This window comes from Amycolatopsis sp. NPDC058340, from assembly GCF_042723975.1.
Taxonomy (GTDB): domain Bacteria; phylum Actinomycetota; class Actinomycetes; order Mycobacteriales; family Pseudonocardiaceae; genus Amycolatopsis.
In genome coordinates this window covers 56,072-112,364 of record NZ_JBHXIB010000017.1, presented here as the reverse complement: position 1 = coordinate 112,364, position 56,293 = coordinate 56,072, and the positions used below count along the sequence as shown (strand labels likewise).

At 70.4% G+C, this 56,293-nt stretch carries 51 protein-coding genes and 1 pseudogene (2 of these 52 cut by a window edge); 19 read left to right on the top strand and 33 right to left on the bottom strand.

The window, feature by feature from the left end; all coding sequences use genetic code 11:
* The 16 genes from ACFWIW_RS21005 to ACFWIW_RS20930 all read right to left on the bottom strand — a co-directional run.
* Positions 1-722: the 5' portion of an FtsQ-type POTRA domain-containing protein gene (locus ACFWIW_RS21005; protein ID WP_378369965.1), read on the bottom strand. The gene continues 97 nt to the left of window position 1, outside the view; only the first 722 of its 819 coding nucleotides appear in the window; the start codon lies at positions 720-722; the stop codon falls past the left edge of the window.
* A 179-nt stretch (positions 723-901) separates the two neighbouring features.
* Complete coding sequence (gene murC, locus ACFWIW_RS21000) at positions 902-2,311, bottom strand: UDP-N-acetylmuramate--L-alanine ligase (protein ID WP_378369964.1); 1,410 nt, start codon at positions 2,309-2,311, stop codon at positions 902-904.
* A complete protein-coding gene (gene murG, locus ACFWIW_RS20995) occupies positions 2,304-3,431 on the bottom strand; it encodes an undecaprenyldiphospho-muramoylpentapeptide beta-N-acetylglucosaminyltransferase (RefSeq protein ID WP_378369963.1) in 1,128 nt (375 codons plus the stop codon). The genes murC and murG overlap by 8 nt, the downstream gene beginning before the upstream one ends.
* Entirely contained in the window at positions 3,428-4,906 is a 1,479-nt protein-coding gene (gene ftsW, locus ACFWIW_RS20990) for a putative lipid II flippase FtsW (protein WP_378369962.1), read from the bottom strand. Before ftsW ends, murG begins: the two co-directional genes overlap by 4 nt.
* The gene (gene murD, locus ACFWIW_RS20985) at positions 4,893-6,296 is read right to left on the bottom strand and encodes a UDP-N-acetylmuramoyl-L-alanine--D-glutamate ligase (protein ID WP_378369961.1); all 1,404 of its coding nucleotides are present in this window, start codon (positions 6,294-6,296) and stop codon (positions 4,893-4,895) included. The genes ftsW and murD overlap by 14 nt, the downstream gene beginning before the upstream one ends.
* 3 nt (positions 6,297-6,299) lie before the next feature.
* Complete coding sequence (mraY, locus tag ACFWIW_RS20980; RefSeq protein ID WP_016332673.1) at positions 6,300-7,385, bottom strand: phospho-N-acetylmuramoyl-pentapeptide-transferase; 1,086 nt, start codon at positions 7,383-7,385, stop codon at positions 6,300-6,302.
* Entirely contained in the window at positions 7,382-8,914 is a 1,533-nt protein-coding gene (gene murF, locus ACFWIW_RS20975) for a UDP-N-acetylmuramoyl-tripeptide--D-alanyl-D-alanine ligase (protein WP_378369960.1), read from the bottom strand. Before murF ends, mraY begins: the two co-directional genes overlap by 4 nt.
* On the bottom strand, positions 8,911-10,416 hold the full coding sequence (locus ACFWIW_RS20970; protein WP_378369995.1) for a UDP-N-acetylmuramoyl-L-alanyl-D-glutamate--2,6-diaminopimelate ligase: 1,506 nt from the start codon (positions 10,414-10,416) through the stop codon (positions 8,911-8,913). Before ACFWIW_RS20970 ends, murF begins: the two co-directional genes overlap by 4 nt.
* Positions 10,417-10,782: 366 nt before the next feature.
* Positions 10,783-12,711, bottom strand: coding sequence for a peptidoglycan D,D-transpeptidase FtsI family protein (locus ACFWIW_RS20965; protein WP_378369959.1), 1,929 nt, complete (start codon positions 12,709-12,711; stop codon positions 10,783-10,785).
* Positions 12,711-13,418 (bottom strand): hypothetical protein, encoded by a 708-nt coding sequence (locus ACFWIW_RS20960; protein WP_378369958.1) that lies wholly within the window; start codon positions 13,416-13,418, stop codon positions 12,711-12,713. The genes ACFWIW_RS20965 and ACFWIW_RS20960 overlap by 1 nt, the downstream gene beginning before the upstream one ends.
* Positions 13,415-14,374, bottom strand: a complete 960-nt coding sequence (rsmH, locus tag ACFWIW_RS20955) for a 16S rRNA (cytosine(1402)-N(4))-methyltransferase RsmH (protein WP_378369957.1) — start codon at positions 14,372-14,374, stop codon at positions 13,415-13,417. The genes ACFWIW_RS20960 and rsmH overlap by 4 nt, the downstream gene beginning before the upstream one ends.
* A gap of 204 nt (positions 14,375-14,578) precedes the next feature.
* Positions 14,579-15,010 carry a division/cell wall cluster transcriptional repressor MraZ gene (gene mraZ / locus ACFWIW_RS20950; RefSeq protein WP_005156436.1) on the bottom strand — a complete coding sequence of 144 codons (432 nt, stop codon included), beginning with the start codon at positions 15,008-15,010 and terminating at the stop codon, positions 14,579-14,581.
* A 526-nt stretch (positions 15,011-15,536) separates the two neighbouring features.
* Positions 15,537-16,289 (bottom strand): ESX secretion-associated protein EspG, encoded by a 753-nt coding sequence (locus tag ACFWIW_RS20945; protein WP_378369956.1) that lies wholly within the window; start codon positions 16,287-16,289, stop codon positions 15,537-15,539.
* On the bottom strand, positions 16,286-16,864 hold the full coding sequence (locus ACFWIW_RS20940) for a PE-PGRS family protein (RefSeq protein ID WP_378369955.1): 579 nt from the start codon (positions 16,862-16,864) through the stop codon (positions 16,286-16,288). Before ACFWIW_RS20940 ends, ACFWIW_RS20945 begins: the two co-directional genes overlap by 4 nt.
* An 11-nt stretch (positions 16,865-16,875) precedes the next feature.
* Positions 16,876-17,409, bottom strand: coding sequence for a DUF3558 family protein (locus ACFWIW_RS20935; RefSeq protein ID WP_378369954.1), 534 nt, complete (start codon positions 17,407-17,409; stop codon positions 16,876-16,878).
* Between the two features lie 4 nt (positions 17,410-17,413).
* Positions 17,414-17,767 (bottom strand): hypothetical protein, encoded by a 354-nt coding sequence (locus ACFWIW_RS20930; protein ID WP_240598039.1) that lies wholly within the window; start codon positions 17,765-17,767, stop codon positions 17,414-17,416.
* 271 nt (positions 17,768-18,038) lie between these two features.
* On the opposite strand from ACFWIW_RS20930, the gene ACFWIW_RS20925 reads away from it, so the two are divergent.
* Genes ACFWIW_RS20925 through ACFWIW_RS20915 form a run of 3 tightly spaced genes read left to right on the top strand, consistent with a single transcriptional unit; the run spans position 18,039 to position 22,912 of the window.
* Entirely contained in the window at positions 18,039-19,118 is a 1,080-nt protein-coding gene (locus ACFWIW_RS20925) for an AAA family ATPase (protein WP_378369953.1), read from the top strand.
* Between the two features lie 15 nt (positions 19,119-19,133).
* Positions 19,134-20,408: a DUF58 domain-containing protein gene (locus ACFWIW_RS20920; RefSeq protein ID WP_378369952.1), complete on the top strand. Its 1,275-nt coding sequence runs from the start codon at positions 19,134-19,136 to the stop codon at positions 20,406-20,408.
* Complete coding sequence (locus ACFWIW_RS20915) at positions 20,405-22,912, top strand: transglutaminaseTgpA domain-containing protein (protein ID WP_378369951.1); 2,508 nt, start codon at positions 20,405-20,407, stop codon at positions 22,910-22,912. Before ACFWIW_RS20920 ends, ACFWIW_RS20915 begins: the two co-directional genes overlap by 4 nt.
* A gap of 129 nt (positions 22,913-23,041) precedes the next feature.
* Here ACFWIW_RS20915 and ACFWIW_RS20910 read toward each other — a convergent pair whose 3' ends face one another.
* From ACFWIW_RS20910 to ACFWIW_RS20900, 3 genes are all read right to left on the bottom strand, one after another.
* On the bottom strand, positions 23,042-23,458 hold the full coding sequence (locus ACFWIW_RS20910; RefSeq protein WP_240598044.1) for a DUF3040 domain-containing protein: 417 nt from the start codon (positions 23,456-23,458) through the stop codon (positions 23,042-23,044).
* 197 nt (positions 23,459-23,655) lie between these two features.
* Complete coding sequence (gene dinB / locus ACFWIW_RS20905; protein ID WP_378369994.1) at positions 23,656-24,873, bottom strand: DNA polymerase IV; 1,218 nt, start codon at positions 24,871-24,873, stop codon at positions 23,656-23,658.
* 108 nt (positions 24,874-24,981) lie between these two features.
* Complete coding sequence (locus ACFWIW_RS20900) at positions 24,982-25,713, bottom strand: methyltransferase domain-containing protein (RefSeq protein WP_378369950.1); 732 nt, start codon at positions 25,711-25,713, stop codon at positions 24,982-24,984.
* 109 nt (positions 25,714-25,822) lie between these two features.
* Between ACFWIW_RS20900 and ACFWIW_RS20895 the strand changes: the two genes are divergently transcribed.
* The 5 genes from ACFWIW_RS20895 (at position 25,823) to ACFWIW_RS20875 (ending at position 30,663) form a co-directional block, all read left to right on the top strand.
* Complete coding sequence (locus ACFWIW_RS20895; RefSeq protein ID WP_007029346.1) at positions 25,823-26,689, top strand: ParA family protein; 867 nt, start codon at positions 25,823-25,825, stop codon at positions 26,687-26,689.
* A 6-nt stretch (positions 26,690-26,695) separates the two neighbouring features.
* The gene (locus ACFWIW_RS20890; RefSeq protein WP_378369949.1) at positions 26,696-27,499 is read left to right on the top strand and encodes a DNA-formamidopyrimidine glycosylase family protein; all 804 of its coding nucleotides are present in this window, start codon (positions 26,696-26,698) and stop codon (positions 27,497-27,499) included.
* Between the two features lie 124 nt (positions 27,500-27,623).
* Positions 27,624-28,673 (top strand): adenosine deaminase, encoded by a 1,050-nt coding sequence (add, locus tag ACFWIW_RS20885; RefSeq protein ID WP_378369948.1) that lies wholly within the window; start codon positions 27,624-27,626, stop codon positions 28,671-28,673.
* A 356-nt stretch (positions 28,674-29,029) separates the two neighbouring features.
* Positions 29,030-29,590, top strand: a complete 561-nt coding sequence (locus tag ACFWIW_RS20880) for a GNAT family N-acetyltransferase (protein ID WP_378369947.1) — start codon at positions 29,030-29,032, stop codon at positions 29,588-29,590.
* A 23-nt stretch (positions 29,591-29,613) separates the two neighbouring features.
* Positions 29,614-30,663 carry a quinone-dependent dihydroorotate dehydrogenase gene (locus ACFWIW_RS20875; RefSeq protein WP_378369946.1) on the top strand — a complete coding sequence of 350 codons (1,050 nt, stop codon included), beginning with the start codon at positions 29,614-29,616 and terminating at the stop codon, positions 30,661-30,663.
* On the opposite strand, the gene ACFWIW_RS20870 is transcribed toward ACFWIW_RS20875, so the two are convergent.
* The 4 genes from ACFWIW_RS20870 to ACFWIW_RS20855 all read right to left on the bottom strand — a co-directional run bounded on the left by ACFWIW_RS20870 (position 30,623) and on the right by ACFWIW_RS20855 (position 35,650).
* On the bottom strand, positions 30,623-32,257 hold the full coding sequence (locus tag ACFWIW_RS20870; RefSeq protein WP_378369945.1) for an amidase family protein: 1,635 nt from the start codon (positions 32,255-32,257) through the stop codon (positions 30,623-30,625). The genes ACFWIW_RS20875 and ACFWIW_RS20870 overlap by 41 nt on opposite strands.
* A 417-nt stretch (positions 32,258-32,674) precedes the next feature.
* Complete coding sequence (locus ACFWIW_RS20865) at positions 32,675-33,655, bottom strand: hypothetical protein (protein ID WP_378369944.1); 981 nt, start codon at positions 33,653-33,655, stop codon at positions 32,675-32,677.
* Positions 33,656-33,728: 73 nt separating this feature from the next.
* Positions 33,729-34,574, bottom strand: coding sequence for a PspA/IM30 family protein (locus ACFWIW_RS20860; protein WP_240598052.1), 846 nt, complete (start codon positions 34,572-34,574; stop codon positions 33,729-33,731).
* A gap of 194 nt (positions 34,575-34,768) precedes the next feature.
* On the bottom strand, positions 34,769-35,650 hold the full coding sequence (locus tag ACFWIW_RS20855) for an RNA polymerase sigma-70 factor (RefSeq protein WP_378369943.1): 882 nt from the start codon (positions 35,648-35,650) through the stop codon (positions 34,769-34,771).
* Between the two features lie 174 nt (positions 35,651-35,824).
* Here ACFWIW_RS20855 and ACFWIW_RS20850 point away from each other — a divergent pair, with 174 nt between their 5' ends.
* Positions 35,825-36,301, top strand: a complete 477-nt coding sequence (locus ACFWIW_RS20850) for a carboxymuconolactone decarboxylase family protein (protein ID WP_378369942.1) — start codon at positions 35,825-35,827, stop codon at positions 36,299-36,301.
* Between the two features lie 53 nt (positions 36,302-36,354).
* Here ACFWIW_RS20850 and ACFWIW_RS20845 read toward each other — a convergent pair whose 3' ends face one another.
* The 4 genes from ACFWIW_RS20845 to rimO all read right to left on the bottom strand — a co-directional run bounded on the left by ACFWIW_RS20845 (position 36,355) and on the right by rimO (position 39,505).
* The gene (locus ACFWIW_RS20845) at positions 36,355-36,804 is read right to left on the bottom strand and encodes a helix-turn-helix domain-containing protein (RefSeq protein ID WP_043847994.1); all 450 of its coding nucleotides are present in this window, start codon (positions 36,802-36,804) and stop codon (positions 36,355-36,357) included.
* Positions 36,805-36,905: 101 nt separating this feature from the next.
* Complete coding sequence (locus ACFWIW_RS20840; protein ID WP_378369941.1) at positions 36,906-37,367, bottom strand: CinA family protein; 462 nt, start codon at positions 37,365-37,367, stop codon at positions 36,906-36,908.
* 51 nt (positions 37,368-37,418) lie between these two features.
* Positions 37,419-38,060, bottom strand: coding sequence for a CDP-diacylglycerol--glycerol-3-phosphate 3-phosphatidyltransferase (gene pgsA / locus ACFWIW_RS20835; RefSeq protein ID WP_378369940.1), 642 nt, complete (start codon positions 38,058-38,060; stop codon positions 37,419-37,421).
* Positions 38,057-39,505, bottom strand: a complete 1,449-nt coding sequence (gene rimO / locus ACFWIW_RS20830; RefSeq protein ID WP_378369939.1) for a 30S ribosomal protein S12 methylthiotransferase RimO — start codon at positions 39,503-39,505, stop codon at positions 38,057-38,059. The genes pgsA and rimO overlap by 4 nt, the downstream gene beginning before the upstream one ends.
* An 88-nt stretch (positions 39,506-39,593) precedes the next feature.
* Between rimO and ACFWIW_RS20825 the strand changes: the two genes are divergently transcribed.
* Complete coding sequence (locus ACFWIW_RS20825; RefSeq protein ID WP_240598058.1) at positions 39,594-40,121, top strand: amino-acid N-acetyltransferase; 528 nt, start codon at positions 39,594-39,596, stop codon at positions 40,119-40,121.
* Positions 40,122-40,164: 43 nt separating this feature from the next.
* Here ACFWIW_RS20825 and ACFWIW_RS20820 read toward each other — a convergent pair whose 3' ends face one another.
* Entirely contained in the window at positions 40,165-40,692 is a 528-nt protein-coding gene (locus ACFWIW_RS20820) for a CGNR zinc finger domain-containing protein (RefSeq protein ID WP_378369938.1), read from the bottom strand.
* 58 nt (positions 40,693-40,750) lie between these two features.
* Here ACFWIW_RS20820 and ACFWIW_RS20815 point away from each other — a divergent pair, with 58 nt between their 5' ends.
* Positions 40,751-41,596 carry an alpha/beta fold hydrolase gene (locus tag ACFWIW_RS20815; protein WP_378369937.1) on the top strand — a complete coding sequence of 282 codons (846 nt, stop codon included), beginning with the start codon at positions 40,751-40,753 and terminating at the stop codon, positions 41,594-41,596.
* Between the two features lie 11 nt (positions 41,597-41,607).
* Positions 41,608-42,252, top strand: coding sequence for a nitroreductase family protein (locus tag ACFWIW_RS20810; protein WP_378369936.1), 645 nt, complete (start codon positions 41,608-41,610; stop codon positions 42,250-42,252).
* Between the two features lie 181 nt (positions 42,253-42,433).
* Here ACFWIW_RS20810 and ACFWIW_RS20805 read toward each other — a convergent pair whose 3' ends face one another.
* Positions 42,434-42,892, bottom strand: coding sequence for a hypothetical protein (locus ACFWIW_RS20805; protein ID WP_378369935.1), 459 nt, complete (start codon positions 42,890-42,892; stop codon positions 42,434-42,436).
* A 112-nt stretch (positions 42,893-43,004) separates the two neighbouring features.
* On the bottom strand, positions 43,005-45,332 hold the full coding sequence (locus ACFWIW_RS20800; RefSeq protein WP_378369934.1) for a DNA translocase FtsK: 2,328 nt from the start codon (positions 45,330-45,332) through the stop codon (positions 43,005-43,007).
* A 297-nt stretch (positions 45,333-45,629) separates the two neighbouring features.
* Between ACFWIW_RS20800 and ACFWIW_RS20795 the strand changes: the two genes are divergently transcribed.
* From ACFWIW_RS20795 to ACFWIW_RS20770, 6 genes are all read left to right on the top strand, one after another.
* Positions 45,630-46,439, top strand: a complete 810-nt coding sequence (locus ACFWIW_RS20795; RefSeq protein WP_378369933.1) for a lysophospholipid acyltransferase family protein — start codon at positions 45,630-45,632, stop codon at positions 46,437-46,439.
* A gap of 48 nt (positions 46,440-46,487) precedes the next feature.
* Positions 46,488-47,102, top strand: coding sequence for an NAD(P)H:quinone oxidoreductase (wrbA, locus tag ACFWIW_RS20790; RefSeq protein ID WP_378369932.1), 615 nt, complete (start codon positions 46,488-46,490; stop codon positions 47,100-47,102).
* Between the two features lie 70 nt (positions 47,103-47,172).
* Positions 47,173-47,463: a hypothetical protein gene (locus ACFWIW_RS20785; protein WP_378369931.1), complete on the top strand. Its 291-nt coding sequence runs from the start codon at positions 47,173-47,175 to the stop codon at positions 47,461-47,463.
* On the top strand, positions 47,463-48,995 hold the full coding sequence (locus ACFWIW_RS20780) for an alpha/beta hydrolase (protein WP_378369930.1): 1,533 nt from the start codon (positions 47,463-47,465) through the stop codon (positions 48,993-48,995). Before ACFWIW_RS20785 ends, ACFWIW_RS20780 begins: the two co-directional genes overlap by 1 nt.
* 71 nt (positions 48,996-49,066) lie before the next feature.
* Entirely contained in the window at positions 49,067-49,621 is a 555-nt protein-coding gene (locus ACFWIW_RS20775) for a hypothetical protein (protein WP_378369929.1), read from the top strand.
* A gap of 315 nt (positions 49,622-49,936) precedes the next feature.
* The gene (locus ACFWIW_RS20770) at positions 49,937-50,908 is read left to right on the top strand and encodes a DMT family transporter (RefSeq protein ID WP_378369928.1); all 972 of its coding nucleotides are present in this window, start codon (positions 49,937-49,939) and stop codon (positions 50,906-50,908) included.
* Here ACFWIW_RS20770 and ACFWIW_RS20765 read toward each other — a convergent pair.
* Positions 50,885-51,475: a DUF305 domain-containing protein gene (locus ACFWIW_RS20765; RefSeq protein ID WP_378369927.1), complete on the bottom strand. Its 591-nt coding sequence runs from the start codon at positions 51,473-51,475 to the stop codon at positions 50,885-50,887. The genes ACFWIW_RS20770 and ACFWIW_RS20765 overlap by 24 nt on opposite strands.
* 151 nt (positions 51,476-51,626) lie before the next feature.
* On the opposite strand from ACFWIW_RS20765, the pseudogene ACFWIW_RS20760 reads away from it, so the two are divergent.
* Positions 51,627-53,035, top strand: a pseudogene (locus ACFWIW_RS20760) (amino acid permease).
* On the opposite strand, the gene ACFWIW_RS20755 reads toward ACFWIW_RS20760, so the two are convergent.
* Both ACFWIW_RS20755 and ACFWIW_RS20750 read right to left on the bottom strand, forming a co-directional pair.
* Positions 52,965-54,524: a VWA domain-containing protein gene (locus ACFWIW_RS20755; protein ID WP_378369926.1), complete on the bottom strand. Its 1,560-nt coding sequence runs from the start codon at positions 54,522-54,524 to the stop codon at positions 52,965-52,967. The pseudogene ACFWIW_RS20760 and the gene ACFWIW_RS20755 sit on opposite strands and share 71 nt — an antisense overlap.
* A gap of 323 nt (positions 54,525-54,847) precedes the next feature.
* On the bottom strand, positions 54,848-56,293 hold the 3' portion of the coding sequence (locus ACFWIW_RS20750) for a ribonuclease J (RefSeq protein ID WP_240598076.1). 252 nt of this gene lie beyond the right edge of the window; only the last 1,446 of its 1,698 coding nucleotides appear in the window; the start codon falls outside the window, past its right edge — the gene reads right to left on this strand; its stop codon occupies positions 54,848-54,850.

Here is a 56,293-nt window from a genome sequence, read left to right as displayed (position 1 = left end):
GCCGAAGTCCCCCACCGGACGGTCTTCCCGTCGGCAAGCGCGAACTCGACGCTGCCGGGGGTCTTCGCCGTCGCGGTGGTGACCTGCTTGAGCAGCTGCTGCGGGATCACGCCGAGGACGCCGGTCACCGCGCGGGTCACCGGGTCGTCGGCCGAGACCAGCGGAAGCTTGAGCTCGGGCAGCCCGGCGGGCCGTTCCTTGAGAGTCTTGAACACCACTCCCCCGCCGTCGACGAGGTGCACGCCGTCGCCGCCGGGTCCGCTGTCGAAGAACGCGATCGCGGTCCGTTCGGTCACGGTGATCTCGAGGGTGCTCGGCCACGAGCGGGAGACGTCGACGGTGGCGATACCGGGCATCTGCGCCACCTTGTCCCGGATCTCGTCGGTGTCCAGGCGCAGCATCGGCTTCTGGTCCGGCACCGCCGCCGCGGCGCGGATCTGGTCCGCGGGCACGGAGCTCGCGCCGACCACGTCCACCTGCTTCACCCCCAGCATCGAGCTGAACCACAGCAGGTACACCAGCGCGACGGCGGTCAGCACCGAGAGCAGCGCGACCCAGCGCCGCCGCAGCTCCTTGTGCCGGGTCGGCCGGGCGGTGCGGCGGCGGTCGTACACCGACCGCCTGCCGCGCCGTTCCTTCAACCGCTGGGTCCGCTGTGCGCGGTCCGTGCGCGGACGCCGACCGGGTTCGGCCGGGCGGCGGCGTTCCCCGGTCTGCGTCATGGCTGGAGAGTGCCTCCCGAACTGAAGTTGGCAGGTTGCGTGAGGGTACGCGCGCGCGTTTCTTCTCGGCCGGAGGCCTCGGATTCGCGAAGGCGGGCCGCCGGCATGGCCGGGTGAGTGAAAAGACGATGCCGCGGCCCGGCCGCGGGGATCCGAGAGCGCGCTTTGAGAGACACTGCTTACCCCGCCCGCCGGTCCAGTTCGGCCAGGATCTCCGGGCCGAGCTGCGTGACGTCGCCGGCACCCATGGTCACCAGCAGGTCGCCGGGTTTGACCAGATCCGCCGCGAGCTTCGCCGCGACGTCGAACGCGGGCTGGTAGTGCACGGGGACACCGGAGATCTGGTCGGCGATGAGCGCGCCGCTCACCCCGGGCTCCGGCTTCTCGCGCGCCCCGAAGACGTCCAGCACGACGACCTCGTCGGCCAGCGACAGCGCGGCCGCGAACTCCTTCGAGAACGCCTTCGTGCGCGAGTACAGATGCGGCTGGAACACCACGACGACCCGGCCCGAGCCCGCGGCCGTCCGCACCGCGCGCAGCTGCGCGTCGACCTCGGTCGGGTGGTGCGCGTAGTCGTCGTACACGCGGACGTCGCCCGCGCGGCCCTTGAACTCGAACCGCCGCCGGACACCGCCGAACGCGGCGAGCCCTTCGGCCAGTCCGTCGACCGGCGCGCCGAGCTCGATCCCGGCCAGCAGCGCGGCGATCGCGTTCAGCGCCATATGCTCGCCCGGCACCGCGACCCGGAGGACGATTTCCTCGCCCTGCAACGAAATCCGGACGACGCCGCCGTCCGGTGCGGGGGCGTAGTCGAGCACCTTCGCGTCGTCGGCGCCGGTGACCGAACGCCCGTAGCGACGGGCACGGATGCCCCGCGCCGCAGCCAGCGTGCCCAGCTTCTCGGCACCCTCGTCGTCACCGCAGACGACGAGCAGCCCGCCCGGCACGATCCGGCCGAGGAAGTCGGCGAACACCGAGACGTAGGCCTCGGCCGTGCCGTGGTGGTCCAGGTGGTCCGGCTCGACGTTGGTCACCACGGCGACCGACGGCGAGTAGGCCAGGAACGACCCGTCGCTCTCGTCGGCCTCGGCGACGAAGATCCCGCCCTCGCCGTGGTGCGCGTTGGCGCCCGACTCGTTGAGGTCGCCGCCGATGGCGAACGACGGGTCGAGACGGCACTGCTGCAGCGCGACGGTCAGCATCGACGTCGTCGACGTCTTGCCGTGCGTCCCGGCGATACAGGCGACGCGGTGCCCCTCCATCAGCCCGGCCAGCGCCTCGGCGCGGTGCAGCACGGTGATCCCGCGTTCCCGCGCGGCCGCCAGTTCCGGGTTGTCCTCCTTGATCGCGGTCGACACGATCACCGAGGACGGGCCTTCGGGGAACGCGTCGAGGTTTTCGGCGCGCTGGCCGACGGCGATCTCGGCGCCCTGGGCACGCAGCGAAAGGAACGCGCGCGACTCCTTGGCGTCGGAGCCGGACACCTGGGCGCCGCGGGCGAGCAGGATGCGGGCGATACCGCTCATCCCGGCGCCGCCGATCCCGATCAGATGGGCACGCGTGAGCGTGTCGGGGAGTTGATCAGGCACCTGCGGCCTCCAGCACGATCTTGGCAAGGGTCTCGTCGGCCTCACGGTGACCGAGGCCGACCGCGGCCGCGCTCATCTTCGCGATCCGGTCGGCGTCGGACACCAGCGGGATCACCAGCTCCGCGACCTTGGCGGGGCTGAGGTCGGCGTCGTCGACCATCAGCCCGGCACCGGCGTCGACCGCGGGCCGGGCGTTGACCGCCTGCTCGCCGTTGCCATAGGGCAGCGGGACGAACACCGCCGGCAGGCCGACGGCGGACACCTCGGCGACGGTCATCGCGCCGGAGCGGCACAGCACCGCGTCGGCGGCGGCGTAGGCGAGGTCCATGCGCTCCAGGTACGGCACCGGGACGTACGCGGGCCGCCCGGGGAACTCCTGGACGACCAGCGTGTTCTTCGGCCCGTGGGCGTGCAGGACACCGACACCGGCGTCCGCGAACTCCTTGGCCGCGCCGGAGACGGCGCCGTTGATCGACACCGCGCCCTGCGAACCGCCGAAGACCAGCAGCGTCGGGGCGTCGGGGTCGAGCCCGAAGTGCTCGCGGGCCTCGGCGCGCAGCGCGGCCCGGTCGAGCGAGGTGATGGAGCGGCGCAGCGGGATGCCGATGACCTCGGCCTTCGCCAACGGCGTCCCCGGGACGGCGACGGCGACGCGGACGGCGAACCGCGCGCCGACCTTGTTCGCCAGGCCCGGCTTCTCGTTGGCCTCGTGCACCACGATCGGCGTGCGGCCGCGCGCGGCGAGGTACGCCGGAAGCGCGACGTAGCCACCGAAGCCGACGACGACGTCCGCGCCGACCCGGTCCAGGACCTCGCGGGTGCGCTTGACCGCGTCGCGGACCTTCAGCGGCATCTTCAGCAGTTCGGGTGTCGGCTTGCGGGGCATCGGCACCGGCGGGATCAGCTCCAGCGGGTAGCCCCGCGCCGGGACGAGCTTGTTCTCCAGCCCGCGCTCGGTCCCGAGCGCGATCACCTTCGCGTCGGGACGCAGGCGCATCACCGCGTCGGCGAGGGCGAGTGCCGGTTCGATGTGCCCGGCGGTACCACCGCCGGCGACCACGACCACCGGCGCCTTGCCGGCGACCTCACCTGAAGCGCCACCTCTGACGGGGTTGTTCACCTATGACCTCTCCGGTTTGCGGTACCCCGTTTCGCGGTACCGCGGTTCACCGCCGTTCGCGCGGCCGTCCTCCTGCCGGGCTCCCGTACCGAACGGCGCCGCTCCTGTGCGGGCGAAGGCCTCGCCGTCCTCGGCGCGGGCCTCGCCGCCTTGGCGGCGCCTCCCCTGGCCGCGCCGCCCTTGCGTTTGGCGGGCGGGCGGTACGGCTCGGGCGCGGGAAGCCTCAGCAGGCGTCCGAATTTACCCGGCCCCTGCGAACGCAGTGCGGCCACCGCCTCCGGTTCGTGCCGGGCGGCGTTGGCCAGGATCCCCATGATGAGCATGGTGATCACCAGCGACGTCCCGCCGTAGGAGATCAGCGGCAGTGTCACGCCGGTGACCGGCAGCAGGCCGACGACGTAGCCGATGTTGATACCGGCCTGCGCGACCAGGAACACGGTCAGCGTGCCGGCCACGATCCGGATCCACGGGTCGAGATTGCGGGTGGCGATCCGCAGGCCCACGACGGCGACCCCGGCGAACAGCCCCAGCACCACCGCGCAGCCGATGAAGCCGAGTTCCTCGCCGATCAGGGCGAAGATGAAGTCGTTCTGCACGTTGGGCAGGTAGCCCCAGTTGGACTGGCCCTGCCCGAGGCCCTTGCCGAACAGCCCGCCGTCGGCGAGCGCGAGTTTCGCCTGATTGGCCTGGAAGCCGTCCGCGCTGGTGTCCGGGTCGCCGGAGACGAACGACATGACCCGCGCCAGCCGGTACGGGGCGATGATCGCCAGCACCAGGATCCCGGCGAGGCCACCCGCGAGGATGACCCCGAACAGTCGTTTCGGCGCGCCCGCGAACCACAGCAGGGCCATCAGCACGACCGCGAGGGTGATCGTGCCGCCGAGGTCGGGCTGCATCATGACCAGCGCGAACATCAGCAGCGCGATCGGCACCACCGGCACGAGCAGATGGCGCCACTGGTTGATGATGTTGTACTTGATCACCAGGATGTGCGCGCCCCAGAAGGCGAGCGCGACCTTCGCCGCCTCGACCGGCTGGAAGGCGAACCCGCCGAGCCGGAACCAGCCCTGCGAGCCGTTGACCTCGGAGCCGAGCGGGGTCAGCACCAGCACGAGCAGCCCGAGACAGACCACCGTCGCCGTCGCCGACAACCGGCGGACGCGTTCCAGCGGCACCCTCAGCCCGATCCAGAACACCACCGCGCCGATCGCGACGAACATGAGGTGCTTGCTGAACTGGGCGTACACGCCGGTGCCGGTCTTGGGGTTGTACGAAGCGACCGAAGACGCGGACAGCACCATCACGATGCCGATCACGGTCAGCACGCCGGTGAGCGCCAGGACCAGGTGGAACGAGGCGAGCGGCCGCGAAAGCCAGGCCGTCAGCGCGGTGCGGAAGGCGACGAACGGGCTTTCCTTGCGCTCACGACGCTTGCGTGGCGCGGTCTCGCGCTTTCTTTCCTCAACCGCCGTCACTGGTCTCCCCCGCACCGTCGCGCAGGACACGGACCGCGCTCGCGAACGCGTCGCCGCGTGCGCCGTAGCTCGAGTACATGTCCAACGACGCCGCGGCGGGGGCCAGCAGCACCACATCTCCAGGGCGCGCCAGGGCTCGGGCCGCCTTCACCGCCGCAGTCATGGTGTCATCGTCACCCGAAGGGAGGCTGTTCACCGGGACATCCGGCGCGTGTCGCGCGACAGCGGCGGCGATCACGGGTGAATCCACGCCGAACAGCACGACTCCGCGCAGCCTTCCGGCGATCGAGCCGACGAGTTCGTCCACGGAAGCGCCCTTGAGCTGGCCACCGGCGATCCAGACGACGTTCAGATGCGCGCGCAGCGAACCGCTCGCCGCGTGCGGGTTGGTCGCCTTGGAGTCGTTGATGTACCGGACGCCGTCGATCTCGCCGATCTCCTCGGCCCGGTGCGGGGCGGGCCGGTATTCGCGCAGGCCCTTGGCGACGTCCTCGCCGGCGACGCCGTACGCGCGGGCCAGTGCCGCCGCGGCGAGCGCGTTCGAGACGTTGTGCGGACCGGCGGGACGCACGTCGGCCAGCGTGCCGAGTTCGTCGGCGCTGGTCGCCGGGTCGGCGACGAAAGCGCGGTCGACCAGGAGGTCTTCCACGATCCCGAGTTCGCCGGGGCGCGGGGTGTCCATGCCGAACGCGACACGGCGGGCGTCGGCGGGCGCGTGCTCGTCGGCGAGGCGGACGGACCACTCTTCGTGGAGGTTGCGCACCACGGTGCGGGAGTGGGTGTGGACCCGCCCCTTCGCGGCCGCGTACTCCTCCATCGAGCCGTGCCAGTCGAGGTGGTCCTCGGCCAGGTTCAGCACCACCGACGCGAGCGGGGCCAGCGTCGACGACCAGTGCAGCTGGAAACTCGACAGCTCCACGGCGAGCACCTCGTGCCCGGCCCGCACCGCGTCGAGCACCGCGAAACCGACGTTCCCGCAGGCCACGGCGTCGACCCCGGCGGTGCGCAGGATCGACTCCAGCATCCCGACCGTGGTGGTCTTGCCGTTGGTGCCGGTGATCGCGAGCCACACCGGCGGCTTGTCGCGCAGCTGCCCGACGCGCCACGCCAGCTCGACGTCGCCGATCACCTCGACGCCCGCCTCGGCCGCCGCCACCAGCAACGGCGACGTCGGCTTCCAGCCGGGACTGGTCACGACCAGCTCGACACCCTCCGGCGGCTCGGTCAGGCCCGGCACCAAGTCGGCACCGAGCCCTTCGAGCTCCGCCAGCCGTTCGGCGTTGCCGTCGGTGACGGTGATCCGCGCGCCCAGATCCGCCAGGACGGGGACGATGGACTTGCCGGTGACCCCGGCACCGGCGACGAGGACGTGACGCCCGGCGAGCTCCACTTGCTAACCCCCGAGGCCGAGCTGCTCGCTGTAGAACAGGCCGAGACCGAACATGCAGCAGATGGCCGAAAGCAGCCAGAACCGGATGATGACGGTGGTTTCGGCCCAGCCCGCGAGCTCGAAGTGGTGATGGAACGGCGCCATCCGGAACAGCCGCCGCCTGGTCGTGCGGAACACGGCGATCTGCGCGACCACCGAGATCATCTCGACCATGAACAGACCGCCGATGACGATGGCGAGCAGTTCGGTGCGGGTGGTCATCGACAGCCCGGCGACGAGGCCACCGAGGGCCAGCGAACCGGTGTCACCCATGAAGATCTTCGCCGGTGCCGCGTTCCACCACAGGAAGCCGACACAGGCGCCGGTCGCCGCGGCGGCCACCACGGCCAGGTCCAGCGGGTCACGGACGTCGTAGCAGGCGGCCTGCGGGGTGACCGCGCACGAGAGGCGGGTCTGCCAGAAGGCGATGACGACGTAGGTCGCCAGCACCATCGCCGCGGTGCCGCCGGCGAGACCGTCGAGGCCGTCGGTGAAGTTCACCGCGTTCGACCAGCCGGAGATGACGATGTAGCAGAAGATCACGAAGAACACCGACGGGAAGGTGATCAGCGCGAGGTCCCGCACGTAGGACAGGCTTTCCGACGCCGGGGTGAGCCCGCGTTCGTCGGCGAACTGCAGCGCCAGGATCGCGAAGGCGATCGTGACCACGAGCTGGCCGACCAGTTTCGCGGTCTTGTTCAGGCCGAGGTTGCGCTGCTTGCGGATCTTGATGAAGTCGTCGAGGAAGCCGACGAGCCCGAGACCGACGGCCAGCAGGAGGACCAGCAGCCCCGAGGCGGACGGGCCGCCGGTGCCGTTGCCGCCGCTGAGCGCGCTGATCAGATGCGCCACGAAATACCCGACGACCATCGCGACGATGATCGCGACACCACCCATCGTCGGGGTACCGCGTTTGGATTTGTGTCCCTGCGGTCCTTCCTCCCGGATCTCCTGGCCGAAGCCCTGCCGGGAGAACACCCGGATCAGATAGGGAGTGAGGAGGATGGAGACCAGCAGGCCCGCCGCGGCCGCGATCAGGATGCTGATCACGCGTCACCACCGTTCGAGCGTTCTTGAGAGGGGGAAGGGGCTACTACAGGGGATTCAGCGTCGGTTACGGGAGCGGCGAGCACGGCGTCGGCCACCCGCCACAGGGCGGCGGCCTTGGACGCCTTCACCAGCACCACGTCTCCCGCGCGGAGCTGATCATGCAGCAGGGCGATGGCGGCCTCGACGTCGGGTACCAGTACCGACTCCTCGCCCCAGGAACCCTCGTGCTGGGCGCCCTGATGCGTGGCCGCGGCCGCCTCGCCGATGACCACGAGCTTGTCGATGTTGAGCCGGACGACGAGCCTGCCGATGCCGTCGTGCGCCTCGACCGAGTTCTCGCCGAGGTCGCCCATCACGCCGAGCACGGCCCACGAGCGGCGGTTCGCGCTCATCGACGCGAGCGCCTTGAGCGCGGCGCGCATCGACTCGGGGCTGGCGTTGAAGGAGTCGTTGAGGACCGTGACGCCGTCGGCGCGGGTGGTGACCTCCATGCGGCGTTCGGAGCGCCGTTCGAGGCTCGACAGGCGGGCCGCGACCTCCTCGACCGTCGAGCCCATCTCCAGTGCCACGGCGGCCGCGCTGAGCGCGTTCCCGACGTGGTGCTCGCCGTAGAGCGGCAGCTTCACCGGCGCCTCACCGTCCGGGGTGACCAGCCGGAACGACGCGCGCGCTTCGCCGTCGAGGGTGATGTCGGCGGCGCGGACCTGCGCGGACTCGCTCTCGCCGACGAACACCACGCGGGCCTTCGTCCGGCTGGCCATGGCCGCGACGTACGGGTCGTCGAGGTTCAGGACCGCGACACCGCCGTCCTCGGCGCTCGGCAGCGCCTCGACGAGTTCGCCCTTGCCCTTGGCGATGCCCTCGCGGGAGCCGAACTCGCCGACGTGGGCGGTGCCGACGTTGAGCACGACCCCGATCCGCGGCGGCGCGATGGCCGCCAGTTCGGCGATGTGGCCGGGTCCGCGGGCGGAGAGCTCCAGCACGAGCTGCCGGGTCGAGTCATCGGCCCGCAGTGCCGTCCAGGGGTGGCCGAGCTCGTTGTTGAACGACCCGGGCGGCGCCACCGTCGGGCCGAGCGGCTCCAGCAGCTGGGCGATGATGTCCTTGGTCGAGGTCTTGCCCGCCGAACCGGTGACCCCGACGACGGTCAGGTGGTCGCCGGCGAGCTTCTGGATCACATGCCGGGCGATCTTGGCGAGCGCGGCCAGCACCGCGGCACCCGCCCCGTCCTTGTCCGAGACCAGCGCGAAGGCCCGCTCGTGCCCCTCGCCCGCCTCCAGCGGCGGGACGATCACGGCCGGGGCGTCGACCTCGCGGGCGGCGAGCACCGCGACGGCGCCGGACTCGACGGCCCGCGCGGCGAAGTCGTGGCCGTCGACCTTCGCCCCGGGCAGCGCGATGAACAGGCCGCCGGGCGTGACCTCACGGGTGTCGAATTCGACGCTTCCGGTGACCTCGGCGGTCCCGTCGGTCCGATGCAGCCGCCCGCCGACGATGGCGGCGATCTCGGCCAGGCTGAGCACGATCACGATGTCTCCAGACGTCTGCGGATGGCGGAGGCCAGCTCTTCCCTGTCGGAGAACGGGTGCACGACACCCTGGACCTCCTGGCCGGTCTCGTGGCCCTTGCCCGCGATGAGCACGATGTCGCCGGGCCGGGCCAGCTCGACCGCGTGGACGATGGCTTCCCGGCGGTCGGCGATCTCGAGGATCTCGCCGCCCAGTGCCGGTCCGGCGTTGCGGGCACCGGCCAGCATCGCCGCCCGGATCGCGGCCGGATCCTCCGACCGCGGGTTGTCGTCGGTCACGATCAGCACCTCGCTGCGCCGGACCGCCGCCTCGCCCATCACCGGGCGCTTGGCGGTGTCGCGGTCCCCGCCGCAGCCGAGGACGGTGATGATCCGGCCCTCGGTGCGGGCACGCAGCGCGTCGAGACCCTGCGCGACGGCGGCGGGCTTGTGCGCGTAGTCGACCACCGCGGTGAACGGCTGGCCGAGGTAGACCCGCTCCATCCGGCCCGGCACCTCGACCGAGGCGAGCCCGGCGACGATGGCGTCGAGCGGGACACCGGCGGTGTTCAGGATCGCGGCCGCGAGCACGGCGTTCGCCACGTTGAACTCGCCCGGCAGCGGGATCTTGGCCGCGGCGGTGAGGCCCTCGGGGCCGTGGAGGGTGAAGGTCTGCTCCCCCGCCGGGGTGGGGTTGAGGTCGGTGGCGCGCCACAGCGCGTCCGTTCCCGGCTCGGTGGACACGGTCACCGTGTGCGGGGTGAGGAGTGCGTGGCCCCAGGCGCTGTCGACGACGACCACCTCGGCGGTGGACCGGCCGTCGAACAGCAGCGACTTGGCGGCGAAGTACTCCTCCATGTCCTTGTGGAAGTCCAGGTGGTCCTGGGAGAGGTTCGTGAAGGCCCCGACCGCGAAACGCGTGCCGTTGACCCGGCCCAGCGACAGCGCGTGGCTGGAGACCTCCATCGGGACGTGCGTGACGCCGCGTTCCACCATCACGGCCAGCAGCGCCTGCAGATCCGGCGCCTCGGGGGTGGTGAACCCGCTGGCCAGCCGCTCCCCCGCGATCCGGGTCTCGACCGTGCCGATCAGCCCGGTGGTGAGCCCGGCGGCCTTGAGCCCGGCGTCGACCAGGTACGACGTCGTGGTCTTGCCGGACGTCCCGGTGATACCGAGGACGGACAGCTCCAGCGACGGCTCCCCGTAGATCCAGGCGGCGATCTCGCCGAGGGCGGCCCGCGGGTCCGGGTGCACCAGGATCGGCACGCCGGCGTCGCGGAGCACCGGACGCTCGGCGCCCGCCTCGTCGGTGAGCACGGCGGCCGCGCCGGCCGCGATGGCCTGGTCGCTGAAGTCCGCGCCGTGGGCACGGGCACCGGGAAGCGCGGCGAAGAGGTCACCGGGGAGGACGTGCTGGGCGCGGAGCGTGCTGCCCGTGACCGTCAGCTCGGCCGCGGCCGGATAGTCGTCGCCACCCACCACGAGCCGCGCGCCCGCCCTGGCGAGCAGCGTGCCCAGCGGCATCGGCTCGATCCTGGCCGGGCGAGGGGGTGCGGCGACGGCCTTGACCGGGCTGTCCGGGACCTGGGCAGCCGTCGCGCCGGACCCGCTTTCGACGGCGGGACCGCTGCGGGGATCTGAAGTAGGCACCGACACAGCCAAGGAGGTTACCGGCGCGGCATTCGGGTGACTGAAGCGGTGCGGGGTGTGAGCGCGGCGATCATGCTCGTGGTAATGGGTTTCGCGGCCTCTCCTTGGCACGCAAGGGCTTCCGACTGTCGCTTGAGGACTTCGGGCGCGGCCAGGGGTTGAAGGGGACTTTCCCCGCGTCTCACGCGGCGAAGGACGCTTTCCTCTCATGACATGCGGGGAAAGCGTCCTTCAGCGACGTCAGGAAAGGACCAGCGGGACCTGAGGCGACGGACCGTCCGAAAGCGGGATCTGGAACCGCTGCGCCAGGTACGCGGCCACCGTGTGGAACAGCGGCGCGGCCGAGAGTCCTTGCTGCAGGGTGGCGTCCGGCGCGTCGAGCCGGATGCCGACCACGAAGCGCGGTTTGTCGGCGGGCAGGATCCCGGCGAAGGTGATGTTGTACAGGTGGTTGCTGTACGTCTTCGTCTGCGGGTCGACCTGCTGGCCGGTGCCCGTCTTGCCCGAGATCTGGTAGCCCTCCAGCGCCGCCTTCGGCCCGGTGCCGCTCTGCTGCCCGCGGCCCTTCTGCGTCACCGCGCGCATCATGTCGCGTACGGTCTTCGCCGCCTGCGGGCTGATGACCTGGACGGTCTTCGGCGCCGGCTCCGGGACGAGCGTCCCGTCCGGGTTGACCTTCGCCTTGACCACCCGGGGTTCCACCCGCAGACCGTCGTTCGCGATGGCCTGGTACATCCCGGCCATCTGCACGACCGTCATCGAAAGTCCCTGCCCGATCGGCAGGTTCCCGAACGTCGTGGCCGACCACTGGTTGCGCGGAGGCACGACACCCGGGCTCTCACCGGGAAGACCGAGCCCCGTGCGCTGGCCGAGACCGAACTTCTTGAGCAGATCCGCGTACCGGTCCTCGCCGAGTTTCTGCGCCAGCAACAGCGTGCCGACGTTCGACGACTTCGCGAAGATGCCGGTCGTGGTGAACTGCTGGGTGCCGTGGTGCCAGGCGTCCTTGACGATCTTGTCCGCGACCTGCAGTGAACCCGGCACCGGCAGGGACGACTCCGGCGTGGTGATGCCCGCGTCGATCGCGCCCGCGGCGGTGACGATCTTGTTCACCGAACCGGGTTCGAACGGCGTGGTCACCGCGCGGTTGTTCAGGTTCTCCGTCTCGCTGCGCGAAGCGGGGTCGTTGAGGTTGACGGTCTTGTCGTTGGCCAGCGCGTAGACCTCGCCGGTCTTCGAGTCCAGGATGACCGCCTGGCCGCCCTTGGCCTTCGACTTGGCGACGTAGTCGCTCAGCTGCCGCTGCAGTTCGTACTGCAGGTCGGTGTCGATCGTGAGCTGCAGGTCCGAACCGGGGACGGCGTTCTGGATGTCCCGTTCGGTACCGGGGATGACGAGGTTGTCGTTGCCGTTCCGGGTGTTGACGATCTTGCGGCCCGGCGTTCCGGCGAGGTCGTTGTCCCGTGAGGCTTCGAGACCGTAGCCACCGTGCAGGTTGTGCTTGGAGACGTCCTTGTCGTCGGTGCGCCAGTTCGCGTAGCCGACGATGTTCGCGCCGACCGAGTCACCGGGATACTCCCGCTTCGAGCGCTTCTCGACGCTGATCCACGGGTACTGCTTGACGATCGACTCGGCGACCGACGGTTCGATGTCGTGCACCAGGTAGGTGAAGCCGTCCGGCTTGTGGAACTTGTCCAGCAGTTCCTGCTCGGTGATCACCCCGGGCAGCTTGGCCGCGATCAGCTTCGCCGCGCCCGCCACCTCGGACTCGAAGGTCTTCCCCTTGGCCGGGTTCTTCGCGGCGAAGTCGTTCATCGTCTTGTGGAGCCAGTTCAGGCTCACCGCGAGGGTCCGCACCTCGACGCTGAACGCGATCTTCGTCCCGTTGCGGTCCAGGATGGAGCCACGCTGCGCGGGACTTTCGATCACCGACGTCCGCTGCCGTTCCGCCGCCTCAGACAGCGCGCCGGCCTCGAACCACTGCACCTGCACCAGTTTGAGGCCGGCGAGCACCATCACGACGATCAGCAGGATCCGGACGCCGGTGAACCGGCTCCGGTTCCCCCCGTTGCCCCGGCGGGCGGTGGCGCGACGAGTCCCGGCGGCGTAGGTCCGCCGCGCGCTCCCCGCCGACCGGGCCCTGGCCTGCGCCGGGCGGCCGGGCGACATCACTGACCTCCCTGCGCCGGGGGTGCGTTCTCCTGGGGCACCGCGGGCTGGTCACCTTCGTACGGCGTGCCCTGCTGCGTGCCCTCGGCGGGCGGAGGCGCCGCCGGGTCGGCCGGTGCGGCGGGCGCCTCGGCTTCGGCCTTCTTCGGCTCACCGACCACAGTGGACTGTCCATCCGGGCCGACCACGATATGCGCGGGGTCGCCGCCGGGCACCATGCCCAGTTCCCTGGCCTTGGGCGCCAGCGAAGCGGGCGACTCGGCCTTCGCGACCTCCCGCTGCAGCCGTTCCTTCGCCTCGGCGAGCCCGGCGTTGGTCGTGCGGAGCTGTTCGAGCCGGTACGAATCGGCGATGGCCTGCGTGGTCAGCCACAGCGTGCACGCCACCCCGACGGCCAGCATGCCCATCATCATCAGCACGAACGACGCGCGCGAACGCGGCCAGCGCAGCTTGAGCTTCTTCTTCGGCTCTTCCTTGCCCGCGCCGCCTTCCGCGTCGGGGCGGTTGCGCTGCTGGTCTCGCTGCAGCAGGTCGGCGCGCTGGGCGCGACGGGCGTAGGCACGCTCGGCCGCCGACGTCCGGCCACGGGAGGCGCGGGACTTCGTGGTCTCGGTGGTGTCGGATGTCTGGTCGACGGTGGCGGTCGCGCGGGCACGCCGTCCGGGCGGCGGTGTCCGGCGGCCGCGGGATTTCGCGGGAGCGGTCATCGTGCTCGGTCTCCGATCCGTTCGGCGGCCCGCAGCCGCACGGAGGCGGCCCGTGTGTTCTGTTCGGTCTCCGCCTCGCCGGCCTTCTCGGCCCCTCTGGTGAGCAGTTTCAGTTCCGGGCCGTGGCCCGGCAGTTCCACCGGAAGCCCTTCCGGCGTCCGGGATTTCGCCAGTTCCGCGAAGGCCTGCTTGACCAGCCTGTCTTCGAGGGACTGATAGGACTCCACGACGATGCGGCCGCCGACGGCGAGGCAGGACAGCGCCCTCGGCATCGCGCGCCGCAGCACCTCCAGTTCGCCGTTGACCTCGATCCGCAACGCCTGGAAGGTGCGCTTCGCCGGATGCCCGCCGGTACGCCTGCTCGCCGCGGGGACCGCGTCGTACAGCAGTTCCACCAGCCGCCCGCTGCGCGTGAAGGGTTCCTTCTCCCGTTCCGCCACAACGGCTTTGACGATCCGCTGGGCGAACCGTTCCTCGCCGTAGTCGCGCAGGATCCGGATCAGCTCGCCGGGGGCGTAGGTGTTGAGCACGTCGGCCGCGGTGAACCCGGTGGTCGGGTCCATCCGCATGTCGAGCGGGGAATCCTTGGCGTAGGCGAAACCGCGCTCGGCACGGTCCAGCTGCATCGAGGAGACCCCGAGGTCGAACAGGATCCCGTCCACTCTGGACAGTCCTAGTTCCTGCAGCGCGGATGGCATCTCGTCGTAGACGGCGTGCACGAAGTCGACGCGATCACCATGCCTCGCAAGGCGTTTCGCGGAAAGCTCCAGCGCGTTGGGGTCACGGTCGAGGGCGACGAGGCGCAGCCGGGGGAACGCGGTGAGCAGCGCGTCGGAATGACCGCCGAGCCCGACGGTCGCGTCGACCAGCACGGCCTCGCGGTCGGAGAAGACCGGCGCGAACAGTTCGACGATGCGGTCCAGCAGCACCGGGACGTGCTCGTGTTCGTCTGCCATGTCTTCCCCCTTTCCCTGTAGTGCCGGGGAAGATGCCGGATGCCGTCAGGTCCCTGTCCGCCCGCCTGCTGACCTGGTACCGGGGAAGGTGTACCAGGGCCACTGAGCGGACAGAGGCCTCACGGCATCCGTGTGGACGGTTCCCGGCGTGTCCGAAGCGTGAACCCGCGCCCCCCGACGGCGTGGGTGCTTCCTCGGTCACGTCTAGAAGACGCCCGGCAGAACTTCCTCTCGAGCCTTCGCGTAGCTGTCCTCGTGTTCGTCCAGGTAGCCCTGCCACGCTTGGGCGTCCCAGATCTCCAGCCTGGTGATCGCCCCGATCACCACGCACTCCTTGTTCAGCCCGGCGTAGCGTCGGAGCTCGGACGCGATCGCGATACGTCCTTGCCCGTCCGGGCGTTGTTCGTCCGTCCCGGCGAAGAGATAACGCTGATAGGCCCGGACCGCCTCGTTCGTGAACGGGGCGTCGGCGACCTTCCTCGCCATCTGCTCGAACTCGGCCCGGGGAAAGACGAAGAGACAGTGATCCTGTCCCTTGGTGACCATCAGCCCACCGGCGAGCGCGTCGCGGAACTTCGCGGGCAGCGTGAGCCGCCCCTTGTCATCCAGTTTCGGGGTGTGGGTGCCGAGGAACACCGGCTCCACCTCCCTACCGATCCTGGCTGCGAACAACCAAGCCCGGCCACGGGGCTCCCTTCTGCCCCACTGCGCACCACCGTACCCCACTTTTCACCACAGTCAACGCGTCAAAAGCCGCGACCACTCCGTCGTGTCAGGCGTTTTCGCTGGTCAGCCAGGTGGGGCCTGGTGGGGGCTCGGTGGGGGACGGTGGCCAAGATCCCCCTGGGCGGGTATCGAAGCAACCTCATCCATGCCTGACACGTCCGGATATCGGCCGCCGGAACCCTGCTGTGGGGCGGAGTGGGGGTGAAAGTGGGGAATCCGGTGGGGACGAGTGGGGCCACTGTGGAGGGTGACGACGTCGGGTCATCCCACGACCCGTGTCGACAAAGGACCGGCCGTTCCTGGTGAGCGGCGAGGACGACACGTGCCGTCCGCCCGGACACGAGTGTCGTCCGTCTGATCACACGTGCCGTCCTCGTGAGTGGCGCTTCGGGTTAGAACACGAATCGCCACTCACGACGCCAGCGCTCACCGGCACCTAGCGGTCCTCGTCCAGCAGTGAGGCCAGTCGCGCGGCCAGCCGGGGACCGTCCACAGGGGACACGTTCACCCACGCCTGCCCGCCGCGCCCCTCGGTGCGTGCCGCGCAGTACGCGCCGACGTCGGTGTCGAACCAGGTCAGCCCGCCCGCCCGGTGCGCCCGGCCGTCGCGGCCGCGGGTCCGCACGGTGAACTGGCCCGCGCTGTAGACGGGCCGAGCCTGGATCGCGAGCACCTCGCGCAGCTGACTGTCCGAAGCCGACGATCGCCCGCCGTCGCCGAACACCGGGTCCTGCAGGTCTTCGCCGAAGCGCGCCGCGGGCAGGCTGATGCCGTAACCGGGGCCGGGCCGCAGTTCGGGCAGGACGTCGACGATCGCGGCGAACACCTCGCCATCGGTGATCCCGGACAGCGCGATGGTCTGTTCCGGCTGCGTGGCCAGCACGCCGTGCCGCCCCCGCGCGGCCGCGACCGCGCGGAACGGGGCCTGGGCCGTCATGTCGGCCAGCGCCTCGCATTCGACGTAGACCTCGGCGCGCGCGAGCAGGTCCAGCCGCGCTTCCAGGGCGGCGTCGAGCCGGTCCCCGTCGTAGAGGCCTCGTTCGGCGAGGTTTTCGTAGACCGCGGCGCGGATCTCGGCGCGTTCCGCTTCGGTGACGCCGACGCTGCGCACGGACAGCGGCCACGGCGGGGCCGCGTGTCCCAGATCGGACCAGAGGACGTCGAACGCCGACGCGGAAACGCGGATCAAGACCGCCCCAGCTCGGGCGGTTTCCCGAAGGAGACCCGTGGGGTCAGCGAACGCAGTGAGGCATCGCGGGTGTTCATGACGTCGACGGCCTTGCGGCGGGCCTCTTCGGCTTCCGCGTGCTTGGCCTCCATCTCGTCGGCGAGCGCGGCCAGGAGCGCGAGGTTCCCGCCCGCCGCGGCGCCGCGGATCATCGCGCCGGGGTCGTAGTCCACCGGCGGCGGCATGTCGGCGCGGGCCCGCGCCGCCGCCTCGGCCTGTCCGGACACGGCCTTCCCGAGCGAGGACGAGAGGTCCGCGGACCAGGTCAGCCAGCCGGACGCGGTGGCCAGCACGCCGCGGAGCGCGTCGCCCGCTTCGCCGCGCCAGTTCTCTTCGCTGCTGCCGACCAGCCCGGCCAGTTCGGCCGTCGCGTCCTGCATACGCCGCGCGAGCGCGTCCCAGCCGGCGCCGATACCGCCCGCAGCCTCGGGATCGTTGCCCGCTTCGACCTCGGCGGCCAGCGCTTCGTGGCTGTACGCCTCGTATCGCGTGGCCGCGACCGGGACCTCGCGTCCCGGCGTCTCTCCTTCAGGCACGGCACCTTCTCCTAAGGCAGTTTGGGTTCGGCCAATCCCGCCACCGTCACCGCCCGCTCGCAGGCGAGCGGGGTGTCGGTGAAGTTCGTGTTGCTCACGTCGATCTGGACGCTCGCCTTCTCCCCCATGCCGAGCAGGACCGCGCAGGTCCCGTCGGCGGCCTTCTTGTCGGCGACCTTGAGCGCGTCCCGGCCGCCGACCTTGGTCTTGGTGGCGGTCTTGCGCGCGACCTCGAGATCCTTCAGTCCGTTGCGCTCGTCCACGGTGATGGTGACGCCGAAGGTCGCGGGCACCGTCCAGTCGCAGGCGCGGGCACCGTTGATCTCCTTCGCGACGCCGAGCACGTTCAACCCGGCCGTCGACCGGTCCTGCGGCCCGAGCAGCGCGCACGGATCGACGCCGCGATCCGGCGCGGGCGCCGACGACGAAGGGGCGGGCGCCGGGCCGTCCGCGGCGGGAACCCGCGCCTGGCCCGCGGCCCCTTGCCCGCAGGCGGACACTGTGAGGACGACGAGGAAGCCGAGACCGGCAAGGCGGGAGCGCATGGGATCAGCCGCCGACACAGTCCACGTCCGCCGCCGCTTGTTCATCCTGCCGGGTGTACTTCGCCAGGGCCTTCTCGATCCGGTTCTTGAGCGCCTCGAGTTCCTTGCCGAACGCCGTGAGCGCCTCGACCGCGGACCCCTCGGCGCCGATCCCGTACTGCGCCATGAACTTGCCGACCTCGTCCGCGTATCCCCCGCCGAGGGGAACCGTGCGGCCGAGCACCTTGGCCTCGCGGACCATCTGGCCGACCACGTCTTGCAGGGCGGAGATCTTCGCGTGGGCGTCGGCGGCCAGCTCCGGCGCGACCGCGAACCCGCTCAGATCGAACCGGGGCTTGGCGGTACTCACCTCGCTCATAAGCGATTACGCCTCTCCGTAGTCGAGCGACCTCGCACCGGAGCATACGACAAAACAAGGTGTCAGCGGGAGCACCTGAAAACGCGCTCAACTCACCCGATCGAGGTAAGGTCTCTGGTTGCACAGAGTCATCGACTGGGGTTGGCGGGGTTCCCCCCACGAGTTCGCCCGAGTTTGACACACTTCGTGGGAGGCTGACCGCTGCCCGGGGGACTGAACGGTCCGGCAGAGGACCCAGCGGAAATCCAGCCACGCGGCATCAGGAGGTCGAGTGACGTCGAGAATCCAGTCTGCGACGCCCGGCGAACACCAGGGCGAGCAGGCAACCGGGCAAGCGCCGTACCCCACGGGCGCCGGCTCGGTCAGCGGTCGGCAGAACGGCCGTGATGCCAGAGCATCGCTGGACGAACTGCACGAGACCGCGCGGCGGATCGCCGCCAACGTGGAGCGGGTACTGGTCGGCAAACCCGACGTCATCCGCATCGCGCTCGTGACCCTGCTCGCCGAAGGCCACCTCCTCGTCGAAGACGTCCCCGGGGTCGGCAAGACCTCGCTGGCGAAGGCGCTGGCCCGCTCGATCGACTGCACCGTCAGCCGGATCCAGTTCACCCCCGACCTGTTGCCAAGCGACGTCACCGGGGTGTCCATCTACAACCGGCAGAGCGGCGAGTTCGAGTTCCGTCCCGGCCCGGTGTTCGCGAACATCGTGGTCGGCGACGAGATCAACCGCGCCTCGCCGAAGACGCAGTCGGCCCTGCTCGAATGCATGGAAGAGCACCAGGTCACCGTCGACACCTCGACGTACCACCTCGAAGAGCCGTTCATGGTGATCGCCACCCAGAACCCCATCGAGATGGAGGGCACCTACGCGCTGCCCGAGGCCCAGCGGGACCGGTTCACCGCGCGGGTGTCCATCGGCTACCCCGACCAGCAGGCCGAGCTGGCCATGGTCGACGAGCACGCCGGGCACAACCCGCTGGCCGATCTCGAGCCCGTTTCCGACCGTGAGTCGGTGCAGCGGCTGATCGAGACGGTGCGCTCGGTGCACATGTCGCCGGAGATCCGCCGGTACGCCGTCGATCTGGTCGCCGCGACCCGTCAGGTGCCGGAGATCCGTCTCGGCGCCTCGCCGCGGGCGACCCTGCAGCTGGTCCGCGCCGCCCGCGCGCAGGCCGCGCTCTCCGGCCGCGAGTTCGTCGTCCCGGACGATCTGCACACGGTCGCGGTCCCGGTGCTGGCCCACCGCATGGTGCTCACCACCGAGGCGCACGCCGCCCGCCGGTCGGCCACCGACGTGGTCCGCGCGATCCTGCACCGCGTTCCCGTCCCGCAGGGCTCGAACCACCGCTGACAAGGGAAAAGGCGCATGCTGCGTGCTCTGTCCGGCCTGACCACACGCGGCCGCTGCCTCCTCGCCGCCGGCGTCGCCGCGGCGGCGTGCTCGTTCGTGCTCAACGAACGGGATCTGCTGCGGGTCGCGGTGTTCGTGATCGCCCTGCCGCTGCTGGTCGCCTTCTTCATCTCGGCGACCCGGCTGCGGCTGGGCGCGGCCCGGTCGCTGCGCCCGGAGCGGGTCTCGGTCGGCTCGCCGGGCGAGGTCCAGCTCGAACTCTGGCGCAACGGGAGGCTCCCGGCCGGCGAGGTGCTGCTCGAAGACGGCGTGCCCTACGCGCTGGGTTCGCGGCCGCGGTTCGTCGTCGAACGTCTCCCCCACGACCGCCGGGTCGCGCTGCGGTATCCACTGCAGCCGGTGCTGCGCGGGATCCAGCAGGTCGGCCCGCTGCGGGCGACGATCACCGACCCGTTCGGGCTGTGCGAGTTCGAACGTGAGCTGATCGGGCATTCCCGGCTGGTCGTGGTGCCGAAGGTGGTCGGCCTGTGGGGCCTGCCCAGCGGCGCCGGGATCGGCGCGGGCGACGACGGCAGCATCCGCCTGCACGCCGGGCAGGGCGAGTCGGACGTGATCGTCCGGCAGTACCGGCAGGGCGACGACCTGCGGAAGGTCCACTGGCGGTCGACCGCCCGCCGCGACGAGATCATGGTCCGCGTCGAGGAACGGCCGTGGCGCGGCGGCACCACCGTGCTGCTGGACCACCGCGCGGCGGCGCACCACGGCACCGGCCCCGCGGCGAGCCTCGAATGGGCCGTCTCGTTCACCGCTTCGGTGTCTCTGCACCTGCGGCGTTCCGGGCACCGGGTCCGGCTGATCACCGAACACGGCCAGACCCTGGCCGACACCCCCGGCGAGGGTGGCGAGCACTACGACAACGTCGTGCTCGACGTGCTCGCCGCGCTCCAGCCCGCGCACCAGCGCGACATCACCCTCGGCCACGACCCGGCCGAGGGTCAGGAGCTGATCGCGGTGCTCGGCACCGTCAGCAACGAATCCGTGCACGAGCTGTCCCGATACCGCCCGCGCGGGATCCGGAGCCTCGCCGTGCTGCTCGACACCCCCGGCTGGTCGTCCGGCGTCAACCGGCCCGAAAACCGCGCCGCCGCCACCGAGGAATCGGTGGCGCTGCTGCGCGCCGCGGGCTGGGGCGTCGTCGTCGCCGGTCCCGGGTCGCCCATGCCACAGGTCTGGGCCGAGCTCTGCCAGACGGCCACCCGCCGGGGCACGCTGATCGGAGGCGGCCTGTGACCGCGACCGCGCCACCCCTGCAGCACACCCCGAAGCCGCGTCCCGCCGCCCCGCCGCCCGTCTGGACGAGCAGCGTTCTCGCACCGGTCGCCGCCGGGCTCGCCACGCTGTTCGCCTCGACCTCGCTGACCGGCGTGGTCTCCGGCTGGGCGTGGTTCGGCTACCTGATGGTCGCCGTCGTGCTGATCGCCTCGACCGGCCTCGCCCTGCGCTCGCTGCGCGCGCCGACCATCGTCGTCGGCCTGGCGCAGCTGCTGGTGCTGCTGTTCCTGATCACCGGGGCGTTCACCACCAGCGGGTTCCTGAAGATCTTCCCCGGCCCGGACGCGCTCGAAGAACTGCGCGGTGTCCTCGCCGCCGCGGCCGAGCAGATCCGCGTCGGCCTGCCCCCGGTGGAGGGCACCCCGCCGATCCTGTGCCTGATCACCATCGCGATCGGCCTGGTCGCGGTCCTGGTCGACACGCTGGCCGTGGCCGCCGCCGCGCCCGCCGCGACCGGCCTGGTCCTGCTGTGCGTGTACGCCGTCCCGGCCGCGCTGGCCGAGGAGATGCTGCCGTGGTGGACGTTCCTGCTCGGCGCGGCCGCGTTCGCCGGGCTGCTCGCGGTCGACGGCAACCACCGGCATCGCCGCTGGCGCAACCGGGACGCGCCCGGTCTGGGCAACTCGGCGAGCACGTTGTCGGCCCCCGTCGGCGTGGTGGCCGCCGCGATCGCGATGGGCCTGGTGATCGGCACCGCCGTCACCGGTGTCGGCACCGTCGGCAGCCTCCCCGGCGGCCAGGGTTCGGGCCGCGGTGGCGCGGGCGGCTTCGGCGTCGAACCGTTCACCCAGCTGCGTGGCCTGCTCGACCAGGGCGAGAACGTGGAGCTGTTCAAGGTCTACGGGCTGGGCGCGGACAAGCGGCTGCTGCGCGCGTTCACGCTGGACACCTACACCCCGAACAAGGGCTGGGGGCTGGCGCAGAACGGCCGCGCCCAGCAGGGCGTGCAGGCCAACAAGGGGCTTCCGCCCGCTCCGGGTGACGACGGTGCCGGGCCCGGGCGCGAGATCCGGATCGAGCCGACGAACTGGGTCGACAACTGGCTGCCGATCTACGGCGCGCCGAGAGCGCTCAACGGGCTGGCCGACAACTGGCTGTACGACCCGGTCGGCGGCGCCGTGTTCACCACGACCAAGCAGAGCGCCCCCGCCTACACCGAGACCGCGTCCATCAAGGAACCCTCGAAGGACGAACTCCGGCTCGACGACGCCCGCCTGGCCGAGGTGCCGCAGCAGTTCACGCAGGTCGACCGCGTCGATCCCCGGGTCGCCGCGAAGGCAAGGCAGCTGACGGAGAACGAGACCAACAACTTCGACAAGGCGCAGGCGATCTGGTCGTTCTTCACCGCGCAGAACGGCTTCGTGTACGACACCAAGACCGCCGACGCCACCGACTCCGACGCGCTCGCCGACTTCGTCCTCAACGGCAAACGCGGATTCTGCGAGCAGTTCGCGTCCGCGATGGCCGTGATGCTGCGATCGGTCGGCATCCCGTCGCGGGTCGCCATCGGCTTCACCTCCGGGACGCCGAAGGGCGATCACGTCTCGATCAGCTCCGAGGACGCGCACGCGTGGGTCGAGGTCTACTTCCAGACGAAGGGCTGGGTCAGCTTCGACCCGACCCCGCTGGTCGACGGCCGCGCGGTCGTCCCGCCGTACCTGCAGAACGACGCCGGCAGCTCCACGACCAACGACACCCAGGAGGTGCCGAGCGCGCCCGCGTCGAGCGCCCCCGCCACCGGCACCCCCCGCGACCAGGGCGAGGACCTCGGTGCCGACGGCGGCCAGGGCCAGCAGGAGGAAGAACCGCTGTGGCCCGCGATCCTCGCCGGGATCCTCGGCGGGCTGGCGGCCGCGCTGACCGTGGTCGCGATCGTGCGGTCGCGGTTGCGATACCGGGCGCTGATGCGGCCGTCCGCGTCCAGGGACCCGTCCGCGCCGGAACCCGGGTTCCTCGGCAACCAGAACGTGACGAACTGGCTGCCGCTGATCGCGATCGCGCTGTGGGTGGCGGCGTTCGCCTTCCTGGCCGCGTGGGTGTCGTGGTGGTTCGCGCTGGCGCTGGTGCTCGTCCTCGGCGTGCTCGGCACGCCGACGGCGATCCGGGAGATCAAACGACGGCTGCGGCTGCAGAAGATCGCGTCCCGCTCCCCCGCCGCGGCCGACGCGGCGTGGCGCGAGCTGATGGACGAGTGCGCGGACCGCGGCCTGCCGCTGTCCGGCGGCGACACGGTGCGCGTCGCGGGCCGGAAGGTCGTCGAGAAGCACCGGCTGGACGAGGAGGGCCGCACCGGTCTGCGGACGGTCATCGGTGTCGTGGAGCGGTCCTGGTACTCGGACAAGCCGGCCGACGACGAGACGCTGGGCCCGGCCTTCGACGAGGTCCGCAAGAGCCTGAAGCGGAACGCGCCGATGTCGTGGAAGGGCCGTCTGTTCCCGCGTTCACTGCGGCGAGGCAAGTAGCGCTCGTGAGTGGCAAGGACGGTTAGAACCGTCCTTGCCACTCACGAGGGATCAGCGCTTGACCGCGACATGACAACGCGAACATGCCGACAAGGCGGCGCCCCGTCGGCATGTTCGCGTGTGTGAGAGCTATTGCTCCTCGAAGCGCTGGCGGAAGCGCTCTTCCATGCGTTGGGTGAACGAGCTCCGGCGCGTGGACGGCTTGCCGCCGCCACCTCCGCCGCCACCCGGGCCACCGCTGTCCTTGCCGCCTTCCGCTTCGGCTCCTTGCCGAATCGATGTGACGGCCATCATGACTCCGAAGAACATCACGAGGAACCCGAGCACGCTGATCACTGGGATCTCGGCCACCCGGATGTTGACCACCACGCCGAGCACCAACAGTGCGACGCCCACTACGAACAGGGCGATGCCCTGCAAACGCCGTCGGCGGGCGGGGCGGCGCAACCGGGTGCCTCGCACCGTGGATGCGAACTTGGGGTCCTCGGCATAGAGCTCGCGCTCGATCTGATCGAGCAGCCGCTGCTCATGCTCGGAGAGTGGCATCTTTCCTCCTCCGGCACAGCTGTCGCGGGCGCCGGGCCGCGCAACGTCATGGACCCAACAGACAACCCCAGGCGGGGTGTCTCTGTCCAGGATACGAGCCCCGCGCTCGTCCGACTACCCGATCCCGTATCCAGAAGGGATCGAATTGGCCGAAACCACCCGACTCGGCTCTCTCGAAGACGACCGAGCGGGCGATGTCACTGGTCACGGGGGGTCAGCAGTGACGCGGGCCGCACCGCGGCGGCACCGAACTTCGACCTCGCGACGTCGGCGGCGACTTCCGCATCCCGCCAACGGGGTTCGGCGGAGGCGAAAAGCAGTTGCTCTCCGCTACTCTCCGTGTCCAACCCCTCGACTCTTACGCCGATCAGGCGGACCGCGCCCGTCGGCGCGTGCTCGGCGAGGAGCTCGACGGCCGTGCGGTGGATGTCGCGGGCCACATCCACCGGGACGGCGGTTGTCCTCGCGCGGGTGATGGTCTTGAAGTCGGCGAACCGGACCTTGATCGACACCGTCCGCCCCCGAAGCCCTCGGCGGCGCAGGGTGGCGGCGACGCGTTCGGACAGCCGGAGCAGTTCCAGCCCGAGTGCCGAGCGGTCGTGGAGGTCGACGTCGAAGGTCACTTCGGCGCCGATCGACTTGTCCGGCGACTCCGGGACGACCTTGCGGTCGTCGTGCCCGTTCGCGAGCGCGTACAGATGCTCCCCCAGCGCCCGCCCGAGCGACCGCCTCAGCCTGGACAGTGGGGCGGCCGCGACGTCGGCGATGGTGTCGAGGCCCTGCTGCCGCAGCTGCTCCTCGGTGCGCTTGCCGACGCCCCACAGCGCCGAGACGGGCAGCGGGTGCAGGAACGCGAGCGTCTCGGCCGCCGGGACGACGACCATGCCGTCCGGTTTCGCCATCCCGGACGCCAGCTTCGCGACGAACTTGACCTTCGCGACGCCGACCGAGCAGCTGATCCCGAAGTCGGCGGCCACCCGCTCCCGGATCCAGGCGCCCAGCCGCGCGGGCGAGGAGTCCAGCCGTTTGAGCGCCCCGCTGACGTCCAGGAAGGCCTCGTCCAGGCTCAGCGGCTCCACCAGCGGCGTCAGCTCGTGGAAGATCCCCATGACCCCTTTGGACACCTCGCCGTAGAGCCCCGGGGTCGGGGTGATGCAGATCAGCTGCGGGCAGAGCCGTTTGGCCGTCGAGAACGGCATGGCCGACCGGACGCCGAATTCGCGCGCCGCGTAGCTCGCGGCCGCGACGACCGACCTCGGGCCGCCACCGGAGACGACCACCGGCTTGCCCGTCAGCTCCGGGCGGGTGCGCAGCTCGCACGACACGAAGAAGGCGTCCATGTCGACGTGCAGCAGGCCGCAGCCGGTGTCGTCGGGCCAGGTGGTGGCCCCGGTCGTCACGCGGTAGCGGGCCATCCCGCCGGGCAGTTCAGCGTTTCGTCCCACGGGCAGACGCTAGCCCGGACCACCGACAGTCTCGTGAGTGGCGAGGACGGTTAGAACCGTCCTTACCACTCACGAGGGTCAGGGGCGGCGCGCCAGCAGGTGCAGACGGCTGGCGATGTCCCGCAGCGGCGGAACCGACGCCGCCGCCAGCTCGAACTCGGCCAGGTCCTCTTCCCGCACCCCGCCGGGCACGAAGTCCGCCACGACGCCGTCGCCCTGCAGCGAGGTCACCTCGAGGCCGACCTCGATCAGCTGGGCGCGCAGGGCCTCGGCGTCGAACCGCCGCAGCACGGTCTCCCGGCCGCCGCCGAGCACGCCGCTTTCGGCCGCGAGCAGCTCCCGCGCCTCCCCGAGGCGTCCGGCCAGCGCGCGCTGCAGGATCGCGGCGTGCCGGTTCGCCACCAGCACCGACACGGCGCCACCGGGGCACACCGCCGCGGCCAGCGCGGCGAGCACGAGCGCCGGGTCGTCGACGACTTCGAGCAGGCCGTGCGCGAGGACGAGGTCGGCCGATCCGGCGGCGACGTGGGCTCCGAGCGCGTCGGAGTCGTCGGCGATCACCGTGATGCTTCCGGAGACGCCCTCTTCTTCGGCGCGGCGGCGCAGGGTCGCCAGCGCGTTGGGGTTCGGTTCGACCACGGTCACCAGGCAGCCTGCCGAGGCCAGCGGCACCGCCCAGCCGCCGCTGCCGCCGCCGACGTCGACGACGTGCGGCTGTTGTGCGCCTCGCGCCCGTGCGGCCCGGAGTTCTGCTTCGAGAACCCGGCGAACCGCCCCCGATCCCCGCGTGGCCACGGTGTCCGTCTTCATAAACGCACAGGGTAATGCCCGCCTTCGCCGGCCCGCCGGGTGTAGTCCGATGCGGTGTTCGACACCTTGCCAAGGGGCCACCCCGCCGACTGCCCGTAGGCTGTATCGAGTGCACACGGTCGCTGTTCTCAGCCTGAAGGGTGGCGTCGGTAAAACGACGGTCGCCCTCGGTGTCGCGTCCGCCGCGCTGCGTAGGGGCGCCCGGACTCTCGTGGCCGACCTCGACCCGCAGGGCAACGCCACCACCTCGCTGGACCCGCCCTTCACCGATCGCACGCTGGCCGACGTCCTCGAGACGCCGGTGCGCTCGGTGCTCGAACGCGCGATCGCGCCCAGCGTGTGGAGCGACCAGATCGACGTCCTCGTCGGCGCCGAAGAGCTGGAGATGCTCAACGAGCCCGACGCCGACAGCCGCCGCCTGGAGAACCTCTCCCGCGCGCTCGACGAGCTGCACACGAACCCGCTGCGCGAGGAACCCTACGAACTGGTGATCCTCGACTGCCCGCCGTCGCTCGGCAGGCTGACCCGCTCCGCCCTGGTGGCCGCGGACAGCGCCCTCATCGTCACCGAGCCGACGATGTACGCCGTCTCCGGCGCGCGCCGCGCGCTCGACGCGATCGAGAAGATCCGCGAGGAGCAGAACCCGGGGCTGCGGCCGATCGGTGTCGTGGTCAACAAGCTCCGCGTGCGCTCGTACGAGCATCAGTTCCGCGTGGCCGAGCTGCGGGAGAACTTCGGCCCGCTGGTGATGCCGACGGCCATCCCGGACCGGCTCGCCGTGCAGCAGGCGCAGGGCGCGTGCAGCCCGATCCACGAGTGGCACTCACCCGGCGCGCAGGAGATCGCGCTCACCTTCAACATGGTGCTGGCGAAGGTCCTGCGTTCGAGCCGGGCCGGGCGGCATCGCGTCCGCGGCGAAGAAGAGCCCGAGACCACCGAGGCGCCCGCCAAGCTGAGCGACACCGGCACGGGCTGACCTCCGATGCCCGAAGGCGACACCGTCTTCCTCGCCGGCAAGGTCCTCGAGAAGGCGTTGGCGGGCAAGACCTTGCTGCGCGGCGAGTTCCGGGTCCCCCAGCTGGCCACGGCGGATCTCGCCGGACGGGACGTGCTCGGCGTCGGCACGGTCGGCAAGCATCTGCTGACCCGCCTCTCCGGCGACCTCACCCTGCACAGTCATCTGCGGATGGACGGCACGTGGGACGTCTACCGGGCCGGCGCGCGCTGGCGGCATCCGGCGCATCAGGCGCGGGTCATCCTGGCCACCGAAGAGCTGCAGGCGATCGGCTTCCGCGTGCACGACCTCGAACTCGTGCCCACGGGCGAGGAAGACCGCCTGGTCGGCCACCTCGGCCCCGATCTTCTCGATCCACAATGGACGGACGAGCTCGCGGAGCGGGCCGCCACCGCGTTGGCCGCGGACCCGGATCGCGAACTCGGCGACGCCCTGCTGGATCAGCGGATCATGGCGGGGATCGGGAACCTGTACAAGGTGGAGATCTGCTTCCTGCTCAAGGTCTCCCCGTGGACCCCGGTGTCCGAAGTGGACACCGCGAAGGCGGTCGCGCTCGGGCGGAAACTACTGGTGGCCAACGCCTGGCGACATGAGCAGATCACCACCGGAGACCCGCGCCGCGGCCGGCGCCAGTGGGTCTACGAGCGGACGAGACAGGGCTGCTTCCGCTGTGGCGGCAAGGTGGAGGTACTCCAGCAGGGCACCGGCCACCAGCAGCGCCCGACCTGGTTCTGCCCGAATTGCCAGCCCGGACCCCGCCCGGACCGGTAAGCTGGCGTCGTGACGCTGTTCAAGCTCCCGCTCTACGGGGCCGACACCGAACGCGGCGACCTCGCTCCCTGAGCCGCCCGCTCCCTCCGCACGTCACCTTTCACTTCTCCCAGGGAGCTTTGTCATGCCCGGAATCCTCACGGGCACGGCGCTGCGCGCGTTCGTGCACGCCCTGCCCAAGGTCGAACTCCACGTCCATCTCGTCGGCTCGGCGAGCCTGCCCACGGTGCTGGAACTGGCCCGCCGCCGCCCGTCCGCGGGAGTGCCGACGGAGCCGTCCGCACTCGCCGAGTTCTTCACCTTCCGCGATTTCCCGCATTTCCTCCGCAACTACCTGGCGGTGACGTCGCTGGTGCGCGACGCCCGCGACATCCACACCCTCATCATCGGCCTGGCGGCCGATCTGGCCGCGCAGAACGCCCGCTACGCCGAGGTGACCGTGACGCCGTACAACCACGTGCTCGACGGCATGCCGTCCGACGATCTCCTCACCGGCCTCGCCACCGGACGGGCGGCGGCACGGGCCGACCACGGGGTGGAACTGGCCTGGTGCTTCGACATTCCCGGCGAGAAAGGGGTCGTCGCCGGCCGCGAGACGGTCGTGTTCGCGCTCCGCGAACGCCCCGAAGGGCTGGTGTCCTTCGGGCTCGGCGGCCCCGAGGTCGGTGTCGGCCGCGCGCAGTTCGCCCCGTTCTTCACCACGGCCAGGGAGGCGGGGCTGCACAGCGTCCCGCACGCGGGCGAGACCACCGGGCCCGCCACCGTCTGGTCTGCGGTGCACGATCTCGGCGCCGAGCGGATCGGGCACGGCGTCGGCGCGCACACCGATCCGGCGCTACTGGAATACCTTGCCGTGCAACGGATCCCGCTGGAGGTCTGCCCCACGTCGAATCTGCGGACCGGGCAGTTCTCCTCGATCGCGGCGCATCCCGTGCGGCGCCTGCTCGACCATGGCGTGACGGTCACGCTCAACACCGACGATCCGCCGATGTTCGGCGCCACCCTCGACGGCGAGTACGTGGCGGTGGCCGAAACCCTCGGGCTGACGGCGGCCGAAATCGCCCTGTTCGCGAAGAACGCCGTGGAAGCCTCTTTTCTGCCCTCGGCGGACAAATCCGTCCTGCTGACCGAGATCGACGAAATCTTGTTGCAGGACCCCGAACTCCTCGCATAGCGTGGCGGTACACGAGAGAGGAGGTGGTCCAAAGTTGTATTCCAACAGGACTCGTGAGGTGGCTGTCCGCTAGCGGACCCCACGCGTAGGACTTCAGAGCAGCGATACAACGCAAGTTGGAGCCACCTTCGGCTCGTCGTCTCTGCTTCGCGTGATGCCTGATAGCGAATACCAGGCAGTCACCGGGCCCCCGAGGTTCCCGAGCACCGGTCCGGCTCGGGCCCGGACGCCGATTCCCGGCGTCCGGGAGCCGCCTCGGGGGTACCCCTATTTCCGGGGTGTGCCACCCGGCGCTCCAGAAGACCGTCCGCCGCAGTCCCGCCCCGGGAACCCCGCCGACTGGATAGCCTGACGCCATGCTGAGGCCCGATTTCCCGATCATCACCCAGCGACTGACCCTCCGCGCCTTCACCTCCGCGGATCTCGACGAACTCAACTCCTTCCAGTCCCGCGCCGACGTCGCCCGCTACCTCTACTGGGGCCCGCGCAGCCGGGCCGAATCCGCCGCCGCGCTCGCCAAACGGGTGCACAGCAGCAGCCTGTCGAAGGAAGGCCAGCTGCTCGCCGTGGCCGTGGAGCTGACCGAGACCGGGCAGCTGATCGGCGACCTGAACCTCGAATACCTCAGCAGCGAGCACCGGCAGGGCGAGATCGGGTTCGTCTTCCATCCCGATCACCACGGCAAGGGATACGCCGCCGAGGCCGCCACCGAGCTGCTGCGGCTCGGCTTCGAAGAGCTGGGCCTGCACCGGATCATCGGCCGCTGTGACGGACGCAACACCGCGTCGGCCGCGCTGATGGAGCGCCTCGGCATGCGCAAGGAAGCGCATCTGCGCGAGAACGAGGTCGTCAAGGGCGAATGGACCGACGAGCTCGTCTTCGCGATGCTCGAAGACGAGTGGAAGGCGAAGCGCTAGAGCCCACCAGGCATGATGGGGCCGTGCTCTTCGACAAGATCGTCCGCCCCGCTCTCTACCGGGTCTCCGGCAGCGACCCCGAAACCGTGCACGAACGCACCATCGGCTCGCTCGCCAGGCTGAGCCGGGTCTCCCCCGTGCTCGCCGCGCTCGGCCGCGTCTACCGGACGGACGATCCGGTCACCTTCCTCGGCCTGCGTTTCCCGAACCGGGTCGGCCTCGCCGCCGGGATGGACAAGAACGGCCGCGCGCTGCACGCCTGGCCCGCGCTCGGTTTCGGCTTCGTCGAGGTCGGCACGGTGACCCGCCATCCGCAGCCGGGCAACGACAAACCGCGGCTTTTCACCCTCGCCGAGACCGACGCGGTGATCAACCGGATGGGCTTCAACAACGAAGGCGCCGAAGCGCTCGCCGCCCGGCTCGCCGCGACCGGGAAGCCGCCGGTGCCGCTCGGCGTCAGCATCGGCAAGTCCAAGGTGACACCGCTCGGCGAAGCCGTCGAGGACTACCGGTTCTCGCTGCGGGCCCTGTACCCGTACGCCGACTACTTCGCGATCAACGTCAGTTCCCCGAACACGCCGGGGCTGCGCGCGCTGCAGGACAAATCCGCGCTGGCCGAACTGCTCGCCGAGCTGCGGAAGACCTCGGCCGAGCTCGCCGGGGACGCGAAGCCGACGCCGGTGCTGGTGAAGGTCGCCCCCGATCTCACCGACGAAGCGCTCGCGGAACTGCTGGAGGTCTGCCTCGAACACGGGGTCGCCGGGCTGATCGCGACCAACACGACGCTGTCACGCGAAGGGATCGCCCCGCCCGAGGCCGTCGTCGGCGAGCAGGCGGGCGGGTTGTCCGGCCGCCCGCTCACCGCGCGTTCGGTCGAGGTCGTGCGGTTCGTGCACGACGAGACCGGCGGCAAGCTGCCGATCATCGGCGTCGGCGGGATCTTCGACGCCGGCGCCGCGGCACGGATGCTCGACGCCGGCGCCGGTCTCGTCCAGCTCTACACCGGTTTCGCCCTGCACGGTCCCGGTCTGGTCAAGCGGGTCGCCCGAGGTCTCGCGGCCCGGCCGTACTGACGAACCTGAGGTAGGCACGCCAGCACTGGTATCGCGTCAGCTCCGTCGCCGTCGCGGTGGCGGACTGGTCGCACAGGACGGCCAACGGTGTTTCCCCGTTCTCCAGCCGGATCCGGCCCAGGACGAACGGGGCGGGCAACGTTGCCGCGAACGCACCGAGAGCGGCCGGCGAGAGCCGCCAACGTTCACCCGAAAGCATCGTGTGCTCGCCCGTGGCGCTCACCGGCACCACCCCCGGCTGGGGCGGATCGGTGGGCAGCAACAACATCCGGTAGCCCTCGCCGGTCTGGACCAGCCCGGTGAACCGCGCCCCGGCGCGGACAAGGCTTCCGTTCAAGGGCTGCCCGCGCAGATGCGCGCCGAACACCACGAGATCCGCACCCGGTGCGGGATAAGGGAAATCGGCCTGTTCGTCGGTGAGCACGGCGGCGAGGTCGATGGCGACCTGGTCGTCGAACGGCCGCACCACCACCGACACCCCGTACGGCCCCAGATCCGACGGCGACGACGGCACCGTGACCGCGGCCAGGTCGAGCAGGTTGACGAACGCCGTGAAACGCTCCAGCCGCTTCGAGACACCGTCCGGATCGGACAAGGCCTCGGAGACGTCGGGGTGATCCGCGACGGTCGGGAGCACCAGTGCGTCGTACTCGGACAGCATCCGAAGCGCGAGCATCCCGGCCTCGGCGACACGGTGCCTGTCGGCGGTGAAGCCGTCGTCGTGGATCAGGTCGCCGACTTTCAGCAGTGCCGAGACCTCCACGGTCTCCACGAGGGCCCCGGACGCCCTCAGCGCCGAAACCGCGCCGAGGAAAGCGGATCGGGACTGCAGTGAGAGACCGGTGAGCGTGTCGGAGCCCGGGATCGCCACCCGTGGCCGGTCGCCCGCCGACAGCCGGACGTCCGGCGGCCAGTCTCGGGCGAGCGGGTCGATCCCGTCGGGACCGGTCATCAGTCCCAGCGCGCTCTGTCCCAAGGTGAGGCTGCGGGCGAACAGCGCGATCCCGCCGCACGGCGCGGCGCCGGTCTTCGGCACGAGACCCAGCGTCGGCTTCAGCCCGACGATCCCGTTGAGCGAAGCGGGAACCCGGCCCGCGCCAGCGGTGTCCGTGCCGACCGCCAGATCGACGAGGCCGAGCGCGACGGCGACGGCCGCGCCGCTGCTCGCGCTCCCCGAAACCCGGGCGGTGTTCAGCGCCGCGCTCACGGCGCCATAAGGGCTGCGGGTGTGCTGGAAGTCGCTGCCGAACCGGTCGCAGTTGGTCTTGCCGAGCACGACCGCCCCGGCCGCGGTCAGCCGGGACACCGAGGTGGCGCCGGTACTGCAGACGTCCTCGCCCGCGGTGGGAAGACCGGCGACGTCGACCACGTCCGCGACCGCCACCAAGGTGCCCGCGAGCGGCAGGTCCGCGCCCGCGCGCAGTCGTTCGTCGACGGCTTTCGCGTCCACGAGGGCGTCTTCCACCGGACGGAGGGTGATCCAGACGTCGGGGCGGTCGACTTCGGCTATCCGGTCGTAGGCGGCTATGACGCGCTGGTAGGAGCTGGGAGGCGGAACGGGGGTCGGCTCTGGTTCCGGGGGGAGCGTCGTCACTGGGCGTCCTTTCCTCGGTGGGGACGAGAAAGACCACTGCGCGAGATCCACTGTGTCCGGTCCGCCACCCTGGGACGCCCGCTCACGCGGGCTGGGTTCAGGCCCGAGCTGGGATGAGCACTGCGTGCATGTAGGAAACGTTAGGCATCGCGGGTCGCCGTCACCAGCGGATTCGGGTCACGCGAGCGTTTCGGTACCACACAGTGAGCAGGTCGTTACGCAATGGAGTATTAGCGACGACGAATGAGACGATGGTCCAGGAAAGCGCCTGCTCAGAAGCCTACCCGTTTCCGTAACTCGCGTGATCGAACGGACGACACGCGTGATTGAACGGCGATCTCGCGTGATTGGGCGGACATCACGAGTGTCGTCCGCCCAATCACGCGTGTCGTCCGTCTGATCACGCGAGTTACGGGTTCAGGACAGTTCGCGCAGGGCCATGGCGAGGCCGGCGAGCTTGTCGGTCGCGTCGGAGAGCGACTCCTTGGACGACGTCATGCCGTCCGAGCTCGCGGCGACGGTGTGCCCGGCCGCCGCGACGAGACCGCCGTAGCCGTCTAGACCGTCGTCGAGCTGCTCGCGTAGTTGCTTGATGGCGGCGTCGAGGGCGCCGCGTTCCCGCTCGGGCGCGGCGTCGCGGCCGCGTTCGATGGCCTGGATCCGGCCCGCGAGGCCGCGCAGGGCCTGTGCCGCCTCGGCGGCGGTGGTGCGGGCGTCCGCGACGGCGATCTCCGAAACCGGCATGGTGCCGAGCGAGGTCGGCTGCGAAAGCTGGCGAAGGAGCTCCGCCAGCGAAGCCTCGCTCTCGGCGAGGCGCTCCATCGGCTCACGCGCGACCGACCGCGCCGGGGGCAGCGGCGGCGGAGCGGCGGGGGCGGCGGGCAGCACGGTGCGGTTGAGCGTCCGCAGCCGCAGCCCCGACTTGACCCCGAAAGTCCCGAAGATGACGGCGAAAGCGCCGCCCGCGATGGCCTGGAGGACGTCCGCCTCACCGTTCTTCAACAGGCCGGTGCCCGCGACGACGGCGAACAGTCCACAAAGGAAGGTGAGGAGGATCCAGAACGTCAGTGCCCGCGAGGCCCGGCGTTTGCGTCGTTCCAATTTGGCGGCGGGTTCGTTCCAGCGCGCCCACTTGGCCTTCGCGTCGGCGACGACCGGGATCTGCCCCGCGGCCATCGACGTCAGCTGCTGCGAGATCTTCGGCATGGCGGGCATCTGCGGCATCTGCGGACGCGGCCGCGGCGGCTGAGCGGGGCGCGGGGACGAGCCCTGCTCGGAGGGCGGGATGTAGCGCTGCAGCTTCTCCTGCGCGCGCTGGGCGTAGTCGGGCAGCTTCTCGATGTGCTTCTCAAGCTTGGCGGTGAACTCCCCGAAGTCCTTGCGCCTGCCCTGCCCCATGCCCTCTCCCCTGTCTTCTGGTGAGACCGGTCCCGCACCCGCGCGGGGTGCGGGACCGGCTCCAGTTGGTGTGTCAGGCGGGGTTCTTGCCCTGTTCGGCCTGAACCCGTGCCTGGATCTCACGCTGGATGTCCGCGGAGCTCGACGCCTTCGCCGGCGCGGCGGCGGTCTTGCCGTCGGTCACCTGAGCGACGGAGTCACCCTTCATGGACGCGCGGATCTGCTCCAGCCGCGAGTGTCCCGCGAGCTGCGTCGTGGAGGCCTGGACCTCCATCATCCGGCCCTGGACGGAGTTCTGTGCGAGTTCGGCCGAGCCCAGCGCGGTGGTGTAGCGCTTCTCGATCTTGTCGCGAACGTCTTCCAGCGACGGGGTGTTGCCCGGAGCGGCCAGCTGGCTCATCTGGTTCAGCGAAGCGGAGACCTGCTCCTGCATCTTCGCCTGCTCCAGCTGCGAAAGCAGCTTGGTGCGCTCGGCCAGCTTCTGCTGCAGCATGGTCGCGTTGCGCTCGACGGCCTTCTTCGCCTGCTCCGCAGCCTGAAGCGACTGGTCGTGCAGGGTCTTGAGGTCCTCGATGCTCTGCTCGGCGGTGACGAGCTGCGCGGCGAAGCTCTCCGCCGCGTTCTCGAACTCGACCGCCTTCTGCTCGTCGCCCTTGGCACGCGCCTCGTCGGCGAGCACCAGCGCCTGGCGGGTCGAAGCCTGCAGCTTCTCCACGTCGCCGAGCTGGCGGTTCAGCTTCATCTCCAGCTGACGCTGGTTACCGATCACCGAGGCGGCCTGCTGGGTCAGCGCCTGGTGGTTGCGCTGCGCCTCCTCGATGGCCTGCTGGATCTGTACCTTCGGGTCGGCGTGCTCGTCGATCTTCGACGAGAACGCCGCCATCATGTACTTCCAGAACTTCACGAACGGGTTGGCCATCTCCTCCGCCTGCCTTCTCGCATCCCACGGGCTGTTACCTCGAGGTGGGGCGTCCCCTCTGTGATGTTGCAACGTCCCGACCCCGGCGTTGAGTTCCATCGTGTCAGGTCGGCGTCCCGCGTTCCAGGCGACCCCGACGGAATTCAGGGATCCCCCTGACTGTGATGTCCACGACCTTTCGGGTTGACCCTCCGTCAGCGGCGCAGCGCGGTCTCCTCGTCCATACGTGACAGCTTCTCCGGATTGCGCACGGCGTAGAGCCCGGTGACGAGCCCGTCCTCCACTCGCAGCGCGACGACCGTGTCGACCTCGTCGCCGAGCCGGAGGATCAGCGCGGGATGGCCGTTGACCTGCGCCGTGACCATCGTCGCCGCCTCGTCCCGGACCGGACGGCTCGCCGCCAGCAGCGGCGCGACCAGCGCGGCACCGACCACCGGCTCCAGCACGGCCTGCACCACCCCGCCGCCGTCGCCGAGGAAGACGACGTCCGGTGACAGCACGTCGAGCAGTCCCTGCAGGTCACCGGTCCGGACCGCGCGGTGGAACGCGTCGAGCACGTCCTTGGTCTCGCCGGGCGACGCGGCCCCGCGCGGCCGCCGGGCGGCGACGTGGGCCCGCGCCCGGTAGGCGATCTGGTGGACCGCGGCCGGGGTCTTGCCGACGGCTTCGGCGATCTCGCCATAGGGCACGTCGAACACCTCGCGCAGCACGAACACCGCGCGCTCGGTCGGGGCGAGGGTCTCCAGCACCAGCAGCATCGCCATCGAGACGCTGTCGGCCAGCTCGACGTCGTCGGCGACATCGGGGCTGGTGAGCAGCGGTTCCGGCAGCCAAGGACCGACGTAGGACTCCTTGCGGCGGCCGAGCGTGCGCAGCCTGCCGAGCGCCTGCCGGGTGGTGATGCGGACCAGGTACGCGCGCGGGTTCTCCACGGAGCCGAGGTCGACGCCCGACCAGCGCAGCCAGGTCTCCTGGAGGACGTCCTCCGCGTCGGCGGCCGAACCGAGCATCTCGTAGGCGACGGTGAACAGCAGGTTCCGGTGGGCGACGAACGCCTCCGTGGCGGTGTCGGACATGGACTCGCTCCTGTTCTCGGCGACGGGGTTGCCCACACCGGATGCCGCGGCTCCCCGATTCCTGACACATCGGGGCCGTGGCGCTCGTCACGTCCCGCTCCTGTCAGCGCGGCCCGGCCGACGGCGTCTGGTGGTCGTCAAGTTCGGCACACGACCACGAAAGAGGACGAGATCATGGACACCCGGTTCGATCTGAACGGCACCGAGCTCGGCGCGAAACTCGGCAAGCGCTTCGCGAACGTCAGTGTCGGCATCAAAGGCTCGACGCTGCCGAAGGTCACCCAGGAGCTGGTGTCGCTGCGGGCCAGCCAGCTCAACGGCTGCGGTTTCTGCGTCGACGCCCACGCCAAGGATCTGGCGGCCGCCGGCGAGCCCGCGGTCCGCGTCAACCTCGTCGCCGCCTGGCGCGAATCCACCGTGTTCACCGAGGCCGAGCGGGCCGCGCTGGCGCTCGCGGAGGAAGGCAGCCGCCTCGCCGACGCGCACCACGGTGTCTCCGACGAGACCTGGGCCCTGGTGCGGAAGCACTACGACGACGATCAGGTCACGGCGCTGGTCTACCTGGTCGCGATGATCAACGCCGCCAACCGGCTGCTCGTGATCACGCACACCAAGGGCGGCTCCTACCAGGCGGGCACGTTCGACAACTGACGGGAAGAGGCCCCAGGCGGACTGCCTGGGGCCTCTTCCGTTCACGACCTTTGCTAGGCGGCGACCATCTTCGGAGCGGAGATCGTCGTCCGCAGCGTGGGGCTCATCCGCGGCGGCGGCGAGATCCGCAGGTCGGCCAGGTCGTTGCCGATCAGCTCGGACACCAGACGGCCGCCTTCGAGCTCGCCCGCTTCGGCGCTTTCCCGCTCCGGAGCGCGCCGCTTGCCCGCTTCGACCTTCTCGTCCACCGGGGCGACCTCGACGTTGTCCATCGCCGAGACGTCCGCCGCGACCTTGTGCAGGAGTTCGCCCAGCGGAAGGTCCAGGGCCTCGCAAATGGACGCCAGCAGCTCGCTGGACGCCTCCTTCTGCCCGCGCTCGACCTCGGACAGGTATCCGAGGCTCACCCTGGCGGCGCGGGAGATGTCCCGCAGCGTTCGACGCTGGTTCGTGCGGGCGTGTCGGAGCCGGTCGCCGATCGCCTCGCGCAACAGCACGGTCATCACGCGCCTCCCTTCCAGGACTGACTACCCCCTACGTTACCCAGAGCGGTGCCCTGGGCGCAGGTGTTGACACGGCAATACGCCAAGGGCGAACGCGGCGATCATGCGAGATGTTCCCCCAGCAGGGCGAACGCGCCGGAGACGGCACCTGCCCTGACCGCGGCCCGATCACCGCTCAAGTCCAGCGTACGGACGGTGAGGACGTCCGGCCCGGCGAGACCGACGTGGACGACACCGGGCGCGACGCCGTCCTGCCCGTCCGGCCCCGCGACTCCCGTCAGGCCGAGGCCCCAGGTGGCGCCGCACCGATCCCTCGCGCCGGCGGCCAACTGCGCCGCGACCTCGGGATGAACGGCGCCATGCGCGGCGAGGAGGTCTTCGTCGACCCCGGCCAGCTTCGCCTTGAGGTCGGTGGCGTAGACCACCAGCCCGCCTCGCACGACCGCACTCGATCCGGGGACCTCGGTCAGCGTCGCGCAGACCAGCCCGGCGGTCAGCGACTCGGCCGTCGCCACCGTCTGCCCGCGCTCGATCAGGTGAGTGATCAAGGTCTCAGCTTCCATCCATGCCCCCGCCGCCACCCTCAGCGGACGCGCTGCGCGCGGCTGTGCCTGTCATGAGCCGGCGGCACGCCTTCCGGCCGCGCGCAGCCGCACCGCGCGTACGACGTAGTCGAGCCCGGTCACGACGGTCAGCACGAGCGCGAGCCCCATCAGCACCCAGCGCACCGGCTCGGCGGACGCGGGCAGGGGCAGCAGGTACGCGGTGATGGCGGCGATCTGCGCGAGCGTCTTGGCCTTGCCGCCCCGGCTCGCCGGGATGACCCCGTGCCGGATCACCCAGAACCGCAGCAGCGTCACGCCGATCTCGCGGACCGCGATGACGATGGTGACCCACCAGCCCAGCTCGCCGAGCACGCTCAGCCCGATCAGCGCGGCCCCGATCAGCGCCTTGTCCGCGATCGGGTCGGCGATCTTGCCGAAATCGGTGATCAGCCCGTACTTGCGCGCGACCCAGCCGTCGACCTGGTCGGTGAACGACGCGATCGCGAACAGCGCGGTGGCGATCGCGCGCCAGAACGTGTCCTCCCCGTCACCGGTGAACAGCGCCAGCACGAACAGCGGCACCAGCACCAGCCGCGACATCGTGAGCAGGTTCGCCAGGTTCAGGGTCGGGACCGGGGTGGCATCGGGTACCCGGGCGTGCTCACCGCCCGTCCCCTCACCGGCCCCGGCGTCGCTCGGGGCGGCATTCACCGGTCGGCCTCTGGCGGCGCGGGCCGCACGATCAGGTCGACACCCTCCGAGTCGACGACCTCGCAGCGGACGAAGTCACCCACCGCGAGCTTCGGCAGGTCTTCGGTCTCGATCAGGACGCATTCGCCGTCGACCTCGGGGGCCTGGTGCGCGGCACGGCCGATCGGGTCCTCGCCGTCCTCCGCCTGCTCGATCAGGACGTCGACGAAATCGCCGATCCGGTCTTCGGCACGCTGCGAGGTCAGCTCCTCGACCAGTGCGGAGATCCGCGCGACCCGCTCGGCCACCACGGACTCGTCGAGTTTGCCGTCAAAGGTCTCGGCCTCGGTGCCGTCCTCGTCCGAGTAACCGAAGACGCCCACCGCGTCCAGGCGGGCACCGTTCAGGAAGCGCTCCAGCTCGGCGAGGTCCTCCTCGGTCTCGCCGGGGAAGCCGACGATGACGTTGGTGCGGATGCCGGCGTTGGGCGAGTGCTCGCGGATCTGGTCGCACAGCGCGAGGAACGAATCCGTGGAGCCGAAACGGCGCATGCGGCGCAGCACGGTCTCGCTGGAGTGCTGGAAGGACAGGTCGAAGTAGTCGGCGACGCCCGGGGTGGTCGCGATGGCCTTGACCAGGCCGGGGCGCGTCTCGGCGGGCTGCAGGTACGAGACGCGGACGCGTTCGATCCCGGGCACCGCGGCCAGGCGCGGCACCAGCAGCTCCAGCGCGCGGGCGCCGTCGCGGCCGAAGTCCTTGCCGTAGGAGGTGGAGTTCTCCGAGACGAGGAAGACCTCCTTGACGCCGTTCTCCGCGAGCCACATCGCCTCGGCGACGATCTCGTCCGGCTGCCGCGACACGAAGGACCCGCGGAACGACGGGATCGCGCAGAACGAACAGCGACGGTCGCAACCGGAGGCGATCTTCAGCGCGGCCACCGGGGAGGTGTCGAGCCTGGTCCGCAGCACCCGCGGGCCCCAGCCGTGCTGCGCGTGCCCGGGCACCTCGACCGACTCGGCGGCGGTCGGGCGCTGGACCGGGCTGATCGGCAGCAGCTTGCGGCGGTCGGACGGCGTGTGCGACTCGACCTTGCGGCCGGCCACGACGTCGTCGAGCCGCTCCGCGAGGTCGGCGTAGTGGTCGAAGCCCAGGACCGCGTCGGCCTCGGGCAGGCTCTCGGCCAGCTCGTTGCCGTAGCGCTCGGCCATGCAGCCGACGGCGACGACCTTCTTGCCGGTGTCGGACGCCGCGAGCAGCGTGTCGACCGAGTCCTTCTTGGCGGACTCGACGAAGCCGCAGGTGTTGACGACCACGACGTCGGAGTCCTCGGGCTCGGCGGCGAGCTCCCAGCCGCCCGCCGCCAGCCGTCCGGCGAGTTCCTCGGAATCGACCTCGTTGCGGGCGCAACCGAGGGTCAACAAGGAAACGCGACGGGTGGCGACAGGATCAGTGGTGGGAGAAGGCACGTGCCTTAGGGTAGCTGGCCTGCCCACGGGGTCGGCGATCGCTCGCTCGGGCGAGCCCTCGGCCGGGCCGGGCGCCGGGGATGGCTTAATGGTGGACGTGCCCTCAGACCCTCTCCCGCACCGCCGCCCCACCGTCCGCCGGGCGCGGATCGCGGACGTCCGCAAGATCAAGGCGCTGGTCGACTCCGACGCCGGGACGGTGCTGCTGGAGAAGGAACTCGTCACCCTCTACGAGAGCGTCCAGGAGTTCTGGGTGGTCGAGGACGGCGACGACGTACTCGGCTGCGGCGCGCTCCACGTCCTGTGGGAGGACATCGCGGAGCTGCGCACCATCGCGGTCGACAAGGACTCCCGGGGTCGCGGCATCGGGCACGCGCTGGTGGCGCAGCTGATCGACTTCGCCCGCGAGATCGGGCTGAAGCGGCTGTTCGTGCTGACCTTCGAGACCCACTTCTTCGCCGGGCACGGTTTCGTCGAGATCGACGGCACTCCGGTGACACAGGAGGTCTACGAGGAGATGCGGCGCTCGGCCGATCCCGGTGTAGCGGAGTTCCTCGACCTGCCGTACGTGAAGCCGAACACCTTGGGCAACAGCCGGATGCTGCTGGAGCTGTAGCCGAACGGGACTTTCCCCGCATAGGACGCGGTGAAGGACGCTTTCAGCCCTTCGCGGCGTGGCGCGCGACCCGCACCCGGTTGCCGCACAGCGACGGCGTGCACCACACGCGCCTGCTGTTGGCCGCCACGAACAGCATCGAGCAATCGTGCGCGCCGCATCGCCGCAGCCGAGCGGCACGCGGCCCGGACACGAGGTCGATCGCCGCGACCGCGACCGCGGCGAGGGCGATCTCGCCGCCGTCCTCGCCGTGCCAGCACGTCTCCGCTCCCCCGTCGGTCAGCCGCGGGCTGGTCGGGACGGCGGCCGCGGCCGCGTTCACCCGCTCCACCGCCCACGCCTCGGGCTCCCGCGCCGCCACGACCGCCTCCAGCAGCTCACGCACCGCCGAACGCAGCCGCCTCGTCTGCTCGGGCGACGGCGCCTGGGCGCCTTCCGGCAGAGCCTGTGCCGCCCAGAACTTCGCATGGCCGCCGTCGAGCAGATCGACCGGCGGCGAGACGGCAAGCATGACCGTGTCGGCGAGGTTCACCGCGAGATCGTCACCGGGAAGCGAGTCGAGATCGAGCATGCCTTGACACTATCAGGTACTAATGGTTCAAGACAGTTTTAACCATTAGGGAGTGTTCATGGCGACCATCCGGCACCGTTCCGTCAAACTCGGCGACGTCGAGGTCTTCTATCGCGAAGCCGGCGACCCCGAAGCGCCCGTTTTGCTCCTGCTGCACGGCTACCCGACGTCGTCGCACCAGTTCGTGCGGCTGATGCGGCGTCTCGCCGGACGGTGGCGGCTCGTCGCGCCGGACCTGCCCGGTTTCGGGCAGACCGTCACGCCCGAGGGCTTCACGTTCACCTTCGACCGGCTCGCCGAGGTCGTCGGCGAGTTCGTGGACGCGCTGGAACTGCGGCGATACGCGCTCTACGTCTTCGATTTCGGCGCCCCGACGGGCCTGCGGCTGGCCGTCTCGCGGCCGTCCCAGATCACGGCGCTGATCACGCAGAACGGCAACGCCTACGTCGAGGGGCTCGGCCCGGCGATGCCGGACTTCCCGTCCCTGACCGACGAAACCGAGGCGCGGCGCGGGTTCGAGAAGATCCTCGAACCGGAACAGATCCGCTACCAGTACACCGGCGCCCGCGATCCGGAAACCGTCGATCCGGCGAACCACCTGCTGGACCAGTACTTCCTGAGCCTGCCTGGCCGGGCGGAGGCGATGCTGGACCTCTTCTGGGACTACCGGAACAACCCGCCCGCGTACCCGAAGTTCCAGGCGTGGCTGCGTGAGGCCCAGCCGCCCGTGCTCGCCGTATGGGGCCGCAACGACCCGTTCTTCGTCCCGGCGGGAGCCGAGGCTTTCCGGAATGATGTCCCCTCGGCGGAGGTCCACCTCTTCGACACCGGGCACTTCGCACTGGAAGAAGACCTCGAACCGATCAGCGAGCTGATCGACCGCTTCCTGGCGGCACATCTGTAGAAAGGCGGCATATGGACACCTCGGTCACCGACCACCTGCTGAGCACGACGCGAGCGGTCCGCCGCAAACTCGACCTGGACCGGCCGGTGGAACCCGAGGTGCTCGACGAGTGCCTGCGGCTCGCGCTGCAGGCGCCCACCCCGGGCAACCAGCAGGCGTGGCGGTGGCTCGTCGTGCGGGATCAAGGCGTGAAGGACCGGCTGTCCGAGCTGTTCCGGAGGGCCGGAAAGGCGTACCTGGAGACGAACGCGGCGGCACTGGGCGAGGCGATCACCGAGCCTTCGGTGGCGCGGGCGTTCGCTTCGGGACAGCACCTGATCGACGTGATCGACCGGGTGCCCGTGTTCGTCGTCCCTTGCCTGAACGGCAGGCCGAGCGGCGACAACGCGACCGACGCCGCGTTCTACGGCGGGATCTTCCCGGCGGTGTGGAACTTCCAGCTGGCGCTGCGGTCACGAGGCCTCGGCTCGACGCTCACGACGTACCACCTGACCCACGAGGCGGAGGCGGCCGAGATCCTCGGCATCCCGTCCGGCGTCACACAGGTGGGGCTGCTGCCGGTCGCCTACACGACGGTGCCGGACTTCAAACCCGCGGCGCGCGTGCCGCTGGCCGAAGTCGCGTATCTCGACGGCTGGGGAAACGCGCTCCGGTGAGGCAGTCGTGACGGTTTCGCGTGACGGGATGGACGACACACGTGACTGGACGGACGTCACGCGTGTTCCCGCGTGTCGTCCGTTAAATCACGAGTGTCGTCCATTCAGACACATGTGTCGTCCGTCCGGTCACACGAAACCGCCACCCGCGCACCGGCAGCACGGACCTGAACGTCCCTCGCTAAGCCTTGGACACCCGCAGGGTGACCTGGTCGCCCCCCGAACTCACGGCGACCAGGTCCACCCGGCAGGCGGCGAACTCGACGGACTGCCTGCCCCCACGTCCGGTGGAGGCGAGAGCCGCCGTCGTCCGCTCGCCGCGTCCCGGTTCGGCCAAGGTCAGCTCGACCACGGCCTCCCCTTCCCAGACGCAGACCATTCCCGTGGCGCAGCGGGAATCGGACACCAAGCGGGCGAAGCGGATGCTGACGTCCTTCGACGCGACCTCCGTCGTGTCACCGGTCTTGAGGACGACGGTCTCCCCCAGCTCGACGCTGTTCTGCGCGTCACTGGCGGGCTGAGGCCGCTGCGCCGGCGAGGGCTGGGCCGACGCCGGTTGTTCGCGCGCGGCGGAGCTGCCGGCTCCGCAGGCGAGGCCGGCCAGTGCGCAGAAGACGACGAGCAGCTTCTTGAGGTCCACGGGCTAAGGACGTAGCGGAGGCTCCGGTCCGTTGCACCGGTCTTCAAAAGCCTCGTGAGTGGTAAGGACGGTTAGAACCGTCCTTACCACTCACGAGGCTTTTCGCAGGGGTTCAGTCGTCGGAGACGTCGCCGCCGTTCGCATCCCCGCCGCCGCGGATCATGAACAGCACCGACTCCAGCTCCTCCGGCTTGATCAGCACGTCCCGCGCCTTCGAGCCCTCCGAAGGACCGACGACACCGCGGCTTTCCAGCAGGTCCATCAGGCGTCCGGCCTTGGCGAAGCCGACCCGCAGCTTCCGCTGCAGCATCGACGTCGAGCCGAACTGCGAGGTGACGATCAGCTCGGCGGCCTGCAACAGCACGTCGAGGTCGTCGCCGATGTCGGAGTCGATCTCCTTCTTCTCGCCCGCCTTCGCCGCGGTGACGCCGTCCTGGTAGTCCGGCTGCGCCTGTTCCTTGGCGAAGTTCACCACCGCGGAGATCTCTTCGTCGCCGACGAAGGCGCCCTGGATACGGACCGGTTTCCCGGCGCCCATCGGCAGGTACAGCGCATCACCCATACCGATGAGCTTCTCCGCGCCCGGCTGGTCGAGGATGACCCGCGAGTCGGTGAGCGACGACGTGGCGAACGCCAGCCGCGACGGCACGTTCGTCTTGATCAGGCCGGTCACGACGTCGACCGACGGCCGCTGGGTCGCCAGCACCAGGTGGATACCGGCGGCACGCGCCTTCTGGGTGATCCGGACGATCGCGTCCTCGACGTCGCGCGGGGCGGTCATCATGAGGTCGGCGAGCTCGTCGACGATCGCCATGATGTACGGGTACGGCTGGTAGACGCGCTCACTGCCCGGCGGCGCGGTGATCTCGCCCGAGCGCACCTTCTTGTTGTAGTCGTCGATATGCCGGACCTTGTTGACCTGCATGTCCTGATAGCGCTGCTCCATCTCCTCCACCAGCCAGGCCAGCGCCGCGGCGGCCTTTTTCGGCTGGGTGATGATGGGCGTGATCAGGTGCGGGATTCCCTCGTACGGGGTCAGCTCGACCATCTTCGGGTCGATCAGGATCATCCGGCACTCGTCCGGCGTCGACCGCGCGAGCAGCGACACCAGCATCGAGTTGACGAAGCTCGACTTACCGGAACCGGTGGACCCCGCCACCAGCAGGTGCGGCATCTTCGTCAGGTTCGCGGTGACGAAATGGCCTTCGATGTCCTTGCCGAGCCCGATGACCATCGGGTGGTTGTCCTTGACCGTCGACGGCGCGCGCAGCACGTCGCCGAGGCGCACCATCTCGCGGTCGGAGTTCGGCACCTCGATACCGACGGCGGATTTGCCGGGGATCGGCGCCAGCAGCCGGACGTTGTCGGTCGCCACCGCGTAGGCGATGTTCTTGGTCAGCGCGGTGATCTTCTCGACCTTCACGCCGGGGCCGAGCTCGACCTCGTACCGGGTGACCGTCGGCCCCCGCGTGAAGCCGGTGACCTGCGCGTCGACGTTGAACTGCTCCAGCACGCCGGTGATCGCCTCGATCATGGCGTCGTTGGCCTTGCTGCGGGACTTCGGCGCGTCGCCGAGCTTAAGCAGGTCCGGCGGCGGGAGCTTGTAGTCGCCCTCGACGGTCCTGGTGACCGCCAGCGGCGCCTCGGCCTTCTTCGGCTTCTTCTCTTCGACAGGCTTGGGCGCGGGCTTCGGCGGACGCAGCGGCGTCGGCGCTTCGGCCAGCGCGGCCTCGATGTCGAGCTGCTCGCCCTCGTGGTCGGCCGAAGCCTGGCGGCGGCGCGACGGCTTCCGCAAGCGGACCGACTTCGGATCGGCCTCGGTGACGGCGTCGCGTTCCTCGTGGATGGCCTTGCGCTCGGCCTCGGCCTCTTCGATCTCCTCGGGGTCGAGACCCCAGTTCCGCAGGCGGTGCGGGATCTCCCGGACCGGCGTCCCGGTGAACACGAGCGTGCCGAACAGCAGCGCCAGCACCAGCAGCGGCACGGCGACCCACGTGGTGACGCCCATGGTCAGCAGGCCGCCGGAGAACGCGCCGATCACCCCGCCGGCGTACATCCGGCCGTCGTTGGTCTCGGGCAGCGCGGTGAAGATGTGCAGCAGGCCGAGCACCGCCAAAACCACCAGCAGGGTGCCGATGACCATCCGCGGCCGGGCCTCGGGCACCGGCTCGGACCGCATCAGCGCGACGGCGACCACGGTGAGCACCAGCGGGAGCGTCACCGCCCCGGCGCCCAGCAGCGAACGGGTGCCGATCTCCACCCAGCCGCCGATCGGGCCGGCGGCCCGCCACCAGACGCCGAACGCGATCACCAGCGCCAGCGCGATGAGACCGAGGGCGAGACCGTCGCGACGGTGCTCGGGTTCCAGTTCGCGGCCGCGGCCGACCGTCCGCGCGAGGGTGCCGAGGCCCTTCGCGAGCAGGTTCCAGGTGCCGCGCACCCCTTTGGCGAACGTGCCGGACGATTTCTTCCGTGGCGCCGGACGTCGTGGAGCGGGCTTCCTCGCAGCCGTTGACCTGGGCTTCGCCGGGGTACGCGGCTTTCGCGCCGGCCCCTTGCTGCCGCCGCTTCGCGCCGTACTCCGCTTCCTGGTCGTCGACCCGCTAGCCATGTCTCCACGGTAACCGCCTCGACCCTCCAGCCCCGGCTGCCACTCGGGGCACATCCGGAACATTCGTCTCAGGTCACAGCTTGAGCGGCCATCCGGGTGAAAAGGGCTTCATGACATGCTCTGCCCATGTTCGCGCTGCATCAGGAGGACAATTCGGCTCGCCGCGCCCCGGCCATCTGGCGCACGATGCTGAACATCGACCGGGGGCTGGTCAACTTCGTCGGCAAACTCACCGTGACCGGCGGTGTTTCGGCGGAACTGCGACGGCGGCCCCTGCTCATGACGGCCAACCACATCGGCGTGTTCGACGCGTTCGTGCTGATGGCGGCCTGCAAGAGGATCGGCATCAACCCGCGGTTCATGCTGGCGGGCGGCATCCTCGACGCGCCGGTCATCGGCCCGGCGCTGCGGGTCAGCGGGCACCTGCGGGTCGACCGCAAACAGGCGTCGACGGCCGTCGGCCAGTTCGCCGAAGCCGCCGAAGCCCTGCGGACCACCCACGACCCGCTGATCGTCTACCCCGAGGGCCGGATCAGCCACGACCCCGGCCTGTGGCCGGAGCGGGGCAAGACCGGCGCGGCACGGCTGGCGCTGGCCGCCGGGGTGCCGGTGATCCCGATCAGCCAGTGGGGCGCGCACGAAGCCGTCTACTGGGGGACGGAGACCGTCAACGGCCCCGCCGATCTGGTGCCGCTCGCCAAGTCCGGGCTGAGCGCACCCATGCGGCGGCCGCGGTTCAAGGTGCACTTCGGCGAGCCGGTGGACCTGTCGGAGGTCGAACCGGAGCGGCCGGGCGCCGGGGTCCGCGCGCACGCCAAGATCATGCAGGCCATCACCGACGGCCTGGTCCCGCTGCGCCGCGACGAACTGGACAAGCCCCGGTTCCACGACCCGACGCGGCCGACGGACACCGTCAGCCCCTGGAAGAAGCACTGAGTTCCGGATCCTGAGACGGGCGCTCACGCTCGCCTAAGGTCGGCGGACGTGAGCACCCGCATCCTCGTCGTCTACTACAGCGCGACCGGCAACACCGCGAAACTCGCGTCGGCGCTGGCCGACGGTGCCCGCGAGGCCGAGGCCGAAGTCCGCGTCCGCACGGTTCCCGAAACCGCCCCGCCGGATGCCGTGGCGAGCAATCCGCGCTGGCAGGCGTGGGTGGACGCGGGGCCGCACCACGAGACGGCGACGCTGGCAGACCTGGAGTGGGCCGACGGTTTCGCGGCGGGCAGCCCGACCCGGTTCGGTGGCCCGGCCGCGCAGCTGAAGTCCTTTTTGGACAGCACGGGCGGCCTGTGGGCCAAGGGAAAGCTCGTGAACAAGGTCGCGACGTCGTTCACCACCGCGTCCACCGCGCACGGCGGGCTCGAATCGACCGTGTTGGCGACGAACAACATCTTCTATCACTGGGGCGCCATCGTCCTGCCGCTCGGCTACACGGATCCTCAGCTGCTCGAATCGGGCAATCCGTACGGCGGCTCGTTCGTCTCGCGCAAGTCCGCCGAACCCGACGATCTCGCCCGCGGCGCCCTCCGTCTGCAGGGGCGGCGGCTCGCCACCGTCTCGCGCTACATCGCCGACGGACTCGTCAAGGACGGGTGAAGGGAACCGCGCGTCCGTCTCCCGCGTCGTAGAGTGGTCACACAGCGTCACGCTACGGGGAGGAAGCGGGATGACCGGCGGGTACGAGGTGGCTTTGGGGGCGATCGGCGCGGCGTCAAGCGCGGCGAAACGGGCTTCGGCCGACGTCGGGAAGGTGGACCTCGCGGCCACGCTCGCCGGCGTCGCGACGGGCTTGCCGGGTGGTGTCTCCGGTGAAGCGGCCCGGCTGCTCGCGGACGCGTGGGGCCGCGCGGTGCCCGGATGGGCAGGGAACACCGCGGATTACGCCGAACGGCTGGACGCGGCGGCCGTCCGCTACCGCTCCAACGAGCTGGCGGCGTCACGGGAACTCCCCGTCTGATGCTCACCTGGGGTGATGTGCGCCGCTGGGATCCGGCCGCGATCGGCGAGGTCGCCGACGCGCTCAACGACGGCTGCACCCGGATCATCGCCGCGAACGACGACGTCGAAGCCATGGCGCGCTTCACGGGCTGGAGCGGCGACGCGGCCATCGCCGCGACGACGCGGGGCGAATCGCTGACCTCGACCTTGGAGCGACTCGTCGCCGGGGCGTCCGCGGTCCGGCGGGGTGCGCACGAGGTGCAGATCGCGCTGGACCGGATCGTCGCGTTCGTGCGGGAGACCGACGAACTGGCCAACCGGAACGGCCTGACCATCGGCGCCGGTGGCGAGATCACCGTCGGCGTCCCGCGGCCCGACCAGGCTCGCGTGATGGCGGAACTGACGGACAGGGTCGAACAGGGCCTGCGCCGCGCGACCGACGTCGACGCCGATTTCGCCGAGATCCTGCGGCGGGCCCTGCGTGGGGAGATCACCGAACAGGGTGGTGGCACGCTCGCCCAAGCGGCCGACGCCGGAGCCGCGCAAAGCGGCCTGTCGATCATCGGCCCGCCGGAGAACGGCACCCCCGGCGACAACAAGGCCTGGTGGGCGAGCCTGTCGGACACGGCGAAAGTCGCCCTGCTGCAAGGAAATCCGGGGCTCATCGGGAATCTCGACGGCATCCCGGCGGCCGACCGCGACGCCGCCAACCGCGCCGTCCTCGCCCGCGAGATCACGCGGCTCCAAGGCGATCCGAAACTCAAGGGACTCGAAGCCATCCAGCAGCGGCTGGACCGGTCGGAGCCGCAGGCGTTCCTGCTGGGGCTGGACACCGCCGGCGACGGGAAGGCGATCGTTTCCGCGGGGAATCCCGACACGGCGGTGAACGTGGCGACATACGTGCCGGGGACGGGATCGGAGTTGTCGAAAATCGGCGGCGATCTCAACCGGTCCGACAAGATGTGGGCCGCGGCGACCACGTCGGGCTCGCCCTCGACGGCCGTGATCACCTGGCTCGGCTACGACGCGCCGAACGAAATCACCGACGCCGCGAGCGACAAGTACGCCGACGGCGGCAAGGCGGCACTCGCGCAATTCCAAGACGGGCTACGGGAAACACACCAAGGACCGCCTTCGCACAACACGGTGATGGGGCACAGCTACGGCACCACCGTCGTCGGGCACGCGGCCGTCGACGGCGGACTCGCCGCGGACGAACTGGTCTTCGTGGCGAGCCCCGGCGTCGGCGCGCACGACGTCAGCGAGCTGCGACTCGACGGGGTGGATCAGGACGAGATCGGCAAGCACGTGCACGCGACGGTGGCCGAGCACGACATGATCAACCTGGCGAACCTCGAAATCGCCGGATACGACCCGATCCTCGGCCAGGACCCGGCCGACGCGGACTTCGGCGGGCAGGTGTTCACTTCGGCTCCCGGCACGGACGGATGGGGCGGGTACAGCAAGGAAGCGCACAGCGAATACTGGGAAGACAACAACCCGTCATTGAACAATCTCGGCCAGATCATCGCCGGGAAGCCGACGACTTGAACCGGGCTCTCATATTCATCCTCGCCTCGCTGATGCTCTCGGCGGCCTGTTCCCCTGGAGGTGGGGACGACATGGAATCGACGATCACCGAACAGCAGGCTCGCGACAAGGTCGAGCAGTACATCCAGGGCGCGCTGTCGGCGTTACCCGCCGGCGCCGAGCTGAAGCCGTTCACGCGGAACCGTTCGGAATGCACGGACCCGACCGACAAAGGCCCGCTGGGGCGCTTCGAGATCTCCGCGACCTACGAGATCATCGGCCTGGACCCAGCACGGTTCGCCGAACATTTCACGGCGATCACCCAGTGGTGGGAGTCGCACGCCTTCAAGATCCTGACCGACTCCCGGCCGACGGATCAGTACGTCTTCGCCCGCAACACCGGCGATGCCTTCGACATGTCGATCAAGGCGAACGACCTCGGCAAGTTCTACGTCGGCGCCACATCCCCTTGTGTCTGGCCGAACGGCACCCCCGAGCCCCAGGCCCTCGAAGCCACCGAGCCGGAGCAGCCGGTCGCCGCTCCCCCGGAACCGGAGCCGGAGCCGGTGCGCAAACCGCGTCGCGCTCCCGTCGACGACGAGGACTTCGCCCAGACGAACTGGACCGACGGCGGCACCTCCTTCTGACCGCTCGCCCAAGTACACAAAGGTCGAGTTTCCTCGGCTGAGCCGAGGGAAGGGGGCATTCACGCGCAGGCGCCGTGACTGCTGGTGCATATGGGACGCTCGTGGCGATCATCAAGTCCGTGAAGGCCTCCTTGAGGGACCCAGAGTCCCTCAAGGAGGCCTTTACGGACCTGCCCGGTGGCCCATCCGCAGCCAGGACCGCTCGTGAGTGGCGAGGACGGTTCTAACCGTCCTCGCCACTCACGAGGCCCGGCCGGGGACCAACCGGTGGGAAAACGGGTCGACCCGCCGTCACCCGGCCTCTACCCTCCGGCCGTGACCGCCGAACTCGCCGCCGCCCCCAGCCAGCACGTCGCGCATCGCGGCCGGGGCATCACGCTGATCCTGCTCGCCGCGCTCTTCTTCGGCACCTCGGGTGTGCTGGGCAAACCGGCGATGCAGGCCGGGTTGTCGCCGGAGCAGGTCGCGGCGATCCGCATCGGGCTGTCGGCGGTCGTGCTGCTCGCGCTGGTCGCCGTCTTCCGGCCGAAGCTCCTCAAAGTCACGAAGAACGAGTGGCCGCTGCTGCTCGCGTACGGCTCGCTCGGCGTCGCGGGCGTCCAGCTCATGTACTTCCTCTCGGCGGGCCGGATCCCGGTCGGGATCGCCATCCTGCTCGAGTTCACCTCGCCGGTGCTGATCGCGTTGTGGGTGCGGTTCGTGCGCCGGGTGCGGTTGCCGAGGGCGATGTGGGCGGGGATCGCGCTGGCGATGACCGGGCTCGTACTGGTCGCGCAGGTCTGGGAGGGGCTCAGCCTGGACGTCCTCGGGTTGCTCGCCGGGCTCGGCGCGGCCGTCTGTTCGGCGGGCTACTTCCTCCTCGGCGAGCGCGGCGTCGCGGACCGGGATCCGCTCGGCATGGTCACCTGGGGGATGACGATCGGCGCGGTACTGGTGTGCGCGGTCGCCCCGCCGTGGACGATCCCGTGGGGCGTCCTCGACGCGCCGGCCACGTTCGGGCCGTGGGAGCCGCCGGTGTGGTCGTTGCTGATCGCGCTGGTGCTGATCGCGACCGTCCTCGCCTACGCGACGGGCATGGCGGCGCTCCGTCATCTCCCGGCGTCGGTGGCGAGCGTCGTCGGGCTGGTCGAGCCGCTGATCGCCGCCGCCGCGGCCTGGCTGCTGCTGGGCGAGGCGCTCAGCTGGATCCAAGCCGCCGGCGCGGTGGTGCTGCTGACCGGCGCGTATATCGTCCAGCTGAATTCGAACGTGGTCCAGACGGACTCAACCCTGTTGGAAGCCCCGTAGGTCGCCGATCTCCTGCTGCTGCGAACGCGAAGTCGTCGCGGCGAGGTCGCGGGCGTCGGGGTTGCGGCCGTGCTGGGTTTCGGCGTCGGCGATGCGGACGCCGGCCTCGCGCTGGCGCAGCAGCCGCGCGACGAACTGGCGGTCGAAGTCCTTTCCGGACAGTGCGGCCAGTGCCGCCATGTCGCCGGGGCTGACGTAGCCGTCGCGCTGGACGTGTTCGAGGTTCGGATCGTCCGGCGCGGGCTGCCCCCACGCCTCGATCAGCCCGGAGAGCCGAGCGATCTCCGGTTCGTGCGTGTCGATGATCCGCTTCGCGAGCGCCTTCAGCTGCTCGTTCGCCGCGCGGGTTTCCGCCAGGGAAGCCAAATCCACGCCCTGCTGATGGTGCGCGAGGGCCTGCCGCGCGAAGGCGAGGTCGGCGTCGTTGAACGGGACGGCGGCCTGCTGCGCCACCGGTGACGAGCCGGGAGGCGCCGTCTGCGACTGGGGCGCCTCGTCCGAGCAGCCCGCGAGCGCGACGGCGGCCAGGGCGACGGCGGGCAGGAACCGGAGGACGGCGTGCGGCATCGAAGAGCTCCTCGGAACGCGGTGGAGGTGCCTAGGTTGGCAGAGTCCACATCGGCCTGTTCACCTGGGGTTGCGCAAACACTTTTCCTTCGGGCCACACGGTGCGACAATCCCGCGATCCGCCGTCACCCCGACAGGAGGTCACCGCGACATGGGTCCAGAATCCGGCTCCGAACGGGCGGGGCTGCGCCCGGACCTGTGGCAACGCCACGTGCGGATGATCGCCCTCGGCGGCATCATCGGCGCGAGCCTGTTCATCGGCAGCGGCGCGGTCATCCACACCGTCGGCCCGGCGGCCGTCCTCTCCTACGCCATCGGCGGCCTGATCGTCGTGCTGGTGATGCGGATGCTGGGCGAGATGGCGACGGCCTCGCCGTCACAAGGGTCCTTCATGGAGTACGCGCGGACCTCGCTCGGCGGCTGGGCGGGCTTCACCGTCGGCTGGCTGTACTGGTACTTCTGGGTCGGCGTGGTCGCGTTCGAGGCCGTCGCCGGGGCGAAAATCCTCCAAACGTGGATTCCCGTTGTGCCGCAATGGATCTTCTCACTGGTGCTGATGCTGCTGCTGACCGCGGCCAACCTCGCCTCCGCCCGTTCGTTCGGGGAGACGGAGTTCTGGCTCGCGTCGGTCAAGATCGCCACCATCGTGGTGTTCCTCGTGGTGGGCGTCCTGTTCGTGCTCGGCGCCTGGCCCGGCGGCTCGTTCTCGGTCGGCAACATCGCGCAGGACGGCTTCCTCGCCAACGGCCCGTTCTCGGTGGTGCACGGGGTGGTGATCGTGATCTTCTCCTACTTCGGCGCGGAGATCGTCACCATCGCCGCAGCCGAATCGCGGGAGCCCGAGACCGCCGTGCGCAAGGCGACCTCGTCGATCGTGTGGCGGGTCATCGTGTTCTACGTCGGCTCCGTGACGCTGCTGGTGATGATCACCGGCTGGCGCGACATCCCGACCACGACCAGCCCGTTCGCCGCCGCGTTCGGCCGGTTCGGCATCCCCGCCGCGGAGACCGTGGTCAGCGCGGTGGTGCTGACGGCCGTGCTGTCGGTGCTGAATTCGGGGCTGTACACCGCTTCCCGCATGCTGTTCGCGTTGCGCGGCAACGGCTGGGCGCCGAAATGGATCGCGACACGAACCGGCGCGGCGTCCCGTGGAAGGCGATCCTGGTGTCCACTTCGGTCGGTTACGTGGCCGTGGTGATGAACTTCGTGTCCCCGGACAAGATCTTCTACTTCATCATCAACTCCGCCGGCGCGGTCGCGTTGTTCGTCTACGCGATCATCGCCGGCTCACAGCTGCGGATGCGGCGCCGCCTGGAGGCCGAAGCGCCCGAACGGCTGAAACTGCGCATGTGGGGCTACCCGTGGCTGAGCCGGCTCACCCTCGCCGGGACGCTGGCCGTGGTCGCGTCGATGTTGTTCGTGGACGCCGACACGCGGGCCCAGCTCTACCTGAGCCTGATCAGCCTGGCGGTGATCCTCGGCGTCTACTTCATCCAGCGCCGGCGATCCGGCCGAGAGCCCCGTAAAACACCTCTCCGATCTTCGCGGGATCACGGCTGAGGAAGGACTGGCCGCCGACGGGCGCGACGAGCTGCCGGAGTTCGGCCTCGTCGGCGTCCGGGCCGATCCCGATGGCGATCAACGGCACCGGGCGCTCCCGGTCGCGCAGCTTTCCCAGCTCCGCCACCAGGTTGTCACGGCCGATGCCGCCAGGATCGGTGTTGCGGCCGTCGGTCATCACGATGACGAGGTTCAGCTTCCCCCGCTCGAATTCCCGGTGTGCCAGCCGGTAGACGTCGAGGACGCTGTCGTAGAGCCCGGTCTGCCCATCCGGCACGGCGCGGACGGCACGCAACCGATCGACCGCCGTCAGCTGCTGCTCGACCGGGGCCATCGGCAGGATCTCCCGGTAGTCCCGCTCACCGTCCACTTTGGTCGCGAAGGCCAGGAAACGGACCTGTGACGTGGATTTGAACAAGTGCAGGGCGTTCTCCGCCGCCTCCAGCGTGATCCGCAGACGGGACTTCCCGGTTCCCGGGACCGGCGCGCTCATCGAGCCGGACACGTCGATGAGGACCTGGACCCTCACACTCGCGTTCACGCCGGCCCACTGGCTGAGCGCCTTGTCGACCTCGTCGGCGGCCGGGATCTCGGCACTGCGCTGCCCATGCGCCTGGATGCGCTGATCGGTTTCCGCCGGCCGCAACGCTTGGCCGCCGGAGGCGCGCAGTTCGGACGGTGTGCCGGTCGCGGCGCCATAGAGCAAGGCACGCTTCAGTTCCGCGACGGCCTCGGCCTGCCGCTGGTTCGCCCCCGCGATCTCGACGAACGGGTAGTCGAGCGCCATGGCCGCGGGCGAGTACGCGGCCACCAGCGCGGTCTCGCCCTCGGAAAGCCCGGAATTGTGCCGCAGCACCGCGTTCTCCGACGCGGGGAACACCGTGGCACCCGAAGTGGTGGTGGAGAACTTCCGGAGCAAGGCGACGTACGCTGCCGCCGGATCCGGCGCGTCCTTCGCGACCTCTCGTAGCGCCAGCAACGCGGAGACTCCCACGGGATCGCGCACCGGATCCGGCATTCCGGCGACGATCCCGGCGTGGCCGAGTACTTCCGGCCAGGTCGGCGGTTTGCGGGGCCAGCCGAGTTCCCGCGCGACCGGTTCGGCGACCGCGAGTACCACCGGCGAGCTGGCGATCGACGGCCCGGAGGCGGGAACCCCGTTGGCGTGCCTCAGGAACAGCGTCGAAGACGGGATCCAGGCCTGGGGCTTCGGCGCGGTTCCGGACAGTTCCCGCGCCAGCTGGAGGGGTTCCCTGGCCTGGACATCGAAGGCGACACACGCGAGATCGAGGGCGCGGGCGGCCCGCGTGACGGCCGGGGCGATGTCGGGCGACGCGGCGACGACCACCCGCGTGGTCTCGCAGTCGGGCCCGGACCGCGCCATGGCCACGACCACCCAGGTGGCCGCGCCGAGCACGGCCGCCAGCGAGACCGCCAGCAGCGGCACCAGTATCCGTCTTCGGGTCCGGGTGGTGGCGTGGCGTCCCATGGACTCTCCCGGTCTCCCGGCATGGCCTCGAGGAGCGTCCGAGGGTACGCCGACAGCACCCCTAGGGGAAGGCTACGACTTTCGGCGTAGAGAAACCCTACCGAGGCGGGAGGTGCCCCGGCGCGGCTCGCGAAACACTTGCCCGGTAAGGAAAACACTCGAAACCGGGGGAATTCGTGATGAACCGGCCCACCCGCGCGGAACAGCGCAAAGCGCGCAACGCCCTCTTCGGCCAGGCGATCACGGTCGCCTTCGCCCTGCTGCTCGCGTCCCGCCTCGTGAGTGGCAAGGACGGTTAGAACCGTCCTTGCCACTCACGAGCTTTAAACGGGGATGACCGTCGGAACGATCATCGGGCGGCGCCGGTAGGTGTCGGCGACCCAGCGGCCGACGACACGGCGCACTGCCTGCGCGATGCGGTGCGTGTCGGTGATGCCCTCGGCCTCGGTCCTGGCGAGTTCCATCTCCACCATCGGGACCACGGCGTCGAGCGCCTTCGGGTCGTCGGAGAACCCGCGTCCGGACACCGTCGGCCGCGTCACCGCGCGGCCGGTGCTGGTGTCCACGGCGACGGTGATGGCGATGAAACCGCCCTCGCCGAGCACGAGCCGGTCGGACAGGGTCGACTCGCCGACGTCGCCGACCGAGAGGCCGTCGACGTACACGTGCCCGACCTCGACCCGGCCGGTCCGCGTGGCCTTGCCGTCGACGAGGTCGACCACGACGCCGTCCTCGGCGATCACCACGTTCTCCGGGGCGACGCCGGTGCGCACGGCGAGCTCTCCGTTGGCGCGCAGGTGTTTCCACTCGCCGTGCACCGGCATGACGTTGCTGGGGCGCACCGCGTTGTACAGGTACAGCAGCTCGCCCGCGGACGCGTGCCCGGACACGTGCACCTTGGCGTTGCCCTGGTGCACGACGTTCGCGCCGAGCCGGGTGAGGCCGTTGACGACCCCGAAGACCGCGGTCTCGTTGCCCGGGATCATCGAGCTGGCCAGCACGACGGTGTCGCCGGCGCGGATCGAGATCTGCCGGTGTTCGCCGCGCGCCATCCGCGACAGCGCCGACAGCGGCTCGCCCTGCGAACCGGTCGACACGAACAGCACCTTGCCCTCGGGCAGGTCACTGGCCTGGTCGAGGTTGACCAGCAGGCCGTCGGGCACGTTCAGCAGGCCGAGATCGGCCGCGATGCCCATGTTCCGGACCATCGACCGGCCGACGAACGCGACCCGGCGCCCGTGCCGGACGGCCGCGTCGAGCACCTGCTGGACCCGGTGCACGTGGCTCGCGAAACAGGCCACGATGACGCGCTGGCCGACCTTGCGGACGACGTCGTCGAGCACCGGGCCGATGTCGCGTTCCGGCATGACGAAACCGGGCACCTCGGCGTTGGTCGAGTCGACGCAGAACAGGTCCACGCCCTCGTCGCCGAGCCGGGAGAACCCGGCGAGGTCGGTCAGCCTGCCGTCGAGCGGGAGCTGGTCGAGCTTGATGTCGCCGGTGTGCAGCACGACCCCCGCGGGCGTGCGGATGGCCACCGCGAGCGCGTCCGGGATCGAGTGGTTGACCGCGAAGAACTCGAGGTCGAACTCGCCGACCTTGCGTCGCTCGCCCTCGCGGACCTCGATCAGGTTCGGCCGCTGGCGGTGTTCCTTGGCCTTGGCCGCGAGCAGCGCGTTCGTGAACCGGGAGCCGTAGATCTTCAGGTCCGGCACGAGCCGCAGCAGGAACGGGACGGCGCCGATGTGGTCCTCGTGCCCGTGGGTGAG

What these genes read in the sequence shown, in the direction of transcription:
- ACFWIW_RS20930 (WP_240598039.1), bottom strand. Translation starts at nt 17,767, where the DNA reads ATGAGCGAGGTGAGTACCGCCAAGCCCCGGTTCGATCTGAGCGGGTTC.
- ACFWIW_RS20845 (WP_043847994.1), bottom strand. Translation starts at nt 36,804, where the DNA reads ATGACCGTGCTGTTGCGCGAGGCGATCGGCGACCGGCTCCGACACGCC.
- ACFWIW_RS20810 (WP_378369936.1), top strand. Translation starts at nt 41,608, where the DNA reads ATGGACACCTCGGTCACCGACCACCTGCTGAGCACGACGCGAGCGGTC.
- ACFWIW_RS20755 (WP_378369926.1), bottom strand. Translation starts at nt 54,524, where the DNA reads ATGGGACGCCACGCCACCACCCGGACCCGAAGACGGATACTGGTGCCG.
- add (WP_378369948.1), top strand. Translation starts at nt 27,624, where the DNA reads ATGCCCGGAATCCTCACGGGCACGGCGCTGCGCGCGTTCGTGCACGCC.
- ACFWIW_RS20935 (WP_378369954.1), bottom strand. Translation starts at nt 17,409, where the DNA reads ATGCGCTCCCGCCTTGCCGGTCTCGGCTTCCTCGTCGTCCTCACAGTG.
- ACFWIW_RS20765 (WP_378369927.1), bottom strand. Translation starts at nt 51,475, where the DNA reads ATGCCGCACGCCGTCCTCCGGTTCCTGCCCGCCGTCGCCCTGGCCGCC.
- ACFWIW_RS20820 (WP_378369938.1), bottom strand. Translation starts at nt 40,692, where the DNA reads ATGCTCGATCTCGACTCGCTTCCCGGTGACGATCTCGCGGTGAACCTC.
- ACFWIW_RS20860 (WP_240598052.1), bottom strand. Translation starts at nt 34,574, where the DNA reads ATGGCCAACCCGTTCGTGAAGTTCTGGAAGTACATGATGGCGGCGTTC.
- ACFWIW_RS20880 (WP_378369947.1), top strand. Translation starts at nt 29,030, where the DNA reads ATGCTGAGGCCCGATTTCCCGATCATCACCCAGCGACTGACCCTCCGC.
- ACFWIW_RS20970 (WP_378369995.1), bottom strand. Translation starts at nt 10,416, where the DNA reads ATGCCGCTGGGCACGCTGCTCGCCAGGGCGGGCGCGCGGCTCGTGGTG.
- ACFWIW_RS20965 (WP_378369959.1), bottom strand. Translation starts at nt 12,711, where the DNA reads ATGTCGCCCGGCCGCCCGGCGCAGGCCAGGGCCCGGTCGGCGGGGAGC.
- ACFWIW_RS20780 (WP_378369930.1), top strand. Translation starts at nt 47,463, where the DNA reads ATGCTCACCTGGGGTGATGTGCGCCGCTGGGATCCGGCCGCGATCGGC.
- ACFWIW_RS20815 (WP_378369937.1), top strand. Translation starts at nt 40,751, where the DNA reads ATGGCGACCATCCGGCACCGTTCCGTCAAACTCGGCGACGTCGAGGTC.
- ACFWIW_RS20795 (WP_378369933.1), top strand. Translation starts at nt 45,630, where the DNA reads ATGTTCGCGCTGCATCAGGAGGACAATTCGGCTCGCCGCGCCCCGGCC.
- rsmH (WP_378369957.1), bottom strand. Translation starts at nt 14,374, where the DNA reads ATGGCAGACGAACACGAGCACGTCCCGGTGCTGCTGGACCGCATCGTC.
- ACFWIW_RS20960 (WP_378369958.1), bottom strand. Translation starts at nt 13,418, where the DNA reads ATGACCGCTCCCGCGAAATCCCGCGGCCGCCGGACACCGCCGCCCGGA.
- ACFWIW_RS20920 (WP_378369952.1), top strand. Translation starts at nt 19,134, where the DNA reads ATGCTGCGTGCTCTGTCCGGCCTGACCACACGCGGCCGCTGCCTCCTC.
- ACFWIW_RS20910 (WP_240598044.1), bottom strand. Translation starts at nt 23,458, where the DNA reads ATGCCACTCTCCGAGCATGAGCAGCGGCTGCTCGATCAGATCGAGCGC.
- ACFWIW_RS20785 (WP_378369931.1), top strand. Translation starts at nt 47,173, where the DNA reads ATGACCGGCGGGTACGAGGTGGCTTTGGGGGCGATCGGCGCGGCGTCA.
- ACFWIW_RS20840 (WP_378369941.1), bottom strand. Translation starts at nt 37,367, where the DNA reads ATGGAAGCTGAGACCTTGATCACTCACCTGATCGAGCGCGGGCAGACG.
- ACFWIW_RS20855 (WP_378369943.1), bottom strand. Translation starts at nt 35,650, where the DNA reads ATGTCCGACACCGCCACGGAGGCGTTCGTCGCCCACCGGAACCTGCTG.
- ACFWIW_RS20890 (WP_378369949.1), top strand. Translation starts at nt 26,696, where the DNA reads ATGCCCGAAGGCGACACCGTCTTCCTCGCCGGCAAGGTCCTCGAGAAG.
- ACFWIW_RS20900 (WP_378369950.1), bottom strand. Translation starts at nt 25,713, where the DNA reads ATGAAGACGGACACCGTGGCCACGCGGGGATCGGGGGCGGTTCGCCGG.
- ACFWIW_RS20825 (WP_240598058.1), top strand. Translation starts at nt 39,594, where the DNA reads ATGGTGGACGTGCCCTCAGACCCTCTCCCGCACCGCCGCCCCACCGTC.
- ACFWIW_RS20850 (WP_378369942.1), top strand. Translation starts at nt 35,825, where the DNA reads ATGGACACCCGGTTCGATCTGAACGGCACCGAGCTCGGCGCGAAACTC.
- ACFWIW_RS20775 (WP_378369929.1), top strand. Translation starts at nt 49,067, where the DNA reads ATGGAATCGACGATCACCGAACAGCAGGCTCGCGACAAGGTCGAGCAG.
- dinB (WP_378369994.1), bottom strand. Translation starts at nt 24,873, where the DNA reads ATGGCCCGCTACCGCGTGACGACCGGGGCCACCACCTGGCCCGACGAC.
- ACFWIW_RS20865 (WP_378369944.1), bottom strand. Translation starts at nt 33,655, where the DNA reads ATGGGGCAGGGCAGGCGCAAGGACTTCGGGGAGTTCACCGCCAAGCTT.